Source organism: Bacillus cereus group sp. BceL062, from assembly GCF_051780025.1.
GTDB lineage: Bacteria > Bacillota > Bacilli > Bacillales > Bacillaceae_G > Bacillus_A > Bacillus_A toyonensis.
In genome coordinates this window covers 115,344-172,604 of record NZ_JBPWGY010000015.1, presented here as the reverse complement: position 1 = coordinate 172,604, position 57,261 = coordinate 115,344, and the positions used below count along the sequence as shown (strand labels likewise).

Genomic DNA, 57,261 nt, shown 5'->3' with positions numbered 1-57,261 from the left:
TTCGTTAATGTCAGGTTACCTGTTTCTTTTACTTCTAAGTAAGAAGATGCATTAAAGATGTTGAATCCTGCTGTTACATTGCTTTCACGATCGTATACGCGTGCAACATCTCCTTTGCGATCAAAAGTACGGTTCTCTAAAGTAATATCTTGTAAGGCAACAATTAAAGTGTCACCAATTCCTTCAAGGTTATAAAAAACGTTCACTTCGTTCATCCTTTCTCTTTTCCATCTGTCTTCTTCCGATTCTTCGCTAAAATAAAGATTGGTTCAAAGTCCCCATCTTCATAAACGAATGAAAGTGATGTAATCGGAACATGCCCTTCGGCAAAAAATTTCATTGTCATTTGTGCAATAATATCATAACCGATTTCGTTGACGATATCAGCAATAATTAATACGTCTTGGTGAGGAACAGCAACAACCATGTCACCAGAGATCTTTTCACGCATCGATTGTAGTAACGTTTCGTTTAAAATACGACTCGCATCATACCCATCATTTGTGTTTAAAAAGTAGAATGTATTATCCGCTACTGTGTCCTGCTTAAATTCATAACCTAATGAGCGAGCATTAAATAATGCCATTTCGCGCACTTGCTGCTCTGTAAGCTCTAATTTTTGTAATAAGCGCTCATCAATTAGGCGATACGTTTTATTAGAATCTAGCGCGTAATAAATACGTGTTTCCGCCGTATGATCCGTCATAATAAACGGATTTCCTTCTTCTGATTGTTTTGGGAAAGAAGTAGAGCGAATAACAGGTAAAATTTTCGCCGTGCTATTGTCTTCTCTATGCATTGCAATTAACGCTTCTTGTACATAATAAACAACCTCTTCAATCGCCTTTTCTTTGTTCACTTCCCATTTCGCTACAACTCCTGGAAGTGATACATTAATACCTTTTTTCGAGTTTGTTTGTTCAATACGAAGAACTTCTTTCTCGCTATCATAATGAAAATCCCATTCTGGTCGAGATAATTTCTTTATTAACTCGTCTTTCATCTTTTTACTTGTCATTTTCATCTCTTTTTCCTCCCTTCCAAAAAAATAACCTCCCCCGCGAAGGTAGAGGTTGTTTTTACAATTCAATTGGCTAATTGTTTTATTTTAAACCTTCAATAAACTCTTCGATTTGCTCTTGTGTTTTACGATCTTTGTTTACATAGCGTCCAGTTTCTTCACCTTTATTGTACGCTACAAAGCTCGGAATGCCAAATACGTCTAATTTTATGCATAGATCAATAAACTCATCACGATCTACATAGTAAAATGAGAAATCACTATACTTCTCTTCTACTTCTGGCATAAATGGATCAACGAAACGGCAATCTGGGCACCATTCTGCTGAGAACATGAAGACTACATTCTCTTCATTTTTTAATTCTTGGAATTGTTCCATGCTTTCTAATGATTTCATCTATATTTCCTCCTCTAATGCGTGCACTTTTTTCACACTATAATCTTTTCTTTATACTACCATACATCGTACACGGTGCAAGGTTTATGCTTGCTTTTTATCATACTTATATTGCCCAACGAGTAACTTAACAACGTGTACAAATAATTCCGTTCGATCGACATAATCGTCTGTAAAAATACCGATAGCACCTTCGTGACTACGAATATCTTTCCGCTCTACAAACTCTTCCATCACTTCACTTAACTCTTTACCATCTTCAAGAGGCGTTAAAAAATCGTCTGGTAACTTAATACGAGCTCCTCCGGCAACGAATATCTTATCGTCACTCGTTGCGAGTGCGCCCCAGTTACACATAAATAAACCGTGATCCGTTTTCATCAAGCCGCCTTCTAACCCAATACCAATTTGAGCTTCTCCTTCTTGCAATGCTCGCTTCGCTCTATTAATTGCTCCTTGCATCGTCTCTTCATCTGAAAATGGCTGTGCCGATACTCCCGATGGGACAGAAAGAGATGTAATTTCAGCATCTTTCCATACCTTCTCCACAGCCCCAACCTTCGTTTTATTCTTCGATCCAACTACTACCTTCATTTCGTTCACCTCTATAAGAATTCATTATTCTGTTCTAATATCCACTTCAGCACAAATGAAGTGCCAACCACTACCACACACCACCAAGGAACCCCTTCTACCTATAGTAGAAGGTGACTTCCCACAATATTTTTAGTCCCGAACACAAAAACATTCTTCCGCGGTCTTCATGCATTATTCGAGCACTAATTAAGCACTGACCGCTACTACACATCGCTGGGTCATCTCTCCTACCTAAAAAAAGAAAGAGCTCTGCAGCCCTTCCTCTTTACGCGTTATTCTTAATTGTTTCTAACGTCGTTTTGTCCGTTGTTCTTACAAGCTTTGTAATAAGTTCTTTTGCTGCTGCATAATCATCAACATGTAAAATAGAAGCATGCGTATGAATGTAGCGAGCACAAACACCAATTACTGCTGATGGGATACCTGAGTTACTTGTATGTACACGGCCCGCATCTGTCCCACCTTGTGAAATAAAGTATTGGTACGGAATATTATGTGTTTCTGCTGTATCTAAAATGAATTCGCGCATTCCTCGATGAGTTACCATCGTACGATCGTAAATACGAAGAAGAGCACCTTTTCCTAATTGACCGAACTGCGTTTTATCACCAGAAGCATCGTTTGCTGGACTTGCATCAAGCGCATAGAAAATGTCTGGTTGAATCATATTAGCAGCTGTTTGTGCTCCGCGAAGACCTACTTCTTCTTGTACAGTAGCACCAGAGTATAATGTATTCGGTAATGTTTCATCTTTTAATTCTTTTAATAACTCGATTGCCAGGCCACATCCATAACGATTGTCCCAAGCTTTCGCCATAATTTTCTTCTCATTTGCCATCGGTGTGAACGGGCAGATTGGCACGATTTGTTGTCCTGGTTTTACACCAATTCCAATCGCATCTTCATAACTATCTGCACCTATATCGATTAGCATATTTTTTATATCCATCGTTTTTGCACGTTGCGCATCACTTAATAAATGAGGAGGGATAGAACCAACAACCCCTATAACAGGACCATTCTTCGTCATCACTTGTACGCGCTGCGCTAATAGCACTTGGCTCCACCAGCCGCCTAACGTTTGAAAACGAAGCATTCCGTTTTTCGTAATTTGCGTAACCATGAAACCTACTTCATCCATATGACCTGCTACAAGAACACGTGGGCCAGTTTCGTCCCCTTTTTTCAGACCAAATACGCTACCTAAACCGTCTTGCACAATTTCATCAGCATATTTGCTTAATTCTTGCTTCATAAAACGGCGTACATCATGTTCAAAACCTGACGCACCTTGTAATTCTGTTAACGCACGAAATAATTGTAATGTCTCTTTATTCACGAAGTCCCCTTCTTTCAAACCTTAGTAGAATACCTTTTTTATTGTAACGAAATTTTCGAAATGTTTCTAGTTTCTTCTTTTTTAGCTGCATTTGCTTTATAATTATTATCGGTACACTATTTTTATTTTATAGAATTGAGGTGAATATATGAGCTGGAAAGGTTTAGTAGCAGGTCTTGGCGTTGGATTTGCAGCTGGTTATTTCGTTGCAAACAAAGTACAAGAACAATCCCATATTTCTTCAGAAAAAGCATTGAAAATGGTGAAACAAGCATTAAATCATAAAGGTGAAATTACTGGCTCTTGGGTACATATGGTTCCAGAGACATTTGAAAAATATGATGTTGCGTATGAAGTTTATCGCGGCGGTCTTACAACAATGTTAGATGATATACAAGAACGATTTGAATTTTTAGTTGATGCTAAAACAGGTACTGTTTTAGAGGTAATAGCAGCATAAAAAGAGGTTTCCCATTAGGTGAACCTCTTTTTTTTGAAAAATTGCGGATAGTGATTAAAATTATATCAGCGTTTGTTTAAATATATCGACTTACCGACAAAACCCGACAATAAAAAAGAGGCTGCTCCAATAAATATGATGGAACAACCTCCTTTTTTTAAGCTTCTATACTCGTTTTTCTCTCAATTTTTTCTACAATATGTCCTTCCTCATTCCACTTCACTGCACGATAATATGCGTCATGATAAAATGAAAACCACGCATCGTTTTCAGCACCATATTTCATCCACTTTTGCTTATTTTCAATCGATGTCATCGGATAATCATCATAAGCCATGACCCATAATACATTTTGATGTGCGTGTGTCGGCAATAGGTCTGCTAAATGCAGCATCGTTTCTCCTTTGCTTTCTAAAGCAATGACTGCATGTCCATCACTATGTCCGCCTGTATGCGCCATCTTTATTTCATCCGTAATTTCGATTTCTTGTTGAAACGTAACAACTTGCTCTACAATCGGCTCCCAATTTTCCTTCCAATACGTATTACGGGATCTAATATTTGGGTTCCTCATTTCATTCCACTCTGTTTCACTTACATAAACTTTCGCATTCGGAAACGTCGGTACAAGTTGACCCTCTTGCCATTTTGTTAAGCCAGATGCATGATCAAAATGAAGATGTGTCATTAAAACGTAGCGAATATCTTCAGGCCTTAATCCTAATTTGTCTAATGATTCATAAACCGATGATTCTTCCGTTACACCTTGATTTCGTTTCATCTTCTCATTCAATTTACCGTTTCCTATTCCGGAATCAATGAGCATATTACCGTCTTTCGTTTGCAAAAGTAACGGATCTGTTCGTAAATAAATATGATTTGTATCGTTATGTTTATATTTACGTGACCAAAGTACTTTCGGTACAACACCAAACATTGCTCCTCCATCTAAATGTGTATTCCCGCCCTTTAGCCACGTCACTTTTATATCTCCAATTTGTAATTCTTCCATCACACATCCTCCTTTAACATTAATTTTAACATAAAATTCTGATTGTTTTAGTTATAAAAAAACCTATGCATTACTGCATAGGCTCTGTGCGATACTTCGCTTCAACTCGATAAATACGATGACCTTTACTAGAGAACTTCTCTTCGTACTCAGTCATAATATTACCTTCAAAATCACTGTTATGAAGATCTAGGCTTAAGTAAGTTAGTAACATACCATACTCAGCCATACTCATTAGAGAGTATTCAAATAACCCTTGGTTATCTGTTTTGAAATGAATTTCTCCGCCCTCTACTAACACTTCTTCATAATTGCGTAAAAACGTTTTATACGTTAAACGACGCTTCGTGTGACGATTCTTCGGCCATGGATCTGAGAAGTTTAAATAAACACGATCAATTTCACCTTTTGCAAAGAAAACTGTTAAATCTTCAGCATCTTTATTTATTAACTTTAAGTTCGGTAATTCTTCTTCAATTAATTTATCAAGTGCATCTACAACAACACTCGTAAATTTTTCAATTCCAATATAATTAATATGTGGATTTGCTTTTGCCATATCGTACATAAAGCGGCCACGACCTGTACCTACTTCAATGTGAATTGGTTGTTCATTTCCAAATACTTCTTTCCAATTACCCGCGCGCTCTTCTGGGTTTCCAATTACGATATGTGAATACTCATTAATTCGATCTAATGCATATGGTTTATGTCTTAAACGCATAGATGTCTCCCTCTCTTTACAAAGCTATTTTAAAGGAATGATTCCTTTTTTCTGTTTTAATCAATCTACCAAACAAAAAACCAAGTACGTACGAGCACTCGGTCCGTTTCTTTCAAGTATAAGATGTACCATTTTGATAAAAACTACATACAGCATTAAACATTCCATGACGACGTAGCTTTTTCTCTTACATTCCGAGAAGAGAAAAACAATCGAAAGGATGATCCGTTCATGCCAATTAGTCAACAACATCAATTAGAAGTGCTGAAAGATATTTTAGTCAATCACCAAAGCGATTGCTGCGGGACAGTTTCTGAATGCGAGCAATTAGAGCGCCTCATTCAATCGTTACTCGCAAACGATAATATAAGTAATGACGCTAAAACAATGCTAAACGATGTATATTCTTATAGTCAATCGGGTAAATCTTCCTCTAATTTGGACAACCATATTTCCAATAATCAAGAACAACTTACTCAGTGGATTGCTGGAATGGACAATTTTTCTTAAGTATTATTCTGAAGCAAGTAGTTGCTGTAAATATTGATGCCAATATTCAGCTTCTGCTTGCTGTTTTTTTGTTGTGTGCCATTGAATAGATAAAATCGTTTGTGCTATTACATACCATCTCATACGCCTAAGCAATGATTCATCCATTTCAATATCATAATACCCGAGCCACTCACTCCATTCATGACGCGGAATGTACCAGTATAATAACATACCTAGGTCTAGAGCTGGGTCAGCAATGACAGCTCCATCCCAATCAATTAAAAACAACTCATCTTCGTCCGACAATATCCAGTTGTTATGGTTTACATCACAATGGCATACAACGAATTCATTGTATTCAATACTTTTTAATGAATCCGTTAAATATTGAAGGCCTTGCTGAATTGTTTCATCTACCCTTATATCTCCCCTTAAAACAAGTTGCAATTGTTGTAATAACTCTTGAGCGTGAAGCGGCTGCTTCCCAAGTCTTTGAATCATCTGCACAAGCGCTTTAGAGGAGTGTATTTTCTTCAAAAGTTTCGCAACACGTTCTAGTTTCATATCCTCTGGCTCTAGCTTCTGTCCCGGAAGCCATTTTTGAGCAGAAATCACATCACCGTTCGTTACCCTTCTTGTCCAAAGTAATTTTGGAACAATTCCTTCTGCTGACAATACCGCTAAAAAGGGCGATGTATTCCGCTTTAAAAATAACTTCTGTTGTCCGTTTTGCGCAATATATGCATCGCCCGTTACTCCACCAGCCGGTACAAGACTCCACTCTTTTCCTAATAATTGTTCCAACCATTCCATATTCATTACCCGTTAACAAATCCTTATCTTTTATAGTTATGAAAAGAAAAACCGCAACATTTCTACACATGTTGTGGATTCATATATATTTTACTGTAAATGAAAAGAAAACTTGGCATAAGCCAAAAACTCTCTATTTTATTTTACAAAACCACTCATAGAATGACAACTTATCAAAATCGTCACCTTTGTCAATTCTACATTTATTACATTCTCATCGTCAAGTAGCGATTTGTCACATTATCGTCAATATATACGTGCTAATGGGAGCCAATTGAAGCTCCTTTCCTCTAAATGAAGAAATTGGCTCTATTTTCGCTTGCTTTTCGTTTACTAACACATGCCACGTTCCTTCTTTTGGAAGCTGCACCGTTTTAGCTTCCAAACCGCTATTAAATAAAACGACAATTTCTTTCCACGGCCCAAACAATTCTACATGCTCTAGGTGGTATGCAAGTACTTCTGTAGATGTTTGCAAAAAAGTCATATGCTTTTTTATAAGATCTGCGTTTTGTAATCGGAATGCCCCGTGCTCTTTGCGAATCGCAATTAACCCTTTTATATAGTTAACTGTCTCCATCTCTTTCTCTTTTTGATCCCAGTCTAATCGATTTATTTCATCATTTGCATTATAACTATTTTCATTTCCATTCTTCGTACGATAAAACTCTTGTCCTGCGTGTAAGAAAGGAATTCCTTGCGAAAGAATAACTATTGCGCTTGCTAGAAGGTGCCGTTTTTTCAAAATCTCTTCCGGTTCTTCATTACTGTGCACTAGTTTATCCCACATCGTCATGTTGTCATGACATTCTACATAGTTAATACTTTGTACCGGTTCTAGAAATAATCCTGTTTCTTTCACACTTAAAAGACTACCTGATGCTATATACTGTAAATGCTGACAGTCTACATGCCCACCAAACGCAAAACCACGTTTATTTACATTAAATGTGCTACCTTTTATTCCATCACGAAATTGATCATTAAACTGCGCGATATGTGGCATTTTTCTTGCATTATTTAACGTTGCTTTTTCCTCAAGAGGAAGCGGTGTTTGTAAATCCCATCCTTCTCCTAATAACAATGCGTCTCGCTTTATGTTTCGCACTTCTTTTTCTATTATGTTCATTGTATCAACATCTAAAATCCCCATTAAGTCGAATCGGAATCCATCAACATTGTATTCCGTCAGCCAATATAAAATAGACTCTATAATGAATTTCCTCGTCATTTTTCGTTCAGACGCTATATCATTTCCAACTCCCGTCCCGTTAGAAGGCATACCATCTTCGCCATGGCGAAAATAATAACCTGGAACAAGCTTTTCAAATGATGATAGTTCTCTTTCATAAACGTGATTATATACAACATCTATAACTACTCGGATACCGTTCTCATGAAATGTTTCAATCAATTGCTTACACTCTACTATCCTGTTATACGGATCAGAAAGGTTTGTAGCATAAAACCCCGTTGGCGTATTGTAATATAATGGATTGTAACCCCAATTATATGCGCCGGAAGGATTTGCCTCATCTACACCACCGAAACAAGATAACGGTAATAATTCAACATGTGTAACACCTAAATCTTTTATATGAGACAATCCTGTTAACGTCCCATTCCGTCCCGTCGTTCCCTCTTCCATCAACCCTCTATATGTTCCTTTTTTATTCACTCCACTATTTGGGTGAATAGTCGCATCACGAATATGCAGTTCATACAATATAGCATCTGTCATTGACTGTAATGGTGGTAATTCCTCTCGTCTCGTTACATTCGCCTTTTCCAAATCGATAACAACACCGTATTTTCCATTTGCAGTCGTTGACTTTGTGTATGGATCCACCGCTTCATTCCATATTAAATTAATACAGACGAGGAAGGTATATCGAGCCCCATCATGATCCCCTTGTAATGCATGAACCCAAACACCATTTTCTTCTCTATGCATGTCATAATCGGTATATTCTTTATCACTTTTATAAAATCTTACTTTTGCAAGCCTCGCAGTTGGAGCCCACACTTTAAATGTTGTTGCTTCTTTTTTGTATACAGCACCTAAATCTGTGCCTTCGTAATAATACTTCTCATCGAAAATTGCCGTTCGAATAACAGCGCCTATTTGTAAATCCGTTTCTTCGTTCCGTTCATCTCGTACTGTATAATACTTCCCCACATCTAGTGACTCTTCTATAAAGCACTCATACTTTGTTGCATCCGGAAGCGCAATAGTACGAGCAATCGGTAAATCTTTCACATTATTTCCTTCTTGCAAACGAAATGTCCGACTTGTTCCATACGCATGTGGGAGCAAAATTGTAATTTTATTCATTTCATCTAAATAGGCATCAAATGGACGTTTTACTTTCAACATAAAAAAATCACCATCATTCTCAAAATTAAAATAAAGTGAATCTTTAATCAATTTGGGGGTATCCCCTGCTGATTATTAGCCCCCACCAATCGGGCTTTTGTGTGAGTATACGAGCTGCAAATAATAAAGCTTTTCTTATTAGCAAGACTCTATACAGTAACTCCATTATTCTCTATAGTATATTCACCTGTATAAAAAACGTTTTCATACATTCTATTTTTGTAGTTTTATTTCAGCAATCGATTTATATTTCGGTGTTTCCTTCACGTGAGATTCGTATAAAGTAATTGTATCCGCTTGAAATGATATTTCAGGCACTTCTTTTATATTTTCCAAATGAAACTTTCTTTCTCCCATCCATTTACGAGCAACAGTAATATGTGGATGATACGGACGTGTTTCTAAAGTAAACCCATTCCCTTCACAAATCGCATGCACTTGCTTTTGTAACTGAAACAACTCATGATTCTCACTTACCTTCGCCCAAAAAATACGTGGCCTGTCTTCCATGCCAAATGTTGAAAATCCTTGTAATGTGAAAGGTAGTTCCTTTTTTTCTATAAGTGTTTGTAATCCATTCTTTATTCCTTCTAATTGTTCCTCTGTCGCACTTCCTAAAAAGGAAAGGGTAATATGATAGTCTTCCTTATGTACCCACGAGCGAAATGGTAATTCCTCCTCCATATCCTCTTTATAATTAGAGAGCACTTCTTTTATATAATTTGGTAAAGTAATTGCGACAAAATAATGCGGCTCCATTTACATCATCTCCTTCTTTTTATTGTTGCTTTTCTTTCTTATCTCATTCAGTTAAAAAGAAGCCGCCCTCTAAAGTAGAGAGCGGTCATTATTCATATATCCTTTATTTCGCTAATTCATGAATTGCTTGCGCGTAAATTGCTGTTGCTTTTAATAAGTCTTCAATTTCAATGTACTCATCTTTTTGATGCGCAAGTTCTTCTTTTCCAGGGAATAGCGGGCCAAATGCAACGCCAGCTTTCAATGAACGGGCGTAAGTACCACCGCCGATTGCTAATAGCTCTGCTTTTTCTCCTGTTTGTTCTTCATACACGCGCTGCAGCGTACGAATTAATACGTGGTCTTTATCGACGTGATGCGGACGAGAGTTAGAATAATCCGCTACTTCAAATCCATGAATACTAACGTATTCTTTTAACTTCGCAATCATTTCTTCAAAGTTAGTCGTAACTGGGTAACGTACGTTTAACCCTAAGTTACCACCGTTTTCTTTCGTATAAGAAAGGCGACCGACATTCACTGTTAACGGACCGCTAACTTCGTCTTTATAAGCAATAGTAGCTTTTTCACCAAAAATATCACCAGTAAATGTTTCTGCTGCAAATGTCGCAAATGCATTTGCTTTTCCATCAAGTGAAACTGTAGTTAAGAAGTTTGCTAATAGTAAACCTGCATTTTCTCCTTTTTCTGGAGTAGATCCGTGTGCTGAAATTCCTTCTATTTGCAACATCACTGTATTTCCTTCTATAGTTGAGTTCCCTATTTTTTTAGCCGTTTGTAAATACTCTTCATATGCTACTGTAAGTGCATTTACATCTTCTCCTGTAATAACCGCTTTTGCAAAATCAGGAACCATGTTTAAACGGCGGCCTGACTCAAATGAAACGAGTTCATATACACCTTTTTTCTCTTCACTACCATTTTGTACAACTTGTATATCAGAAATTCCTTTTTCTGCATTAATAATTGGAAAGTCCGCGTCTGGCGCAAAACCGATTGTTGGCATTTCTTCGTTTTTAAAGTAGTGATCTACACATTTCCAGTTACTTTCTTCATCTGTTCCTAAAATCATACGAACGCGTTTTGAAAGAGGCAACCCTAATTCTTTCACAATTTTCATCGCATAGTAAGCTGCCATCGTTGGGCCTTTATCATCAATTGCACCACGTGCAAAAATCTTTCCTTCGCGAATATCTGCACTATATGCAGGAGTCGTCCAGCCATCTCCTTCTGGTACAACATCAACATGACAAAGAATACCTACTAGTTCTTCTCCTTGTCCCATTTCAAGATGACCTGCATAACCTTCTAAATTTTTAGAAGAAAAACCTTCTAATTCTCCTTTATGTAACATGAAAGATAAAGCTTTTTCTACACCTTCACCGAACGGTGCGCCCTCTTTCGCCGACTCTTCTTCCCACACACTTTTAATTTGCAAAAATTGTTGTGTATCACGAATTAAATCATCTTTTCGTTTTGCAACTTCTTCTGTCCAATTAATCGCTGACATCACGCATCCATCCTTCGCTATATTATCTCTTTCATCATAGCAAACCGAAATCCCTTATGCCATACACGAAAGTCAAATGCCGAACAATTGTAATATTTCAGATATTTCCCATTAGTTTTTCTTTTATTTTTTCAAAAAATTTTGCAGGAATTTGGCGTTTTACGTAGAATTTTATGTGTTAGTTGACTGATCATATATACAATGTCAACTACCAATATTTTTCTATATGAAATTTTGTTAAACTTTTGTAAAATTTAAGTAGATTAAAGCATGAATTTTATCATGTAGAGTACAATGGTAGTAACGACCTTCTTTCCTGAATGGGGTCAAAAAAACTAGTAGAGGAGTGGTTTTCTCTTGAAACCTACAACTACTCGTATGCTAACACGCATTAAATCAATTTATATGTACATCAATGAAAACGGAACGGTAACGACGAAAGACCTTGTAGATGAGTTCGGGATCACACCGCGAACGATACAACGTGATCTAAATGTGTTGCAGTTTAATGAACTCGTGTATAGCCCTTGCCGCGGTAAGTGGACAACAACAGGAAAGAAAGTGAGAATGACCTCATAACGAAAAAATAATTGTATGTAAATAAATACATACCCCTTTCTAACTCATTAGAAAGGGGTCTTTTCTGCGCCTAAAAACAGGACTACTTCTCAGTATCTACTTGATATGTTTTTAACATTTCTACTTCTTCATCTGTTAGCTCTCGGTATTCTCCAAGTTCTAGTTCTTCATCTAATACTAACGGACCCATCTCTGTTCTCTTTAGGTAAACAACCTTTTTCCCTACCGCTTCAAACATGCGCTTCACTTGATGGAATTTTCCTTCTGTAATCACAAGCTCAATTTCAGAAATATCATCGCTTTTTAATATTGTAAGTGCACCTGGTTTCGTTTCATAACCATCGTCTAAAATAACACCTTTAGCAAACTCTTTTACATCCTCTTCCGTTACAACTCCTGCAACGTGTGCATAGTATTTTTTCGGCACATGCTTTTTCGGAGATAATAATTGATGTGATAACTTCCCGTCATTTGTTATCAATAAGAAACCTTCCGTATCGATATCAAGTCGTCCAACTGGGAACGGATCAAAGATTGCATCCTCTAGTTCTAATAAATCTATTACTGTTTCGTGATTATCATCTTCTGTAGCTGAAATTACACCTTGTGGTTTATGCAGCATTAAATAAACAAACTCTTTATATTCTACAACTTCACCGTGAATCATAACTTCTTGCTCTTCTACATTTACATGAACCTTTGCATCTTTCACCGGCGTTCCATCAATCTTCACAACGCCGTCTTTCAATAATTTCTTTACTTCTTTTCTACTTCCGTATCCCATATTCGCTAATAATTTATCTAATCTCACGTTTTTCACCTTCTTTATTTATCATAGAAAAGGGGACGTATTTACGCCCCTTTTGATTTCAACTTTATTTTGAATCTACTGCCAAGTTTACGCTGGATTTTCTCTAACGCTTCTCCGCCAAATACTCTTTCAAGTACTCCTGTGCGAATTGCTAACAGACCGTAAACAAGACCACCAACACCTGCACAAATCGCAACTGTAATTAAAGCACCAATACGGCCATCTGGCGAAATCATGAAGGATAGAATCCACTGTGATAGTTTTACCGCCACGACCATTACAAGTGTTAATACTGCAATTTGGAATGTTCTCTTATATACAACACCAAATGAATAGTGTGCATGTTTTTGGATTTGTCTATTCGTATACCATACGGAAGCTAAAAAACCGACTGCAGTAGCTAAAATCGCTCCTACTGTACCGAAATATCGAATAAAGATTACGTTACATACAAATTTCAAAATAACACCCATAACAAGTGCGACAATCGCATGTTTTTGTTGATTAATCCCTTGCAGAATCGCGGCTGTTACCGTAAATAAAGCAAATAACAATGCAACTGGTGCATACCACATTAACACTTGTCCACCTAATGGATCTGAATCGTAAAACGCAGTGTAAATTGGATAAGCAAGTGTTGAAATACCGACAACTGCTGGCAATGTTAAAAACATATTCGCCTGGAATGTTTGTGTAATTTGTAATTTTAAATAGCGATATTGTTTTTCCGTAAATGATTTTGTAATCGCTGGTACAAGCGTTAAACTAAACGCTGTTGCAAGCGATACTGGAATCATAATTAATTTATGCGTCCACATTGTGAAAATACCGAGCGCTCGCTCTGCGATATCACCTTGACCAATTGCCTGCATAATAGAGTTAAATGTCAATGTATCAATTTGTTGATATAAAGGAATTGTTAACCCAATTACAACGTAAGGAATTGCATACGCAAATAACTCTTTAAACAATTGAACGGTACTTACTGTCGATTCTGGTACAGTTTGTTCAATTAAATATTGATCCAAATATTTTTTACGTTTTAACCAGTACCAAATTAATACGCCGAGTGCTCCAACTGCTGAAACGAATGCAGCGAATGTCGCAACTCCGACTGCTGTTGCTACTGTACCGCCAAGTATTTTAATAACGATGAAACTACCCGCTAGTAAAAAGACGATACGAATAATTTGTTCAATAATTTGTGACACCGTAGTCGGTCCCATCGATTGGTGACCTTGGAAATAACCACGAATCAAACTTGCTGCCGGTACAACAATAAGTGCGAAACTTACGAGGCGAATAATCGTCGTAACTTCTTCTACCTTATTTTGTAAACTCTGTTTACCAAGCATTGCTTCTGCAAATAATGGTGCGGTCATGTACAGTACTAAGAAGGAAAGAACTCCTGTTACTATCATCATAACCATTCCCGAGCGGAACATTCTTCGGCTCGTTTTATAATCTCCAAGTGCATTATATTTGGAAACAAACTTTGAAACAGCAAGCGGCACCCCTGCCGTTGCAATACTTAAAAATATCGTATATGGAATATATCCATATGTATAGAGCGTTCCGCCTTCTGTGCCTACTAATGCATGAAACGGAAAGACGTAAATCATGCCTAAGAACTTTACTAAAAATGTCCCTAACGTCACAATAAGCGTTCCGCGCAGAAATTTTGAATCGGACATACGAAAATCCTCCTACTTCCTATATAACGCTGAACTCTAACTTTTGTATTGTACCACAATTCTCCCCTCAAGCAGTACTTCACTCTATTTTTCTTTTAAGGGAAAACATGCTATTCTTTTAGGCAGGAAATGTAGAAAATGAGGTCGATATATTATGCATTATGATGTTATTGTAATCGGTGGCGGGCCTTCTGGGCTAATGGCTGCAATCGGTGCTGCAGAAGAAGGCGCAAATGTCTTACTTCTTGATAAAGGAAATAAACTAGGGCGCAAACTTGCGATTTCTGGTGGTGGTCGTTGTAACGTAACGAACCGTCTACCACTTGATGAAATCGTTAAACATATACCAGGAAACGGCCGCTTCTTATACAGCGCTTTTTCTATTTTTAATAATGAAGATATTATTACATTCTTCGAAAATCTCGGGGTAAAATTGAAAGAAGAAGATCATGGCCGTATGTTCCCTGTATCAAACAAAGCGCAATCTGTTGTAGATGCACTTTTAACACGATTAAAAGACTTAGGTGTAAAAATCCGTACGAATACACCTGTTGAAACGATTGAATATGAAAATGGTCAAACGAAAGCAGTTGTATTACAAACAGGCGAAGTGTTAGAAACGAATCACGTCGTTATCGCTGTTGGCGGAAAATCTGTTCCTCAAACTGGTTCTACTGGAGACGGATACGCTTGGGCTGAAAAAGGTGGTCATACAATTACAGAATTATTCCCAACAGAAGTACCAATCCTTTCAAACGAGCCGTTTATACGTGATCGCTCATTACAAGGTCTTGCTTTACGTGATATAAACTTAAGCGTATTAAACCCGAAAGGAAAAGCAATCATTTCTCACAAAATGGACATGCTCTTCACTCATTTCGGCTTATCTGGTCCTGCTGCTCTTCGCTGTAGTCAATTCGTCGTGAAAGCACTGAAAAAGTTTAAAACGAATACAATACAAATGAGTATTGATGCATTACCAGAAGAAAATAGTGAACAACTATTCCAGCGCATGCTGAAACAAATGAAAGAAGATCCGAAAAAAGGAATTAAAAACGTGTTAAAAGGATACGTTCCCGAGCGTTACTTCCTATTCTTATTAGAAAAAAATGAAATTGACGGTAGCGAACAAGCTGGACAAGTTTCTCATGAAAAGATTCGTGCACTTGTGAAAGACTTTAAAGAATTTACTGTGAATGTAAATGGTACGCAGTCAATTGAAAAAGCATTCGTTACTGGCGGAGGCGTATCTGTTAAAGAAATTAATCCGAAAGAAATGTCTTCTAAATTCACGAATGGCTTATATTTCTGCGGAGAAGTTCTTGATATTCACGGTTATACGGGCGGTTATAACATTACATCTGCTCTCGTTACTGGTAGAATTGCTGGAACTACAGCTGGAGAAAATGCGAAAATGCAATATTAAAAAAGAAACAGGATTCCTGTTTCTTTTTTTATAGATACATGAAATTATGTCGGCTATTTTTCAAAAACATCCCCTCCCCTAACTTCCCATTACTTATTTGTTGCTTTATATACCTTAGTACCTTTATATTTTATATTGTTGAATATTTAAAAAAGGGTAAGGGGAAAACATATGAGAAAAAAAGTCATGGTGTCTTTAATGCTAATGACGTTTCTTTCTGCCGTAGAAGGAACGATTGTTAGTACAGCAATCCCTCGTATAACGAGTGATTTGTCAGGCGTCGAACTTGTTAGCTGGGTTTACGCAATTTATATGCTTGCCACAGCGGTTTCGACTCCAATATACGGAAAATTGGCTGATTTATTCGGTCGTAAAAAAGTTCTACTTATCGGAGCTACAATCTTTTTAATCGGCTCTGCACTTTGCGGTGTCGTTACATCGATGGAACAATTAATCTTCTTCCGTGCTCTTCAAGGTATAGGTGCTGGCGCTGTTATGCCAATCACAATGACGATTATTGGAGACTTATATAGCGAAGCGAAAGACCGCGCGAAAGCACAGGGCTGGATGAGTGCCGTTTGGGGTGTATCTGGTGTTGTCGGGCCGTTAGTAGGTGGTTTTTTAGTTGATTCTCTTTCTTGGCGCTATATTTTCTTCTTAAACGTTCCTTTCGGAATTATCGCTTGCTTAATGTTTGCCACTTCTTATAAGGAATCTGTTAAGTCTGCCGCCAAGCAGCATATCGACTATCTTGGTGCGACAGTCTTCTCATTAAGTACAATTGCTTTACTATACGCATTATTAACAGGTAGCAGTAAGCAAAACTGGGGAGACATTACAATCATCGGTCTATTAATCTTTGCGGCTGTGTCATTCATTATTTTCTTATACATCGAGAAAAAATCTCCGGAACCATTAATTCCGCTAGCACTTTTCTCTAACCGTACATTATCTACGATAAACATATTAACTCTTATTGCCGGTGCGATGATTATTAGTATTACAATGTACCTTCCAATTTGGAGCCAAGGTGTATTAGGAAAAAATGCGACAGAAGCTGGACTCATTTTAATGCCAATTCCTGTTATGTGGACGTTCGGTGCTATGTTCTCCGGTAACTTAGTTGGCAAATTACAAACGAAACAAATTATTTTACTTGGAGCTAGCATTTTATCAGTTGCTACCTTCTTATTATTTACATTGTCAACAAATTCACCATCGTTCCTTATTTATGTTGCAGTCGGATTATTCGGCTTAGGCATGGGGCTTGTGACACCTATTTACATGGTAACAATTCAAGCAGCCGTACCAGCTCATACACGCGGAACAGCCGTTGGTTTAAACACATTTATTAATACATTTAGTCAAACGTTAGGTGCTGCAATATTCGGTACAATCTTCAATACGATGATTCACGCACGTGGTATTAAAAACCTTGATCTTGTATCTGGCGGACACGGCGGAACTACAGCAAACGTAGCAACTGAATCACAATCTGCATTAGCAGCAAGTGTACACGTTATTTATATGAGTACTTTCGTATTAGCAGTATTTACATTAATTATTGCTTGGCTCCTATTAAAACCAGCTACACAAACAAGTGAGCAATAATAAAGAGGATGACCCAAATGGTCATCCTCTTTATTATTCATTCTCCACAATATGTTTAAGCACGGACAATTTATTATCCCAAAATCGTTCATAATATGAGAGCCACTGCTTTAATTCTTCTAACGGCTCCGGCTGCAAACAATATATCTTCTCTCTTCCACTCTTTCTTCCACTTACTAAATTCGCTTCTGAAAGAATATGAAGATGCTTCACAACAGCCGTACGACTCATCGGAAAATGATCCGTTATTTTTGAAATTGGTAACTCTTTATCACTTAATAACCGTAACACTTCTCGACGGGTCGGATCAGCAATTGCTTGAAATACATCATATTTCGCTGCTGACGAAGACATTTATCCTTCAACAACCTTTTTCAGTTTTTCATTTACAATCGCTACCCAGCCGCCATTCATTCTATCGCGAATAATAGAGCTCTTCGCATTCGCTTTCGGCAGAATTTCATCAGGATGTTTCCAACCGCCGTGAATTAATGTAAATTCTGTTTTATTCTCTCCTAAGTCTCTCAAATGGAATGAAACAACCCAGCCATCTGTGTCCCATGAGAAAGATAAATGGTTTGGTTCATCAATTTCTAACACTTTACATGGTGACGGTCCAAATGGTGATTGAACATGAAACTCATGTCCTACCTCTAATTCAAAATCATTCGGCATAAACCATGATGCAATTCCTTCTGCAGTTGACACTACATTCCATACTTTTTGAATAGACGCGTTAAAAACGATTGTTTGTTTAATATCGTTTAATGTATTTTGTTGAGTCATTTTTTTAGCTCCTTTATCCGGCATTAAAACATAACACCTTTTGGTTGTATTTGAATGATATAACACCTTTTAGTTTCATGTCAACATTAATTCTTTTTACCGTTGAGAAATTCTCAACATTTTTTCAACAGGACAAACACCCTCTCAGCATTCCCTCATAATATACTCACAAAGGCAATAAAAAATAAAAACTTCTCTCAACATGAAACTCCATCATTCATATTGAAAGAAGCGCCTTACTTATATCATGCGTACATCGTCTCTCCTCCTTCCCTCAAGAGACAATACGCAAGATATAAAAAATCAGAAGGAATATGCCCACCATTTGAGTAGGTAGTTATTTCTCTTCTCCTCAATATTTCCTTAGGAGCGAAATGACTACCCACTCACTTTTTTAAACAAAAATAAAAAGGGGATGAAAGCTATGTTCTATTGCATTAACTGTTCTGACATTCACCATGAAAAACATCCGAATGATAAAGTATTCAAAAACGGTTTTTATATTGATCCATTTTTAGGTGATCGTTATCACCTCGGTATGTGTAAAGATGCCCAAGATCATGAAACAGAGGCAAACCTTTTAACGACAAAGAAATTAGGCGCACTCCAATCTATTATGAACGTATTACCAACCCATGTTGTCCCAACATAAAGTGAAACTTTAATCAGTGGGGGGTTTTATTCATCCCCCACTGATTATTAGTTGAACCAATCGGGCTTTTACGGGCAATTGCCTCCCACCTAACTTCCTCGTATGCGCTAAATTTTGAGGTGGGAGTCTTACTGCCCGTTAATGCGGGATAAAGCATAAAAAAGAGCTGGCTCACCCAGCTCTTTTTTATGCTTTATAAACAATCATTGCTGAAAAACAATAAATTTGGTTTTCATCATCGTTAATAGAAACACCCACTTGGTACTTAATATCTACAAAGTGACTATCATCAATCTTTTTCAAAAACACATTTACAGCGTCTTCTAAGTCTTTTTCGTGACTTTCATCAAACACTTTCACACGAATCATGTTAACACCATCCTAGATCGCAGCCCTCCGCCGCTTGATTATTGCCACGGTGCGTATCTATAATGCGATAAAACTTTCCATTTTCATATATATATCCGTCTTCTAACACATATTGTTTATCTTCAGTATAGACATAAAACTTACCTATCATAAATTTACTCGTATATAATTCCAAATAATTTGATCTAAATTTAGCTACAACTTTATTTGTAATATCAATTTTTATTGTGTGCCCCACCTTCTCTCCCTCCTTTGCAAAGAACGGATTTAGGTATATTGTATTAGCGATTTTACATTTTATGCTTAAAAATAAGTGGATATGCCCCTTCTTCACCCTGTACTATTTTTCTAAAAAAGTCACCTATATTTATTTCACATAAAACCATAAAAAAATACATAAAAAAAGACCTTTTACATATTGACTCAAATGTATTCAATATGGTATTATATAAAATTTGACATTTTTACGAACTTATGTTATCATTAAAAGTGGTTACCACATATGGAGGTGGATGATTTGTTTCAAATTGGTGATAAAATCGTTTATCCAATGCACGGTGCAGGGATCATCGAAGCAATTGAGGAGAAAGAAATATTAGGTACTTCGCGTCAATATTGTGTGATACGCATCCTTAGTAAAGATATGCAAGTAATGCTTCCGATGGATCAATTACAAAAATCAGGTATTCGTTATATCGTCGATAAAGGTACGTTAAATGATATACTTCTTGAATTTCAAAATGGGGAATCAGACCCATCACTCTCATGGAAACAAAGATATACAATGAATATGGAAAAAATGAAAAACGGCAATCTGCAAGATAGTGCAGAAGTTGTTCGGGATTTACTTCGCCGTAATAAAGAAAGAGCATTAAATGCGAGCGAAAAACAAATGCTAGATAATGCACGTAAAATGATGATTAGTGAAGTTGCGCTCGTACAAGACGTTTCTGAACATCAAGCGACAGAATTTCTTCAAGAGACAATTAATCATTAAATTTAAAATAGCTCGCGCTATTTTTTTTGCCAAAAAGGACAAAGAGATAAAACTCTTTGTCCTTTTCATATTATCCACGCCCAGCTTGAAAAGATGGGTATAAAGTCATTCCACCATCTGCAAATAACGTAATTCCAGTTACGTAACTCGCCTCTGATGAAGCGAGCCAAGTTGCTACTGCTGCGATTTCTTCAGGTTTTCCAATATAGCCCATCGGTATCATACTTTCTACGTCAGCACGCTGCTTTGGATCAGCAAACTTTTCAGCATTAATTGGCGTATTTATTGCACCTGGTCCAATATTATTTACTCGAATACCTTTTGGTGCATACTCTAACGCTAACGTTTCTGTCATAAGTTTAATACCGCCCTTACTTGCTGCGTAGTGCACAAATAGTGGCCACGGAATTTTCTCATGAACGCTAGACATATTAATGACAGATCCTTTAATGTCGTGTTCCACAAAATATTTAATCGCTTCACGGCTTCCTAAAAAAGCGCCTGTTAAATTTGTATTGATTACTTTATTCCAATCTTCTAACGGCATTTCATGCGACGGTACCGCGTTTTCTATTCCTGCATTATTAATCATAACGTCGAGCGTACCAAACTCTTTCACAGCAGATTGAATGAGATTCATAACATCTGCCTCGACCGTCACATCACCTTTTACAGCAATCGCTTCTCCGCCTACCTTTTTAATTTCTTCTAACACATCCTTCGCTTCTGAATCTCGTGAGCGATAGTTAATAACGACCTTTGCTTTCTCCTTAGCAAACCTTACTCCCATCGCTCTTCCGAGACCCGTTGCTGATCCTGTAATAACGACGACTTTCCCTTCTAAATCACTATACATTTCAATACCTCCTTAACCTTTTGCAATTCCTAACATAATTCCAGCTGCAATAATAAAAACGATCCCAACAACGATACCTGTTAATTGACGTTTCGTTTTTCTTTCGCCTAATATAAGAATCCCGCCAAGCGTCGAAATAACAATTCCCATTTGCGATAGTGAAAAGCTTGTTGCGACTCCGACACGCGGCTGCGAAATGAATAAAAACATATTTCCAGCTGCCCAAATTAATCCTGGAATAATATTTCGTATCGCATATTTATTAAATGGATGATGTTTAAACGTAAGTAAAATACCTCCTAACACCATACCAACTGCTTGTGGTAATAAAGCCGACCAACCATCTACGTTAAATAGCCTAATAACTACTACGTAAACTAAATAACCGACTGTTGAAATTAATAAAATTATGATGCCCCTTTTAAAATTTGCTGCTTGCTCTGCATTTTTTTCTTCTTCACTTTGAAGTGACGTTAAAATAACACCGATAAGAATACAAACGAGCGCTAAAATTCCAAGGACGACTGAAATTGTCGTGGACCATTCATGAAATACGATAACGCCAAATAAAGTCGTCGCAACTAATTGCAGTCCTGTTGAAATTGGCATCGTCCTCGAAACACCCATTAAATCTATACTTTTCAATTGATTCGCCTGACCAAGTGCCCAAAATAAACCTGACACAATTCCAACTCCAATAACGGTAGGAGTTAATACTGGCTTTACAAAAATATAAACAACAATCGAGAAAATAAGTGCACCAAGCGTTGTGCCAAGCGTTTGACTATACGGTCCACCGCCCAGTTTCACGTTAAATAGCACAATACTTCCCCAAAATATAGCTGGTAAAATCGCTAAAAATATATCCATGGCTCATTACCTTTCTTTACGAAATGTCATCAGTTACCGCTCTACACTGTTAGAGTGTGCTTTCATTTTTTCTTTCGCTTGTGCGCAAACCTTTTCTGCGATCGCACTAGAAACATTTTTTTCTCTTTCCACTTTCTTGATCTTTATGTGATCTAAATTATCTTCCAAAGTAAGTGTAACTTTGTCATTTGGCGGATTATGTGCACCTTGAAAAGTAAGAAATTGTAGCGTCACTTCAAATCGAGGAACGAATTCATCTTTCTTGCCGAGACGCTTTATATTTATAACTGAATCACATTCATATTGATTTTCTGTCGCTTGCCTTATAACAGAGTAATATCGATTTAAGAGCGCACTCTCTAAAAGTTGTTCTTTCGATTCTTTCGCCAAAGAGTCGCTTGGAGAAAAGAGAAAGATAGAACATATCATCGTCATCATTACACATATTTTTTTCATAATGCCCTCCTTGTTCTATAAATTAGTGTTCTCAAAAATACCATAAAAAAACGACTTCCCCTATTCAGGAAAGTCGTTTTAATGAATCCAATATTAACCACCGCTCACTGGCGGTATGAGTGCAACAACATCACCAGATTGAATTTTATCATCTTCATTTGCGTATTCTTCATTAATTGCAACCATAATTGGCGCTGATACTGGTACATTATATTCATTGGCAACAATATCTTTTAACTCTGCAACCGTAATATTTTCTTTCTCTATTCGTAATTCACTTGTTCCTGCTTCTTCTTGCAAGTGCGCAAATAACAATACTCGAATCATACTTATAACTCCTTCCCAGGCTCTCCCGCCGGATATGGCGTTTTTTCTAATTGGTCACCAATCCACGAGTCACCATCTTCCCAAAACTCCTTTTTCCAAATGGGAACGATTTGTTTTATGCGTTCCATAATATATTCATTCGCTTCATAGGCCGCTTTACGATGCGGTGTTGAAACAGCCACAACAACCGCGATATCAGAAATTTGCAATGTACCGATGCGATGCGTAATCGCAACGTGTGTATCTGGCCATTTCTCCTTCACTTCTAAGCCTATTTTCTGTAGCATCTTTTCTGCCATCGTCTTATAAGCGACATACTCTAAGTATAATGTACGACGCCCTTTCGTAAACTCCCTAACCGTTCCAATAAACGTTGTAACAGCACCGCATTCACGGCGAATTACTTTCTTCGCTACCTCTTCAATCGAGATTTCTGTATCAATTACTTCATAATATGTATTTATCATTTCGCACTCCTAACCGTTTGTAAAAACCAGTCTATGTACAACTTTTCTTCTGTTATATGAAATACTTTATATTCTTCTCGTAAATTTACCGGCGCATTATACCACGTAATAACCGCTACTACATTTTCTACTTTATGTACAAGTTCAACGTCTTCCGCAGAACGAAGTAACACTACTTTCGGATAGTTCTCTTTTTTATAGCCCTCTATTAAAATTGTATCCACTTCAAAAAACTCATATAAGCGAATAATTTCTTGTAAGGACCATTCCTCTCTTAACGAAGAAAGTGAAAGTAATCCCGCACCTTCTACACTACTTACGACAGCACCGGCTTTTCTGTGTCTTTCACTATCTTTTTGTGCTACTTCTGGAAAACCTCCGTGCCCGTGATGTTTAATTGTAGCAACTTTCATTTCGCTTTCGGCTAAAGCATGCACAACTTTCTCTACAAGTGTTGTTTTCCCGCTATTTTGATACCCTACTATTTGTATGATTGAAGAGGCTTTGCCCAAGGCCAATCACATCCCTCCGAATGCTCTAACAATAATACGGATACTTTCATCCCTGCCTCAAATCCTCTCGTTCCTCCGGGCAACACGATAAACGCATTTGCATCCGCAAGTGAAGAGACCGCACTCGATTTATCTAAACCGACCGGCATCGCTTGTAATGCCCCATCCACGATCGTCACGTTTGCTCTTACGAAACGAGTAAATGGATTTGGCTTTGGAAAATCTTTTTGTAAAATAGCATCAGCTCTATATACGTGAGGCTCCTTCGCATACAAATACGTTTTTATAATCGGATGCACAAATAATTCAAAGCCTACATAACAAGCGGACGGATTTCCTGATAAACCGAAAAGTAACTTCCCATCAACTTCAGCTACTGTCGTTACACTTCCTGGTCTCATAGCTATTTTATTAAAGAGGACATTCGCCTGTAATCTTTCATATATAGCTGGTAAGTAGTCATAATCTCCTACCGAAACACCGCCTGTTGTAATTAAAATATCAACCTCCTCCATCGCCGATTGAACAGCTGTAAAACATGCATCTAGCTCATCAGCAAGTTGGCCATAATATCGGACCTTTCCACCAGCTTTCATAATTTGAGCGGCAATCATATAAGAGTTACTATTTCTAATCTTTCCTGGCTCTAATGACTCGTGTACTTCTAGTAATTCACTCCCTGTCGTTACAATACCGACAACAGGCTGTTTTACAACTTTCACAGTACTATATCCAAACGTCGCTAATAGCGCAGCAACACCTGGATTAATTGCAACACCTTTCTTAACGAGAACTTGATTTTGTTTTATATCTTCTCCTTTAAATGACACATTGTCACCACTATTAAAAGGACGCTTTAACCTCATATATGTTTTTCCGTTCTTCTCAAATCCTTCTGTCAGTTCTAGCATTACGACTGCATTGCAATCCTCTGGAATAGCTGCTCCCGTCATAATACGAACTGCTTCAAAAGAACCTACCTCTTCTACAAAAACAGACCCCGCTCCAATTTCTCCTATCACTTCAAATTCAACTGGATTCTCTTGATTCGCTTCTTTCGTATCTTCTGCTCGAATTGCGAAACCATCGTAAGGAGAACGATCAAAATGAGGAACGTCATGATCTGAGACAACATCTTCCCCAAGAATTCTCCCGTAACTTTCCGTAATAGAAACTTCTTCTACTTCACCATGCTTCGCATATTTCATTATCCGCTCTACTGCCTCAGCAACTTGAATTGGAATTCGTTTTTCTACCATCGTTTCTCACCTCATATTTGCAATTTTTTTTATCTCGATTAAACTTTATATATTAAACAGAAATTACTTCAAGGAGGAATTCCATGTCTTCATTCACACACTTTAATGACCAAGGACGCGCGAAGATGGTTGATATAAGCGACAAAAAAACAACCGTTCGAACAGCAATTGCGTGCTCTAGCATTGTAGTTACGAAAGAAATTTACGATAAAATCTCTCACAATGAAATTGGGAAAGGTGACGTATTAGCAGTTGCCCAAATCGCAGGCATTATGGCTGCAAAACGCACTTCTGATATTATCCCAATGTGCCATCCTTTATTATTAAAAGGTGTTGACGTTTCTTTCGATTGGCAACAATCAAATGAACAATATCGATTACTTATTGAAGTAAAAGTTAAAACAGAAGGTAGCACTGGCGTTGAAATGGAAGCTTTAACAGCTGCTTCTGCTACGGCTCTTACCGTGTATGATATGTGTAAAGCTGTTGATAAAGGTATGATTATTGGTGAAACGTACTTACTTGAAAAAACAGGTGGAAAAAGTGGCGATTATACGAGAAATTCGTAATCCTCTCCGTTGAGCCTAAAGGATTTCCTTTAGGTTCAACCTATATATCTTGCATATAAACTTTTCGCTACATTCATATCATTTGTCCCATGAATAAACGCCCTACCATCTGTAAATAGAACAAATCGATATTCTTCTATCGGGAATGATAATAAATAAGGTGTTGCCTTTACCTCTACACTTTTTTGTAAGCGCTTTTTAATTTCTTCTAAATTAAAATCTTTCCGCATCCCTGGACGAATTTGTACTGTATTCCGCCCACATAACACTTCCGTTTTCGTTTGTGCTTCAAATGTTAAACTCGGATATGTACGTAATCTTCCACAAGATAAACACGTATCTTTTTTCTGCCTATTCACTTTAAATGCCATCTGCTGATTATTCCAAAGGTCAAACGATAGCATCGTTTCACGAAGCGCACCAAAGTCTTCTACTAATATTTTCAACGCTTCTGTTATTTGATGCGCAACTACTAACTGCACCGCTGGCTGTATAATACCAACTGTATCACATGTTGCTCCACTCGCCGGATGCTCCATTAAACAGCGGAAACACGGTGTTTTCCCTGGTAAAATTGTATAAGTCACTCCGTAACTTCCGACACAACCACCATATATCCACGGAATATTATACTTTTGTGAAATATCATTAATGAGAAGACGCGTTTCAAAATTATCTGTCGCATCTAATATTAAGTCTACACTATTCACTAGTTCTTCCATTTCTTGCACCGTTACATCAGTTACAACTGGATTAATTTCCACCTCAGAATTAATCGCTTTTAAATGTTCTGCTGCCGCTACCGCCTTCGGTTTATACTGCTTTGCATCTTCTTCTGTATATAATTGTTGTCTTTGTAAATTGCTCCATTCTACATAATCGCGATCTGCAATCGTTACTTTTCCAACACCTGCTCTAACAATCGCTTCTGCATTTGCCGCACCTAGGGCACCAGCGCCGATAATAAGCACATGCTTCTCTCTTATTTTTCGCTGCCCTTCTTCTCCAACACCAGGAAATAATATTTGTCTTGAATATCGCTCCTGCATACGATAGCCCCCTTCCTTATCCTCCTATATAAGACATTTCAATTTTCGGACGATTTTTTGCACTTTCTTCTGTCCGTTCATCTGAATATCTATCTTTTCTATTCATCCATACATCTTGTATAACATGTAATAGCTCTTCATCCGAAAGATTATCTCTAAGAAGTTCCCTTATATCCAATCCTTCCGTCGCAAACAAACAAGTATAGAACTTTCCATCCGCCGAAATTCTCGCTCTCGTACAAGAAGAACAAAACGACTCAGAAACAGAAGTAATAAAACCGACCTCTACATTTGTTCCAACATACCGATATCGTTTCGCAACTTCACCAAAATAATGCGCTTCAGCTTGCTCAAGCGGATACACTCCATGAATTGTCTCAATTAATTCCCGCTTCGTAACTACTTGATCAAAATTCCATCCATTCGTACTACCAACGTCCATAAACTCAATAAATCTAAGCGTGATTCCTTGTTCTTTAAAATATGCAGCCATCGGTAGTACTTGATGATCGTTCATCCCTTTTTTCACAACCATATTTACTTTTACTTCAAGCCCTGCCTCTTTTGCTGCTATAATGCCCTTAATCACAGGTTTCGTATTAATATTTCGACCATTAATATTTCTAAATGTATCATCATCTATCGCATCTAAACTAACATTCACTCTATGTAATCCAGCTTCTTTTAATGCCTTCGCTTGCTTCGTTAAATGAATTGCATTCGTCGTTAACCCAATATCTACTAGCCCGTCAATTTTCACGAGACGTGCAATAAGTTTTGTTAAATCTTTACGAAGCAGTGGTTCGCCACCAGTAAGTCTAATTTTTCGTACACCGATGCTAACAAACACTTTTGCCAAACGTTCAATTTCATCAAACGTCAGTAAAAACTCATCTTTCAAAAAAGCATAATCAGGCCCAAATACTTCTGCTGGCATACAATATGTACATCTAAAATTGCAACGATCAATGACAGATATGCGTAAATCTTGAAGTGGGCGTCCAAAAAAGTCTTTAACCATCTCCTGCATCGCCACCCTCCCTTTCTGCCAAATTTCTTTCTTTTCATTCTATTATAATATATTTTCGAACTGCGATGTTTTTGCTAAGGTGAATAAAGTGAAACTTTAAACAATAGGAAGTTATCCATTCCCCTCTGATTAGCGAGAATTACTCTCAAATACTGGGATAAAAAAACCTTGAAACATAAAAGTTCCAAGGTTTTCTACTTATTAACTTAATCTAATAATCGTTAGAGTAGCTCCTGGCGTTGCCGTAGATAATGTAGCCAGTGCAACTACTCCAAATAATTGCAAACTAACGGCAGCTCCAGCAGGCAAATTAGCAATTATTGTTGCACTAAATGAACCAGTAGCCACTGCTGGGGAGTTTATCGTTCCCGCAAGCGGACTTCCATTTACAGTTATACGCGAACTTACAAGTAATCCTGCTGTTAAATTAATTGTATAGGCTATATAATAATTCCCTGCATTGGCAACTGTAAATACAGTATTTCCACCACTAACGGTTATTCCTGGTCCAATATTTTGATTGTTTGGTAATGGGATATTTGTACCGCCTAATAAAACAGAAATAACACTTCCTGATGTATTATTCGCAAATGCATACGTTGCAGTTGTACTAACTCCAGTCGCCCCGGTCGCTCCAGTGGCTCCGGTTGCTCCAGCTCCGGTTGGGCCTGTTGGACCTTGGATTCCTTGTGAACCTGTTGGACCCGTATCACCAGTTGAACCTTGTGAACCTGTTGCTCCCGTGGCTCCGGTTGGACCTTGAATTCCTTGCGGGCCTTGTGCTCCTTGAATTCCTTGTAGCCCTGTTGCTCCGGTCGCTCCCGTGACTCCCGTTGGTCCTTGAATTCCCTGTGGGCCTTGCGCTCCTGTTGCACCCGTGTCCCCGGTTGGGCCTTGTGGACCTTGTAAACCTTGCACTCCTTGAGGACCTGTTGGACCTATTTCCCCTTGCACTCCTTGTATTCCAGTTGGGCCTTGTGGACCGGTCGGACCTTGGATTCCTTGTATCCCTTGAATTCCCTGTGGTCCCTGTGCTCCGGTTGCACCAGTTGCTCCTTGTATCCCTTGTGGGCCTTGTGCTCCTTGAATTCCTTGTGGTCCTGTTGGACCTTGAATTCCTTGGGGACCTTGTATACCTTGTGGACCTTGATCTCCCGTCGCCCCAGTTACTCCTTGTATCCCTTGGGGACCTTGAATTCCTTGCGGGCCTGTTGGACCTATTTCTCCTTGCACTCCTTGTATTCCTTGTGGACCCTGTAAACCCGTCACTCCGGTTGCTCCTGTTTCTCCGGTTGCTCCTGTCACTCCAGCCGGCCCTGTCGCTCCGGTATCTCCGGTTGCCCCTGTCGAACCGGTTGCTCCGGTCGGTCCAGGTGGCCCACCGGATGGACCTGTCACTCCTGTCGGACCTGATGGTCCCGTTGGGCCAGTCGGTCCTGCTGGTCCTCCAGAAGGTCCCGTTACCCCTGTTGGACCTGTTGTTCCAGTTGGGCCTGTTGTTCCTTCCCCTGTCGCCCCTGTTGCTCCCGTATCTCCTGTTACTCCTGTCGGCCCTTGTATTCCTTGTATTCCTTGAGGACCTTGCACTCCTTGTGCGCCCGTTGGTCCTTGAATTCCTTGTATTCCTTGCACTCCCTGTGGCCCCATCGGACCTGTTGGACCAATTGCCCCTTGAGCACCTTGCACTCCTTGCGGGCCCTCTGGACCGGTTGCCCCTATTTCCCCTTGTATCCCTTGAATTCCAGTTGCTCCTTGTACTCCAGTTGCTCCCGTTATCCCTTGCACACCTTGTATTCCCTGTATTCCTTGCGGACCTTGTGGGCCCGTTGCTCCTACCGGTCCTTGTATGCCTTGTATCCCCTGTGGCCCCTCTGGACCCGTTGCTCCAACTGGACCTGGCACTCCTTGTATTCCTTGCGGGCCTTGAAGTCCCTCTGGGCCTTCTGGACCTGTTGGGCCTATCTCACCCATCGGACCTTGTATCCCTTGAACTCCTTGTGGTCCCGTTGCTCCTGATGGACCTGGTACTCCTTGTATACCTTGTGGACCTTGATCTCCTGTTGCTCCTGTTACACCTTGAGGTCCTATAGCTCCCTGTATACCTTGTGGGCCTTGATCTCCGGTTGCTCCCATTATTCCTTGAATCCCCTGAACACCTTGTATCCCTTGCTCACCAGTTACTCCCGTCGGACCAGGGATACCTTGGATTCCCTGTGGCCCTTCTGGACCTGTTGGGCCAATTGGCCCTTGAATTCCTTGAATTCCTTGTATTCCTTGTAGCCCCTGCGCACCTGTTTCTCCTGTACTTCCTGTCGGACCGGTTAGCCCCTGACCTGTTGCTCCAGTATTTCCAGTTGCTCCTGTTGGTCCTGTCACCCCTGTACTTCCACTCGGTCCACCCCCAGGACCTGTTGCTCCTGTCGGGCCAGTTGGACCTGGAGGGCCTCCTGAAGGTCCAGTTATCCCTGTTGGACCTGTTATTCCTGTCGGGCCTGTAATCCCTTGACCTGTTGCTCCTGTTGTTCCCGTACTTCCACTCGGTCCCTCTGTCCCTTGTATTCCTTGCACTCCTTGAATCCCTTGTGGACCTGTTGCTCCCGGTATCCCCTGCACTCCTTGGATTCCTTGAGAACCCTCAGGTCCGGTAGCTCCAATCGGACCCTGTAATCCCTGTACACCCTGTATCCCTTGTACTCCAGTCGGACCTGTTGGACCAATGGGCCCTTGTAATCCTTGCACACCCTGTAAACCTGTCGCTCCAGTTTCTCCTTGTGGTCCTCTCAATCCTTGTGGCCCCTGCTGTCCTTCTGGTCCAGTCGCACCTATTGGTCCGACTGGACCTTGAATTCCTTGCACACCTTGAGGTCCTGTTGGGCCCATCTCCCCCATTGTGCCTTGAAATCCTCTTGGTCCTTGTGGGCCAGTCGGACCTTGTGGACCTGTTGGGCCAGTAATCCCAATGCCAGTAAATCCCGTTGGAACGGGAGGAAAAGTAGGGCCAATAAGATTTGGTGAAATTCTGAAATTAGAGTTTAATGAATTTTGTTTATCGCGCTCTTTCACACTTTCACCACCTACATACCATCTTTTTTTGACATTAAATAAACCTTTTCTTCTTAATATGTATTTACAAAAACAATCTCAAAGACTATTTTTATTTCAAATAAATAAAAACCCCCTTAATTCCTTAAGGGAGTCCAGCAATTGAATCCATATTATCTGTATTCGGGACAGCTTGCGCTATACTCGATGCATTTACACTTTGCCCCATATTTGTTCCTGTTACAGTACCAGCAGGAGTACCTCGTGTATATGTTGTCGTCACAGAATCACCCGGCTGTAAACAAAGCTTCGTCTCTGTTCCTATTACTGTAACAACATCAATCCAAGTACACCCCATTGAACCACTATACGATTTCGTAGCAGTAAATGAAGTATCACTCAAATTGTCACCTGTAAATATATTCCCAGTATTATTAACAATAACAAACTCTTTTATATGCGCAGGCATAATTACACTCTACCTTTCCTTTACGAACCTAATGTACGTGTACTCGTTGCTAATGGCGGAAGGAATACTGATGTTCTAATCACCGCTTCTGGCTGCCTTTTTCCATTTAAAAAAATAGCCGCACTCGATCCTCCAGCACCCGCGTATATTTTCGCTACAGCTAAAGGTGAGATATCATAACAGTCGCCGACATTAACAGCTCCTGTATTATTCATAATTTTTACTTTACGCAAATTAATCCCCATTTCCCCCTCCTCCTTTTGTATACTGTATGCAAAAGAAAAAAACTTGAAACAGACTCGTTTCAAGTTTTTAGTAATTAACTATTTCATTTCGCCTTCATATTGAAGCATACCGCCAACCATATTCACTGTTTTAAATCCTTGCTCATTTAAATAATGGCATACATTCTCACTGCGCATTCCCGAACGGCAAATAAAGATATATTCATTCTCTTTATTAAAGAAGTCTACTTTATTTGGGATATCACCCATTTTAATATGTACTGCTTCTGGAATTTTCCCTGCCGCTACTTCTTCATCTTCCCTTACATCTACTAAAAATAACGTTTCTCCATTTTCTAAACGTTCTTGTACTTCTTCTGTTGTAATTGTTTTTACTTCTGTCATATGTCGTTCCTCCTTATATACAATAAAACCTTTTGTTTCTTCTTTAAACAACCATTTCTAATCAATTTTAGCATGCAAAAGAAGGAACGCAAAGAATGGAGAATTTATTTCTCAATTTCTCCGTAAAACTTATTCTTTACAAACATCTCTATCGCATTGTATCCTCAATATACTTGTTTTATGAAAGGAGTCGATTAAAATGACACTTTTTCTTTTCATTATGAGCATTATTTTTTTAACCGCCGCAATTATTGTACTCAGTATGAAAAATAATAAAAAGTTAAAATCTCCCCAAGAAATGTCATTCTTATTTCTATTACTTAGTATAGCGTTCTTCGGTATAGCAATCGCTACATATATTTTCCGTCTACAAATCATGTAAAAAAAGGTGCCTACTACACATATTGCACCTTTTTCACATCATTTATTTTCTACACAAAACTAGACACTTTCCGATTTAAAAATTCATAAACTTTCTTTTCAAATAAATGAACATCTAACGCTCCCGCCATATGCCCATTTATACTTTCTATTTCATAGACCTCCGCATACTTCCCTTGTTTTTGCAAAATGTCTACCATTTTATAATTGTAACGAGACGGCTGAAGTAAATCTTGTTTACACGGAATCATAAGTACATTCGCTTCTATGTTAGAAAGAGCCTCTTCCAAAGAAGAAAATCCATGCGCAATATCATGCAATAAAACTGCTTTCGCAGTGTACATCCACGAATTTGCATCTACTAACTCTATACTTTTGTATGTCACTTTATTTATCTCTTTCTCAAATGATGTTAATGTAGAAAACTTTTCATAAGGTTCTACCTCAATACTGTTACGAGGAAATTCCGTTTCATAAAAATGCTCATCAAAAGCGTTCATAAACATCATTCTGTTTGCTAAATGAAGCCCCTGCATTGGCTGTGTTTCTCCATATTTCCCGCCCTTCCAACTTGGATCTAGTTGAATTGCTTCAATCGCATTTTGCGCTACATTTACTGACGTTATAATTGGATTTTGCGGGTTCGTAATAACGCCAATCATTCGCTCTACCATATGAGAGTAGTGAACAGCCCATTGCTGCGCAATCATCCCACCCGCCGACGGCCCTATTACAGCATGTAACCTTGAGATTCCCATATTTTTTATTAACTCACATTGTATACGAGCTACATCAAGAAAGGTAAACACAGGGAAATCCATAACATATTCTTCCCCTGTTTCTGGATTAATCGACTTCGGTCCCGTTGTAATTACATACGGGTTCTTCACCTGTACATTACAAAGATTATCAGTACATATAACAAAATATTTATTTGTATCAATCGCTTTTCCAGGTCCAATTAGCCCATCCCACCAACCAGACTCCTCATCATGCACAGTATATTTTCCTGCTGCATGACTTGTTGCACTAAAATAATGACAAACCAAAATGGCATTTGACCTTTCTCTATTTAAAATACCATACGTCTCATATCCCATTTGAACAGGAATTTCCCTACCATTTTCAAATGTAAACTCATTTAATGCAAACTTCTCTTTTTTTACAATTTGCACAGACTCTCCCTCTTCCCGTTATAGTATGAACTGCTTACTAAAGGTTTTTTTCTATGCAAATCAATCTCCTTCTTCTTTTCATAAATAAATGAATAATATACAAAATTAGCCACAAAATAGCACTATATTACAAAAATCAAAGAGGGCATACATATGATTTGGAATTGGCTACGTAAGAAAAAAAAATCAAATTCAACAGAGACAAAAGAAGCAGATAACCCGAAGCAGCAGCCTAGTAATCAAGAGATTGTGAACAAAGATCAGACTAGAAGTATGAAACATAATAAAGGTGATAGTAGCGAGCAAAAAAAATCGAAACAAGATGATTACTCTCATAAGAAACAGCAAAACTCGAAACAAGACGATTCCTCTCATGAGAAACAACAAAATTCTAAGCAAGACGACTCTTCTCATGCGAAACAACAAAACTCGAAACAAGACGATTCCTCTCATGAGAAACAACAAAATTCTAAGCAAGACGACTCTTCTCATGAGAAACAACAAAATTCTAAACAAGACGACTCTTCTCATGAGGAACAGCAAAACTTGAAACAAGACGATTCCTCTCATAAGAAACAACAAAATTCTAAACAAGACGAAGCTTCTCATGAGAAACAGCAAAACTCGAAACAAAATGATTCTTCTCAGAATAAACAACAAAGCTCTGGAAGTAATAGTATTTATGATTTTTCGAAGCCAGAAAAAGATCGTATTCATTCACTACAAGATTTAATAGAGAAGCTCAAGAAGTCTAGTGATTTTGTTAATTATCACACATCTGATGATGAAACGATGCCATATTGGATTTCTTACTATCGTCCTTCACTTGATGGGGAGAAATTGCAAAAGTATTTAATGCCTACTCTTTTGGAACGACCTAATGCTTCACTAGAAGAACTGAAGGAACATATTCCGATGAGTGGTATCACAATTACGAACGACTTACAAAAAATTGAGGACATGGTTTTAAAAGGACATGCAATTATTCAATTGAAGCAGCAAGATCAAAAATGTATGCTTGCAAACATTGCAATTGATAATTATCGTGCACCAACCCCTCCTTTAAACGAATCAACTGTTATTGGGCCACAAGAAGGTTTCGTAGAGGATATTGATACAAACATTAATTTAGTTCGAAAACGTCTTCCTGTTTTAGATTTACAAACAAAAGAAATGATTATCGGCGAGTTTTCCAAAACAAAAGTTGTCATGATGTATTTAGACAATCTCGCTGAAAAAGATAATGTTGATTTTCTCGAGGAATCATTACGCGCTCTTGAATATGATCAAATTAATGATAGTGCTTATATACAAGAATTGATGGGTGAAAAATCGATTTTCCCTCTCTATATCAATACAGAACGCACTGATAGAGTTACAAAAGCACTCATTGATGGAAAAATCGCTATTTTTGTTGATGGTTCTCCAAGCGTGCTACTTACTCCAGTATCCTATTTCGATTTTTTCATTTCACCAGAAGACTATAACGTCTCCTGGATGTACGCTACATTTTCAAGGATTTTAAGATTAATCGCCGTTCTATTTTCAATCTGCGCTACACCGTTATACGTTGCAGTCTTAAATTATCATTATGAACTCATTCCAAGTGACTTACTTGAAACTTTGATTTTATCAAGGGCACAAGTACCGTTTCCACCTTTAATTGAAGCGCTCTTTTTAGAACTTGCAATCGATTTATTAAGAGAAGCTGGCGCGAGGTTACCGATGAAAGTTGGTCAAACACTCGGTATTGTAGGCGGTATCGTAATTGGGCAAGCATCTGTACAAGCTGGTTTAACGAGTAATATTTTATTAATTATTGTTGCATTATCAGCACTCGCTTCTTTTATTACACCTATTTATAAAATGGGTAACGCTGTTCGATTACTACGCTTTCCTTTTCTTATGTTTGCAGAAATAGGAGGACTTTTCGGGATTTCTCTTGGATTTATCTTCTTATTTACTCATCTATTCAGGCTTACGTCCTTACGTAAGCCGTACGCTTTGTTTTATCCGACAAGACAACAATCCGTTAAAGATTCTTGGATTCGTTTCCCTTTAACAATGATTGATACAAGAGATGTGCAAGCAAGACCACAACATGTAAAAAAAGCAGCAAAAGGAATTTCAACAAAACATAGATCGGACTTTGATGATTAAGAAATGAGGTGCATTGATGAGTAAAGTTCAAGAAAAATATCAAATATCTCCTGTCTTTGTTTTCTTCTTAATTCACAGTGCACAATTTGGTGCCGGAGTTCTCGGATTCGCTCGAATTATCGCAAAAGCTGCTGGATACGACGGCTGGATGGGAGTTTTAATCACAGGATTCTGTATCCATATTCTTATATGGATGATGTATGTCTTATTAAAAGAAACAAACGGTAATTTAATTGATTTACATCGGCAAACATTTGGAAAATGGCTTGGGGACGGTATTAATATCATCTTTGCTGCTTATTTTTTAATCGTCAGTATTTCCGTCATTCGAACATACGTTGAAATTATTCAAGTGTGGATGTTTCCTACCGCTTCAACTTGGATGTTAACAGTCTTTTTATGCTTAGTTAGCTATTACATTATTTCTTCTGGCTTTCGTGTCATTACTGGTATTTGTGTTATATCTGTTGGTGGTACATTGGGATATTTATTGCTTAGCCTATTTGTTTTGAAATACTCACATTGGGATAATTTACTTCCTATATTCACACATTCTTTTTCAGATATCTTAAAAGCCTCTCAACTGTCCATCTACAGTATGACCGGTTTTGAGATTTACCTCATGGTGTATCCATTTGTAAAAAAACCTATGCAATCTCATAAATACGCTCAATACGGGGCACTATTTTCAAACCTTTTATATTTATTTAGTACCCTTTTAGCATTTACATTTTTTAGTGAGAAGCAATTATTAAAAACAATATGGGCACAGCTTTCCATGACTCAAGTCATTCAATTACCATTTATAGAAAGGCTCGAATATATCGCAATTTCCGCTTATGCACTCGTTATTATTACAAGTTTTATCCTTCCTTTATGGGCGGCAATGAGAGGCACTCACGAAATATTTCGTGTAAAACAAAGAGGTATTTTAATTGCCTTTATCTTTATCACTCTTATTGTTTCACAACTTTTAACAAACAGGCACGATATTAACAATTTTATTAGTAATGCATCAAAAGTTAGTTTTTGGCTCATTTATGTATACATCCCAATCCTATTTATTATTGTGTGGGTGAAAAGAAAATGGAAAAAATCAAAAGCACAAGTAAATTAATACTTATTTCTTGTATAACATTCTTCAGTTTAACCGGATGTTTACAAAAAAATATTATCGATGATGTACAACTTATTCAAGGAAGCGTTTTTGATGTAGCAAAGGATAATAAAGTAAAAGTGACATTCGTTTGTCCCATTCAGAAAAAAGGAAATAAAGTTCAAGTTTTTGAAGGTAGCGCCAATGCGGTAAAACAAGTAAAAGCAGACACATCTTTAGAATCTTCTCAACCGTTTGCTAGCGGACAAATGCGTGTCGCTCTATATACTATAAGACTTGCCAAAAAAGGAATGTCTACTTCATTCGATACATTACTTCGAGATGTGAATATAGGGAACGCTTTATATGCTGCTTTATTAGAGGGGAATGGTACTGAACTTTTAAAAGGCAAATATACAACCTCATACAACGTTGCAATTTATATAAAAAAGTTGCTAGAACATAATATGGAGACCGGTCCTTTACCAAGAGATAATCTGCATGTAGGAGCATTCCGTTATTATCAAGAAGGACAAGACTACTATATTCCAATTTTAAAGAAACATGGTGATAAAATAAAAATCACCGGAATTGGTCTTTTTAAAAAGGATAAATATATCGGTAAAATTGCGCAAAAAGATATGTTCATATTTAAAGGACTGTTAGAGAAACATAAATTAGATTCACATGAATTTAAAACAGATTCTGCGTACGTAATGATTAATAATATTCGTTCTGTTCCAACTTACGATATAAAGATTAAAAACGGAAAGCCTTCTTTTTTCATTCATGTTCATCTTGATGCACGTATTCAAGAACTATCGAAACAAATTAACTTAGAAAATAACAAGAACACAAAAAACATTGAAAAAAATGTCCAAAAACAATTGGATGTACAGGCTGCCAAATTAATTAAGCAGTTCAAATCTTTAGGCGTCGATCCCCTCGGGCTAGGAGCAAAATATAAACACCATTATCGCCCATTCAAATTAGAAGAGTGGAAACAAATGTACAAAGATGTTCCGATTCATATAAAATACACCGTAAATATTACAAATTCTGGTGTGATTGAATGAGAAATGATTGAACTCCTCTCTCCGGCATGATACAACGGATAGAGGAGTTTTTATTTTAGATAGAGAGAGAAGATATTTATGGGGGAGCTTATGTCTAAAAAATTAGTAAAGCCTATTTTAAACGGTATTTTATTTCTCGGCGTCTTTTTATTTGCTCATACATACTTAAAAAATGTTTCCTTCACACGTTATTTACTTGTCGTTATACCGATGTTACTCGTTGGTATGTTCGGCATCGACCTTATTTTATCCATTTTAATAAAAAAAGAAGAATAACGAGCGAGGATGTCTCATAAGTCGAGATTTTTGACTAGATGACATCCTTTTCATTTTCTATTTTGGAATCAGCGCTACATTACATGAATTTATATCAACGATTTTTCAAATATATCTACCATAACTCAAAATATATCAACGATTCGACACAAAATATCGATTTACCAACAAAAATTGACAATAGTAACAACCTATAATAAGAAGAGAATGTTTCAATATATTTTTAGAACATCCTTTTTTTATTTAATAATCACCTTATGTTACAATGAAATTCGGCACAAAGTGAGAAAGGATGAAACAACATGACAAACGAAAAAGGTTTAGATAAAGGATACGAGCTTGTTGCAAAAATGCATGAAGATTTCGGACATCCTGTAACAAATACTCCAACAAAACTAACAGAAGAGCGCGCAAAAATCCGTGCAAGTTTTATGCAAGAAGAGCTAGAAGAATTTCTAGAAGCAACTACTGTTGAAGATCAATACGATGCACTTATTGACCTTATTTACTTTGCATTCGGAACGTTTGCAGAAATGGGCGTACGTCCAGATAAAGGATTCGAGATTGTAAACAACGCAAACATGGCAAAACTATTCCCTGATGGGAAACCTCGATTCCGTGAAGGCGACGGCAAAATTTTAAAACCAGAAGGCTGGCAAGCACCAGAACCACAACTTCGAGCTGAAATCGAACGTCAGCGCCAAGAAGCTGAAAAAAACTGCTAGGATTTCCTAGCAGTTTTTTATTATGTCTTTTTTTCTGCAGCTCATTAATGACCCACGTGCCCCGCGTGTCCTGCTGCTCCACTAATACTAGCTGCTCCTGCTGCTGCCCCTGCTCCTCCTGCTCCAATTCCCCCTGTCCAAGGAGAAGATTGTTGCTGTTGTTGATATTGCTGATATTGTTGGTGCTGTTGGTGCTGTTGACCTTGGTGTCCATGATGTTGGCCTTGATGACCTTGGTGGTGGTGGTGACCTTGGTGTCCATGATGTTGGCCTTGATGACCTTGGTGATGTCCATGGTGACCATGTTGGCCTTGATGACCGTGTTGGCCTTGGTGAGTTTGATAAAGAACAGCTTGCGGATGAATGTGGTGGTGACCGTGGTGATGTACTTGTTGTTGGTGATGACCATGATGGCTGTGTTGACCTTGATGGTGGTGATGACCATGATGGCCGTGTTGACCTTGATGGTGGTGATGACCGTGATGGCCATGTTGACCTTGATGGTGGTGATGACCATGATGGCCATGTTGACCTTGATGGTGGTGATGACCGTGATGGCCATGTTGACCTTGATGGTGGTGATGACCGTGTATGACTTGCGGATACCCACCTACTCCTCCTGCTACAACACCTACTCCTGGTACAGGGAATCCTGTCTGTCCCCCTCCAACGAAAGAAGGAAATGTAGTTGGTACTCCTACTGGAATTCCAGTTTGTGCGCCAGCTACTGATGTCGGAAATCCTCCCGTTAACGTTGGAAATCCAGTTTGCATGCCTGCTACTGATGTCGGAAATCCTCCCGTTAACGTTGGAAATCCAGTTTGCATGCCTGCTACTGATGTTGGAAATCCTCCATGTGCTCCACCCATCCAGCTCGGAATTCCACCGTATCCTTGTTGCCCTGCTCCTCCCATTAACATCATTTGTTCATAACTATCCGATCCACCTCCGAAGAAGCCATGCGGTGCATTATTGTCCATCCCTTTCATTCCTTTCACCCCTTGTTTTCAATTTAACCTACCTTTTGTATCATATTTCCTAGTTAAAAATAGGTGTTTGTCTGCATAAGAATTCCTCACCTTTTTCCTCATTCATGATAGAATCAATTGACTAATTATTCTTTCTTCACTTTAAAAGGAGGCATTTCTATTGAGAAACGTTACAAAAGCTTCAAACGACAATTTAGATTCAATCTTACATATAGATATTGATGTAATTGGAGACGATAGTAGACGAAATTATATTAAACACGCTATTGATAAGGAGCAATGCATCATTGTAAAAGAAGACAATTCTATTTTAGGTTTTCTGACGTATGATACGAACTTCTTTGGCTACACGTTCCTCTCATTAATTATTGTTTCGCCAACAAAAAGAAAACAAGGTCATGCAAGCTCATTAATCTCCTATATGTTAAGTAATTCTCCTACTCAAAAAATATTTTCTTCAACGAACGAATCGAATACAAATATGCAAAAAGTTTTTAAAGCGAATGGATTTATGCGTAGTGGAATAATTGAAAACCTAGATGAAGACGATCCAGAAATTATTTTCTATATAAAAAAGCCCAGAGCATAAAGGCTCTGAGCTTTTCTTTCATTCATTAGTTTGCAACAACGTTAACAAGTTTTCCAGGAACGACAATTACTTTACGAACTGTTTTTCCTTCGATTTGTTCTTTAATTGCTTCAAGTGCAAGTTGTTCCATTTCTTCTTTTGATGCGTCTTTACTCATTGTTAATTTTGCGCGAACTTTGCCCATAATTTGAACAACGATTTCAACTTCATCTTCTACAAGTTTAGACTCATCAAATGTTGGCCAGCTTGCATATGTGATTGTTTCATTGTAACCAAGCTTGCTCCAAAGTTCTTCCCCGATATGAGGTGCAACTGGTGCAATCATTTTTACGAAACCTTCTACATATTCTTTCGGAAGTGTATTAGCTTTGTATGCATCGTTGATGAATACCATCATTTGAGAAATCGCTGTGTTGAAGCGAAGCTCTGCATAGTCTTCTGTTACTTTCTTCACTGTTTGATGGTAAGCTTTTTCAAGCTCTTTATTTGGTGCATCAGTAATTTTCTCACTTAATTCACCGTTATCTTGAACGAATAGGCGCCATACGCGGTCTAGGAAACGACGAGCTCCGTCAAGACCATTTTCAGACCAAGCAATTGAAGCATCTAATGGTCCCATAAACATTTCGTATAGACGAAGTGTATCTGCACCGTGGCTCGCTACGATATCATCAGGATTTACAACGTTACCTTTTGATTTACTCATTTTCTCGTTGTTTTCACCTAAAATCATACCTTGGTTGAATAATTGTTGGAACGGTTCTTTCGTTGGAACTACACCGATATCGTATAATACTTTATGCCAGAAACGAGCATATAGTAAGTGAAGTACAGCGTGCTCTGCACCGCCGATATAAATATCAACTGGAAGCCATTGTTTTACTTTTTCAGGATCTACAAGTGCTTCGTTATTGTTTGGATCCATGTAGCGTAGGTAATACCAACAGCTACCAGCCCATTGTGGCATTGTGTTCGTTTCACGACGACCTTTTTTACCAGTTTCAGGATCAACAACATTTACCCACTCTTCGATGTTAGCTAGTGGTGATTCCCCTGTACCTGAAGGACGGATGTTTTCTGTTTTCGGAAGAACTAACGGTAATTCTTCTTCTTTCACAGCTGTCATTGTGCCATCTTCCCAATGGATTACTGGAATTGGCTCACCCCAGTAACGTTGACGGCTAAATAACCAGTCACGTAGACGGTACGTTACTTTTTGATTTCCTGCACTTGTTACTTCAAGCCATTCAATCATTTTTGCGATTGCTTCTTCTTTATTTAGTCCATCAAGGAATGCTGAGTTTACGTGTGCACCATCACCTGTGTACACTTCTTTCGTAATGTCTCCGCCTTTTACAACTTCCTTCATTGGAAGATTGAATACTGATGCGAATTCATAGTCACGCTCATCGTGAGCTGGAACTGCCATTACAGCACCTGTTCCGTAAGTTGCAAGAACGTAATCAGCAATCCAGATTGGTAATTTCTCACCGTTTACTGGGTTAACTGCGTAAGCACCAGTGAATACACCAGTTTTTTCTTTCGCAAGTTCTGTACGCTCTAGGTCACTCTTCATTTTTACAGAATTAATGTAAGCTTCTACAGCTTCTTTTTGTTCTGCTGTTGTAATTTCAGCAACAAGTGCATGCTCTGGAGCAAGTACACAGTATGTTGCACCAAATAATGTATCAGGGCGCGTTGTGAAAACTGTGAACTTCTCATCTGTACCATCAATGTTGAAGTGAACTTCTGCACCTTCAGAACGACCGATCCAGTTACGCTGCATATCTTTTAAGCTTTCCGGCCAATCAAGCTCATCTAAATCTTCTAATAAACGATCCCCGTAAGCTGTAATTTTTAACATCCACTGTCTCATCGGACGACGTTCAACTGGATGTCCACCGCGCTCACTCTTACCGTCAATGATTTCTTCGTTTGCAAGTACTGTACCAAGCGCTGGACACCAGTTTACAGGTACTTCATCAACGTAAGCTAAGCCTTTTTCAAATAGTTTTAAGAAGATCCATTGTGTCCACTTGTAGTAGTTTGGATCCGTTGTATTTACTTCACGATCCCAATCATAAGAGAAGCCTAATGCTTTAATTTGATTACGGAACGTATTAATATTAAGCTCTGTAAATTCTGCCGGGCTGTTTCCAGTATCAAGTGCATATTGCTCTGCTGGAAGACCGAATGCATCCCATCCCATTGGATGAAGAACGTTATATCCTTGCATACGCTTCATACGAGATAAAATATCTGTCGCTGTATAACCTTCTGGATGTCCTACGTGTAAGCCTGCACCTGATGGATATGGAAACATATCTAGTGCATAAAATTTTGGTTTTTCTGTCTCATCTGGCGTACGGAATGTTTTATTCTCTTCCCAATATCCTTGCCACTTCTTCTCAATTTCTTGATGATTAAAGCTCATGAGATACCCTCCTTGAAATTCTATTTATTTTCACCGCCCAAAATACAAAAAACCTCTCATCCCTAGAAAGGGACGAGAGGTTATAGATTCCCGCGGTACCACCCTAAATTAATGTAAAATATACATTCGCTTAGATCCGTAACGTGGATTAACGGCAATTGCTACTATTAGTTTCACAACTGCAACTCAAAGGCGAGTTCATAACGAAACGTGGATTGACTTGCACCGACCGTCAACTCTCTAAACCAGCTTCTATTACTACTACTCCTTTTCACTGTTATTACAAATATGAGTTAATTTAAATATATTCTAAAACATGTTACATGTTCCGTCAAACTAAACTGCAATTTTTTCTTCAACTGTTTCTTCTACTTTTACTCGTTTGTCATAAATGCTCGTTGCTATAAGCGCTACTACAAGCATTACCATGATCGCGATAAACAATACTTCCATATTGTATAAATCAACAATTGCTCCGCCAACGACTGGTCCGAACATTTTCCCTACAGTCGCCGCACTATTTACGACCCCTTGATAAAATCCTAATTTATCTTTCGGTGCAAGTATATTTGCAATGGTCGGAACCGCTGGCCATACGAATAACTCACCAATCGTTAATGTTACCATAGCAACGAGGAACATCGTAAAATGCTGCGCTTGACTTAACACAATGAATGAAGCCGCAAAAATGAAAATCCCAATCATAATTTGTTGTTTTAAAGAACGCTTCATCCAGCGAATTAGCATACTAACGAGCGGCTGCGCACAAACAATCATCGCTCCGTTTATCGTCCATAATAAACTATAGTGACGAAGGCTAATATTTAATTCTTGCATATGTGTTGCAATCGCCCCTTGCCACTGTACGTATGTAACCCAGCATAAAGCATATGCTACACACACAATAAGAAGTGCTTTGAATCCCGGTGTAAGTGACCACCCTTTTTTCGTTTCGACTTCTTTTTGTACCTCTGACCCTTTTTTGTCTTCCATACCACGGAATCCAATAAAAGCAATTAAGAAGAAAACAAAGTATAAAATAAAGTTCGCTAAGAAAATATAATCAAAACGATACGACGCAACTAAACCACCGCACGCTGTTCCAATCGCAATACCAACGTTTTGTCCAACATACATCGCATTAAATGCTCGTCTTCCGCCCTCTGGCCAAACTGTACCAACCATCGCATACATCGATGGAAAGACCATTCCAGAACCAAAGCCAATTAATGCTAGCCATACAACATATAACGGCCAACCGTGGAAGAACACAAGACCTAAAATCGATACGAGTGTAATGACAATTCCTACTAAAATTGATTTATAACCGCCCCATTTATCAAATAAAACACCGCCGAGCAAGTTTCCGATTACACCAGTAAGCGAGTTGATCATTAATACCATTCCAGCCACTGATAAAGATTTCCCTAGATGATCATGCAAATAAATTGTATTAAAAGGCCATAAAAAAGAAGCACCCGTGACATTAATAATCATCCCAGCTACTAATAGCCATACTTTCCTTGGCATATTCTCCCCTCCTATTCTATTTTTTTCGTTCATATATAACAGTAAAATTGTAGTCGTTTTTAAATAGGAAGGCAACTGATTAATAGTTGATGAAATTCAGATAATGGTTTGTTGGTAAATGAAATTATATTGATTGTCGCTTGAAAATATATCAGAGATTTTCTAATTATATCGACTTACCGAAAAAAAACGACAGCAGTAACAATATATAAATAAGAGAAGACTGCATGATGTGTATGCAGTCTTCTCTTATTTATATTATCCAACTTCTTTTTCTCGCCTCACACGTTCTTTAGCGCTCCATTTAAATATTTTATCCAACAGAGAGTATATCCTCCCAGACTCTTTCGTTAACAAAGGTCCTAACGATGCCAATATTAACACGTATAAAGCTGAGAATGGTTTAATCGTCGCCATTAAGCCGCCCGCAATTCCAATATTCGCGACAATAATGGAGAATTCTCCGCGTGATACAAGCGTTAGTCCGATATTCGTAGATGCCTTATATGATAACCCTGCTTTACGTCCCGCAGCCATTCCAGCGATAAAATTACCGATGAGAGTAATGAAAACTGCTCCTAAGGCCAACCACACGGCTCCTCCAAGAGAAAATGGATCTATACTTAAACCGAAACTGAAAAAGAATATAGCTCCAAAGAAATCACGAAACGGAACGACAAGATGCTCGATTCGATCACTATGCTCCGTTTCAGAAAAGACAAGCCCTAATAATAACGCTCCAATCGCCTCAGCAACATGAATCGTTTCTGAAAAACCAGCCACAAAGAATAAAATAGCGAATATTACGATAATAAAAATTTCATTAGACGAAATATCTAATACTTTATTTAGGAACGGCGTAGCTTTTCGAGCGATTATAAAGAATAATAACATATAGCCTACTGCGATTAAAACAGATGTAAGAGCACCTACAAATGACGTTGCCCCTCCGAGTACTAACCCTGAAACAACTGACAAATATACAGCTAAAAAGATATCATCAAACATAATGATTCCTAAAATTAGCTCCGTCTCTTTATTACCAGATCGCCTTAAATCAACAATTACTTTTGCGACAATTGCACTCGAGGAAATTGTTATGATTCCGGCAATAATTAATGTTTCTAATAAGGGGAAACCCATTATATATCCGTAAAGCAAACCTAATATAAAATTAAGCGATATATGAACAGTTCCCCCAAAAGCAATCGACTTTCCGGATTTAATTAATTTTTTTATTGAGAATTCTAAGCCTAAATAGAATAAGAGGAATATGACGCCAACACGGCCGAGGAAGGAAATTACTTCTCCGCTTTCAATAAACCTTAAATCGATAAGCCCTAAATCTGGGGCATGAGGCCCCACTAGCATACCGAGTATAATGAGAAACGGAATAATCGAAAACTTTAACTTTGCAGCGAGGATAGCTGCAAAAGCTACTAATACTAACGCAGTTCCAACTTCAAAGACTAAAGTATCCATCGATTATGAGTCACCTCCCGCTGAAAGCAACTCATTAATAATTCTCTTCACTTCATGTCTTTCACCCGATAATACGAGCATATCACCAGCCTCAATGATAGAATCTGGACCTGGATTGAAAAATTTCTTCATATTCTTTTTCAAAATAGCAATGATTGTTACGTTATATGTTTTTCGAACATGTAAACTACCAATTGTCTTTTGTACGACTGGTGCGTTATTTTCTATTTTAAACCACTCAATTGATAATCCTTCAAAAGCCATCTCAATCGTGTCTAACGCTTGTGGCCTATAGACCATTCCGCCTAATATAGCCGCAATTTGTCTCGCTTCAGAATCGCGAAGAGAAATGCTTGAAATACTCTCATCATGATCCACATCAAAATGATACATTTCTCTTCTTCCATCATCATGAATAACGATAACCATTTTTTCATTACCTTTCGTAATTACTTCAAACTTACAACCAATACCCGGAAGTTCACTTTCTCTAATATTCATATTTTCCGCCCCCTAAAATTTTTAGTTACGGCTTTTACAAATCTACATCGATCTCCGTTTTAAACTTTTCATCTTTTGAAATACCTAAATATTTGAGCGTTTCTGATGGCGTTGCATGATGGAAATGTTTTTGCAGTAGCGCAATCGCTATTCCTCTTTTGTACGCGTGAAACCCAAATGTTTTTCTCATTGAATTCGTTCCAATCTTCCCAACAATTCCAACTGCTTCCGCAGCATTATGAATCACCCGATAAGCTTGTTGACGCGTAATTGAATTTGTCGTTTTATTAGATTGAAATACGTAGTTTTCTCTTTGAACATCAAAAGATTGTACGTACGCTAAAAGCGCTTCTTTTACTTTTGTATTTAAATAAATATCTTGTTTAAATTTTTCATCTTTCACAGGAAGAGAATAAAACTCTTTAGCAGTTCCATCTTCATTTAATACATCTTCAAACTTCATACTAAGGAGCTCAGTAATTTTTAAACCCGTGTTAATTCCAATAACGAATAAAAGATAATCTCGCTGGGAATGCTCTTTCAAATATTTTTTCATAGCCTCAATTTGGCTTATATCTTTTAATGCCTCTACAACTTCCATACATGTATTCTCCTCATCTTATGAACGGTAATTTTCTCATCATGTTGTCCATTTTACCTTATCATGCTATGGGAATTCCATGTATTATCCATTTCCTTTTAAATTTTTTACGCTATACAATTGAAGCGATATACTTTAATGCACCTAAAAATTCTGGATATTTATGATTTGGAAACTTACTATTGTAAAAATACGTTGCGGTTAGAAAAATAACGAGGGATAAAGATGAAAATAGTAAAACTTCTTTGGACCTTAGCGCTATACTTATAACTTCAAATAAAGATCCATCTTCTTTCTGCAAGTTGAATTCCTCCTTTCATTTTCTGCTACTTTACACATTCAATTTATGTTACTTAATTATATTTTATAACATAATTAAGTAACATATCAATGTTTTTTTGTTATTTTTTCTGAAAATAACAAAAAATACCGAGCACCCTATGCTCGGTATTTTTGTTATTAGTCCTCTTTTGGAAGAACAATTCCTTTATACAATTGAACTGTAATGAAGTAATAAATCGCATAAATAACTACGAAAATTACAATTGGTACCCAAATACGGAAGTACGGATCGACTAAAATAAATCCGAAAATATTCATACCAACTAATACGTGAGCAATACCTACAATTGCCGGGAATAGGAATACTAAGAATAACTCTTTATAAATAGATTTTGTTAATAATTCACGGCGCACCCCGATTTTACGAAGCATTTGATAACGCGTAATATCTTTTGATGCACCAGAAAGAATTTTAAACATGAGACAGCTTGCCATCATTGCTAAGAAAGCAATTCCAAGGAAGAAGCCCATAAATACAGTTCCACTTGCAACACCGTAGAACATGTCATACATTTGATATTTACTATTCATTTGCTCAGCTTTTACATTTTTATATTTAACTAGCTGCAACTCGTCAATTTTTTTCCATTCTTTTGTGTATGCTACGAAATCGTCTGTTTTTCCAGTAAATACGATTCCTTCTTTACCATTTACAGTATCGTACATTTTTTGATCCACAATTTTAATAGCACGATCTTGGTATATATAATATGGTTGGATTGTTCTAAATAACTCATCCCATTCTTCAGGCATCGCTTTTTCATTTTGATCTTGCTCTGATCTCACTCCTGCTACTGTACCTACTGGAGCCTCTCCTGAAATTTCTTTATATTTACCGAAATTCTCTTTACCTACACCATCTCGAATAAGTGGCTTTTGTTTCTCTAAATCTTCTTTTACATAATAAACATACTTATCATCTACTTTATAACGGTACTCAGCTTTATTTTTAAATGATATACCATCTAAAATTTTCTTTTCTTCAGCTGTTGGATTATGAACTACTGAGTCGTAAATCTCTACACCATCAACCATTTTTATAACGTTATTTTTAAACGCCATACCACCTGAAATTGCACCCGCTCCAAGAGCAACTAACATTGCTACTGTCGCAAGCACTTTCGTTAAACTATTAATACGGAAGTTTAATTGTGCAAAAGTAAAAGCGTTAAGCCCTTTTTCGCTTCGTTTTTTATTACTTTTTAACTTTTTAATAATAACAGGAAGAAGCGATCCAAATAGCATGTAAGTACCAGCTGTTGTTGTAATTAATGCAATAATGATTCCCATTTCTCTTAGTTTTTCCATGTAAATCATTGATGCATAGCCAATACCTAATAAAATAACCGCAAGGAATGCAACTAAACCTGTCATTTTACCTTTTACCGCAACACGTTCTGTTTGTGCATCTGCATGTACAAGTTGTAATACAGAAATGCGAGATAATTTAATACTGTTCATAATTGCTGATAATACAAATAGTGCAAAGAAGAAGATACAAGTAACAGTCATGGATGGTAAATAAAATGCTTTATAACCTTCACCCGCAAATTCGAGTTGTTTCATTAACAACTGACCAATACCTTCAGCAAGTCCTACACCAACTGCAAGTCCAATCGCAAGAGACGCGGCCCCTAATACAATTGTCTCAATAAACATAAGTAATGTAACTTTATGCTTTTTTGCTCCTAACATCATATACATACCAAACTCTTTTTGACGAAGAGATAGTAAGAAAGAGTTCGCATATAAAATATAGAAGAATGTTATAATAGCTAGTAAAAATGAACCTGCTTGGAATACAAATCCAATTTGACCAATAGTAGAATTTTCCTTAAGGAAGGCCTCGTTTAACGCTAATGTTTGGAACATATAAAAAATTGAAATAGACATGACAAGGCCGGCAAGTAAGACGATATAATCTTTCAGCTTACTTTTTAGTCCTGACATGGAAAGTTTAAATAACATGCTCTAGAACCTCCTTTCTTACGCTTTTTGTGTGCCTAAGTCTGCAAGCACATCTAAAATTTCTTTATAAAACTCTTCACGTGTACCACCACGGTGAATTTCTTTATATAGCTCACCATCTTGAATGAATAAAATACGCTGACAGTAACTTGCACTATACGGATCATGTGTAACCATCATAATAGATACGCCTTGATCTTCATTTAAGTTTGTCATCGCATCAAGTAAACTCGCTGCATTTTTAGAATCAAGCGCTCCTGTTGGCTCGTCCCCTAAAATAATTGCTGGCTCATGTACTAAAGCACGTGCTGCTGCTGAACGTTGTTTCTGTCCACCAGATACTTCAGATGGATACTTTTGAAGTATTTCTGTGATTCCTAACATATCTGCTACTTTTTCTACTTTCGGTCCAATGTTACGTGATGAAACACCTTGAAGTGAAAGTGGAAGTGCAATGTTTTCGTAAATAGATAAGTTCTCTAATAAGTTAAAGTCTTGGAAGATGAATCCTAACTTTTGTGAACGGAAATCTGAAAGCTCACCTTGCTTCATTTTTGTAATATCCGTACCCGCAATTTCAACAACGCCGCCTGTTGCTTTATCTAACGTTGAAATTACATTTAATAATGTCGTTTTACCAGAACCAGATGGTCCCATAATTCCTACAAACTCACCCTCTTGAATTGAGAATGATACACCTTTTAACGCGTGTGATTGGTTCTCACCTTTTTTACCATACACTTTTTGAACGTTTTTCACGTCTACAACTGGTTTCGTCATATATATCCTCCTATGCTTGTTTTTCCATTACCTATTTTGCGCTTTTTGGAGGGGAACTGCTATTTGTTAACATTACATTTACCTTACACTTTTGTAATATAAAAAGGCTGAGCATGTAAGGTTGGCTTTTTTCCTTTAAATACAAATTCGTTCACTTTTTGAAATGGTACATCCGTAAATGAAATTATATTGACTTACCGACAAAAGCTGAAAATAAAAGTAGGCTGTTCCACAAAAGGAACAGCCCACTTCTCTCTTTATTTCTTTAAAGGTGTTACCGTCCAATACGTAATAACACGCCAAATCCATTCTAGTGGACCCATTTTAAAGACCTTCATCCAAATGACGCTAAATACAATTTGAATTGCATAAATTGCAATACACACATATAACGTCTGCATGTAAGTTAAGTTTTCTGCAAAGTTAAATACACTTCCTGCGATTAAAATCATTGCAGTTTGTCCAATATAATTCGTTAAAGCCATGCGGCCATAATATTTCAGTGGTGCTAACAATGTTTGAACTGATTTTAGTTGAAGTAATAAAATTAATGCTCCAACATAGAATGCTGAAATAATCGGTCCAACTGTAACACCAATTTTTAAAAATTGGCTTGCAGCATTCATTGTTCCATCCTCATTCTCAAGTATCATATTTATAAATGGTTCAGCAGGAACGTATCCATATTGATACCATACAGCTATGACACTTAAAACAAACATAATACCTGTAAAAATAGCGACTTTCTTTATATTTTGCGTGAGATTTTCAAATACACGATATTGGCCTGCAGCAAGACCTAATAAAATTAAGCCGAGTGGTAATAGTTCTTTAATCCCCATTACACTAAAAGCAATTGTTAAAATAAGGCCAATAACTAAGTTCACTTGTTTTTTCGCTTTATAAAATGGTAAAACGATTAACCCGCAAATTGCATATAACGTTAATGCCTCTCCTGGCTGAAACATGTAATGAATCAAACCGAAAATAAATAGTGCAACTACTCGGCGTAGAAATAGAACATATCCATTCTTCCCTTTCGCAATTGCTCTCGTTATAAAGATATAGAATCCTACTCCAAATAAGAATGAGAAGATTGAGAAGAAACGACCTTCTACAAATAAGTATAGAAACCTTTGATAACTTGCATCCACTGTATTAGGGTCTGGAATTTTAATATTAAGTAGTGCAAGAATATTTACTAAAATAATCCCCAGTAGTGCGAAACCACGAATATAATCTAACTCATCAATTCGTTTGTTTGTAATATTGTCCCCCATAAAGCAACTCCTTGTATAAAATTTAATCCTTCCTTACTCTACTGGAGAAAGCTGCTCACAACTATCGACAAACCTTACAGGAATCTTACATTATTGTAATATAATAAAATAAAACCAGGTCATATTTCGACCTGGTTTACTCTGATTGCTTCGATCTTTGAGGTTGTCCTTTTTTACTGTTGCGCTGTTTCACTTGCACAACTGGATCAAGCTCATTCGAAAATTCAGCGTTATGTCCATTTTGTGTTTTTTGCTCTGGGTTATTTTGATCTGAACGTTTCGCCATTACATTCACTCCTTATTAGTGCGGTGTAATAATCATTTGATGTTGCAATTGGCGAATTGCCATACGTGCTCTATTTAACTGCTCACGTTGCTCATCATTCGCATGTTGTTGCATCGTTTGTAAATCGTTATATGCTTGTTCTAATTGTAACTGTGCATCTGAATACTCCATCGTATTGTAATGCTCTTGTCTCATACCAAGATCTAATTGCTCTTTCGCATATTCCACCGCTTGTTCCGCCTGTGTAATATACGATTCAAGTGATTGACGCTCTGCCATAATTGTCCCTCCTTGCTTCAATTCCCCTTTAGTGTGTCCCTTCCATCTGAACCTTATGAGTATGTTATAATGGATTTTATTTGTTTCATTTTGACTCGTCTTAGGAGGGAAAGTAATGAAGGTTCAAAACCCTTTTCCATATACAAACGACAATAAACGTTATCATACATGGAATTACCATTTACGAAATGAATTTGGTGAAAAAATCTTTAAAGTTTCATTAGATGCTGGCTTCGATTGCCCGAACCGTGACGGTACAGTTGCTTATGGTGGCTGTACATTTTGCAGTGCCGCTGGATCTGGTGACTTCGCTGGCGATCGCCGCGATGATGTTATAACGCAATATCATGAAATGAAAGAAAAAATGCACGCAAAGTGGAAAGACGGAAAATGTATCGCTTATTTCCAGGCGTACACAAATACACATGCTCCACTTGAAGTGTTAAAAGAAAAATTTGAACCGCTTCTAGCAGAAAAAGACGTTGTCGGTCTTTCTATCGCAACTCGTCCAGATTGTTTACCGGACGATGTCGTTGCATATTTAGCGGACTTAAATAAACGCACTTATCTTTGGGTTGAGCTTGGACTACAAACTGTCCATGAACGTACTGCCAATCTTATTAACCGCGCCCACGATTATCCGTCTTACGTTGCAGGTGTAAATAAATTACGTAAGCACGGCATTAGAGTTTGCTCTCATATTATTAATGGTCTTCCACTTGAAGATTACGACATGATGATGGAAACAGCTCGTGAAGTAGCGAAGCTTGACGTACAAGGAATTAAAATTCATTTGCTTCATTTATTAAAAGGAACGCCAATGGTGAAGCAATATGAAAAAGGACAATTGGAGTTTCTTTCTCTTGAAGATTACGTAAGTCTCGTTGTTGACCAACTTGAAATGATTCCAGAAGACGTAATTGTGCACCGTATCACAGGTGACGGTCCACCTGATTTAATGATTGGCCCAATGTGGAGCTTAAATAAATGGGAAGTATTAAATTCCATCGATGCAGAATTTGTACGCCGCGGAAGCTGGCAAGGAAAATATGCAAATGAGGAGAAACAAAAATGAAATTAGAACGTGTATTACCGTTTGCTCGCTCGCTGCTGCAAACGGCTGTTAAAGAAGGCGATTACGCTGTAGATGCAACACTCGGAAATGGTCATGATGCTTGCTTCCTAGCTGAAATTGTTGGAGATAACGGAAAAGTATTTGGATTTGATATTCAAAAAGAAGCAATTGAAAGTTCTACTATCCGTCTAAAAGAAAAAAAACTTTTCGAACGTACTGTTTTAGTTCACGATAGTCACGATACACTTGTATCCGTATTACCAGAAGATGCAAAAGGAAAAGTAACAGGCGCAATCTTCAACTTAGGTTACCTTCCAGGCGGAGACAAACATATCGTTACAAAGCCGAACTCAACGATTTCGGCGATCGAACAATTATTAGAAGTAATGGCACCTGAAGGTATCATCGTCCTTGTCATTTACCACGGACATCCAGAAGGACAAGTAGAACGCGACGCTGTACTTAAATTTGCAGAAGAACTCGACCAAAAACAAGCTCACGTTTTGCGATACGGCTTCATTAACCAGCAAAATAACCCGCCATTTATTGTGGCGATTGAGAAGCGATAAAGTGAAACTTTAATCAGTGGGGCATTAACGGGGTAATTATATCAACGATTTTTCAATTATATCTATCATAACTCGGGATATATCAACGATTTTTTCGATATATCTATCATAACTTACAATATATCAACGATTTCTTGGATATATCAATTGTTCGACAAAACATAACAAAAAAAGACGTGCACTCACTGCACGTCTTTTTGTTATTCTCCTATATAATGGATATATACAATGTTAAAGGAGACGAAAAAATGATTGGAATACTAGCAGGAATGGGGCCAAAATCAACTGGGCCATTCGTCGATACAGTTGTAGCAGAGTGCCAAACAATATACGGAGCAAAACATGATATGGACTTTCCTCATATGATGATTTATTCTTGCCCAACACCGTTTTACATGGATCGTCCTATCGATCACGAAGCGATGAAAAAAGCGATTATTGAAGGAGCACAAAAACTCGAAAGTGCTGGTGTAGACTTTATTGCTATGCCGTGCAATACAGCGCATCTTTATTTTGAAGAATTACAGCATTCTCTTTCTATTCCAATTTTGAATATAGTCGATGAGACGTTACGAACAATTCCTGAAACTGTAAAAAGAGTCGCTCTTCTCGCAACAGAAGCGACTGTTCAAGCTGGAATTTACCAAGACGGGATTGCAAAACGTAATATAGAATACCTCCATAATGAAAAATGGCAAAAGATGATTAATCAAATTATTACTTGTATTAAAAGCGGAGAAGTTGAAGAAGCCCGCAAATTATGGAGCGCGCTCGTTTTACAATTAAAAGATGAAATAGATACTGCTATTATCGCATGTACTGATTTGAATGTTGTGGCGAGTGAGGATTTTGTGGATTCTGCTCAATGTCTTGCTGAGGCGGTTGTTAGGATGTATCTATCAAATACTAAGAGATCTTCATAAACATAGAAAACAGCCCTTTTAAAATGTGTTTTTTGTTTGCTAAAAATCCCCAAAACTTTTAACTTTCTTCACAATTCTTTCAAAGTATCCACACTTAATCTCGCTATATTAAATAAGTAGTTATTCATATAGGGAAGGTTAGGGGAACTGAAAGTATGAAACAAAATCGTTCGCTTCATTACATTTTTTGGCGTTGGCATTTTTATGCTGGGCTTTTTATTACGCCGCTTCTTATTACTTTGTCACTGAGCGGAATTGGGTATTTATTTCGGGAAGAGGTTGAAGATTTCATCTATAAAGATTTATATTTTGGGAAGAGCGCCCAAACAGTATCTATTTCGATGTCTGATTCTATTTCCTTAACTGAGAAAAAATATCCACATTATAGTGTGGCGAAAATTAGTGAGTTTAATGGGGATTATAATACGAGACTTACGATCGCAAATGAGTATACTGGGCAACAAAAATATGTGTATTTAGATAGTAATAATCAAATTGTCGGAGATCAAAACGCAAGTGAAACGTTTGCCAATATAATGAGGGAATTACATAGTTCTCTTTTAGTTGGTGGCACTGTCGTTAACTATATTGTAGAACTTGCGGCATGTTGGACAATCTTCTTAATTGTGACTGGGTTGTACATGAGTATACGCCAGTTCAAAAACACACCGGCATCCAATAAGCGAGAAAAAGCAAAACGACGTCATTCTATTATCGGTATTATATTTACAATTCCTCTCGTTCTGCTAGTCGCATCTGGCTTGCCATGGTCAGGGTTTATGGGCAACCAAATTTATAAAATCGCAGCGTCGAATGAATCAATCGGATATCCAAAGTTGTATATGGCACCGCCTGAATCCAAGGTAAAAGAATTGCCGTGGGCAACAAGAAAAGAAGCTCCTCCTGAATCTAATTCGAATGAGCCAAAGGCAATTTCAGTTGATACATTACAAAAAGGAATTGAAATAAAAAAGCCATATGTTATCTCACTACCAGCTGATCCAAAAGGTGTATTCACTGTTTCGAAATCGAGCGGTTCTGGTATTACAGGTATGCATGTTGCACCAAATGAAGAGATAACAGCTTACTTTGATCAATATAGCGGAGAACTCATTTCAAAAACGGACTATCGTGATTATGGCTTATTTGCACAATGGTTCACTTACGGTATCCCGCTTCACGAAGGACATTTATTCGGATGGCCAAATAAAATATTATGCTTACTAACGACATTATCTCTATTATTTCTTATTTATTACGGAGTAAAAATGTGGTTAGCAAGAAAGCCGAAAGGAAAATTAGCAGCACCTCCAAAGCAGAGAGATAAGAAAAGTATATTCGTTTTCTTTATCATGATGGTTATATTAGGCGCTGTCATGCCTTTATTCGGACTATCTGTTTTAGTTATTTTCGCAATTGAACTTCTTATATATGTATTTTCAAAAATACGATCATAATAAAAAGCATTTGTACCCCCGTGTACAAATGCTTTTTATTTACTATTTTCTTTTTTTCTACCACTTATTAAAAAGACAATGTCTACTATAATAATCAATGCAATGATAACTTGAGCCACATAAGCCATCGTTGTAGGACCGCCGGCTTTATTCATCATCATATACGTTCCAGTTACAAATGAAATGGAAAGTAGCACGAGTAATGTTACTTCCATATGGTCATATACCCTTTGAAACACTCTCTTCATTTCCACCACCTCTTTCCCATATTATAACAAGAAAACCACTCTACAAGAGTGGTTTTCTTCATCACTGCGCCATTTTCTTTCGGTACAACTTCCCGTTCCAATAGAAGAATCGTGAAGTAAGCCCTCCGTATTTTACAATGCGCCGTGCCATTTTGTGCATATTCTTTTGTGCTGATACTTTTTGATCTGATAAATAAATACCAAGTAACCCTCGGCTAATAAGACGATGAAACTTCGCATGAGGCAAATCACCAATGCTGTTCTCTGCTTCTTCTACAAAATGTTTCATGCGATCTAATATAGCTTGCTCGTTTTCGTAATAACTACAGAAATTCAAATCTCCGCCTATACGGTCTTCTTCTTGATCGATAAAATAATCAAGTAAAATATGAAGTCCTTGTACGTAAGGGAAGTACCCTTGTCTAATTTTCGCAATATCTTCATCATGTAATTCATCATGAAATGCATATGCTACAAGACAGAAGATTCCAAGCGTAGAACCGGCACATGCTGAAAATTCAAACCAGCTCATCTCGGGTAAGTTTTCTTTATGTGCTTCAAACCATGTCTTTAAACGTGGTTCTCTTTCTTCTAACTTCACGTGTTTATGAATTTGTAAATCACAATAATAACAAGCTAGTTCATGAAGAACAGGAGCAATTTTATCATAGTGCTTCGTTTTCTTTAAAACATCTTGGCACGTTTCAACAAGTTCATCTAAATAACCACCATCATCTTGATCATCACGATAACGATAATAATTACCGCCACCTTCTACTTCAGGTGATAATGCCATTAACATGGATTCATGCAGCGCGGCAAAATCGTTCGGATCAAGTGATGTACTGCGATCACATAAATTATCTAAATAGTCGCTAATCGTTTGATACGCTACGATAAAACGAATACATTCCTCTCGGTGTTCATTTGCTAATAGCGCTAAAATGCCACCGCCCTCGCAATGAAACGTTTTATGCTCAATACTTGCGATTGCCTGACTATGAAGCTCATCATTCGGAATATGGTAGGCACGCTCTTTCCACATCGCTAGCTCATGGTGTACAACCGGAAACACATC

The 57,261-nt window shown here is 37.8% G+C and carries 64 protein-coding genes and 1 other annotated feature (2 of these 65 running past the window's edge); of the genes, 19 read left to right on the top strand and 45 right to left on the bottom strand.

Features of this window, described 5'->3' with window-relative positions; all coding sequences use genetic code 11:
* The 5 genes from ytpR to ACS2MN_RS27505 form a co-directional block, all read right to left on the bottom strand.
* On the bottom strand, window positions 1-215 hold the beginning of the coding sequence (ytpR, locus tag ACS2MN_RS27525; protein ID WP_001006772.1) for a YtpR family tRNA-binding protein. The gene continues 400 nt to the left of window position 1, outside the view; the window shows 215 of its 615 coding nt (coding positions 1-215); it begins with the start codon at window positions 213-215; the stop codon falls past the left edge of the window.
* A complete protein-coding gene (locus tag ACS2MN_RS27520; RefSeq protein WP_088055556.1) occupies window positions 212-1,024 on the bottom strand; it encodes a DUF1444 domain-containing protein in 813 nt (270 codons plus the stop codon). The genes ytpR and ACS2MN_RS27520 overlap by 4 nt, the downstream gene beginning before the upstream one ends.
* Before the next feature lie 79 nt (window positions 1,025-1,103).
* On the bottom strand, window positions 1,104-1,418 hold the full coding sequence (locus tag ACS2MN_RS27515) for a thioredoxin family protein (RefSeq protein ID WP_000838191.1): 315 nt from the start codon (window positions 1,416-1,418) through the stop codon (window positions 1,104-1,106).
* An 84-nt stretch (window positions 1,419-1,502) separates the two neighbouring features.
* Window positions 1,503-2,012, bottom strand: a complete 510-nt coding sequence (locus tag ACS2MN_RS27510; RefSeq protein ID WP_200203428.1) for a DUF84 family protein — start codon at window positions 2,010-2,012, stop codon at window positions 1,503-1,505.
* A gap of 268 nt (window positions 2,013-2,280) precedes the next feature.
* Window positions 2,281-3,354 carry a M42 family metallopeptidase gene (locus ACS2MN_RS27505; RefSeq protein ID WP_346994425.1) on the bottom strand — a complete coding sequence of 358 codons (1,074 nt, stop codon included), beginning with the start codon at window positions 3,352-3,354 and terminating at the stop codon, window positions 2,281-2,283.
* A 148-nt stretch (window positions 3,355-3,502) separates the two neighbouring features.
* Between ACS2MN_RS27505 and ACS2MN_RS27500 the strand changes: the two genes are divergently transcribed.
* Window positions 3,503-3,814: a PepSY domain-containing protein gene (locus tag ACS2MN_RS27500; protein WP_000118536.1), complete on the top strand. Its 312-nt coding sequence runs from the start codon at window positions 3,503-3,505 to the stop codon at window positions 3,812-3,814.
* A gap of 157 nt (window positions 3,815-3,971) precedes the next feature.
* Here the strand turns inward: ACS2MN_RS27500 and ACS2MN_RS27495 are convergent, their stop codons facing one another.
* A complete protein-coding gene (locus ACS2MN_RS27495; protein ID WP_087950993.1) occupies window positions 3,972-4,826 on the bottom strand; it encodes a YtnP family quorum-quenching lactonase in 855 nt (284 codons plus the stop codon).
* Window positions 4,827-4,896: 70 nt separating this feature from the next.
* The gene (trmB, locus tag ACS2MN_RS27490; protein WP_001239372.1) at window positions 4,897-5,550 is read right to left on the bottom strand and encodes a tRNA (guanosine(46)-N7)-methyltransferase TrmB; all 654 of its coding nucleotides are present in this window, start codon (window positions 5,548-5,550) and stop codon (window positions 4,897-4,899) included.
* Between the two features lie 231 nt (window positions 5,551-5,781).
* Between trmB and ACS2MN_RS27485 the strand changes: the two genes are divergently transcribed.
* Window positions 5,782-6,060, top strand: a complete 279-nt coding sequence (locus ACS2MN_RS27485) for a YtzH-like family protein (protein ID WP_001122853.1) — start codon at window positions 5,782-5,784, stop codon at window positions 6,058-6,060.
* A gap of 3 nt (window positions 6,061-6,063) precedes the next feature.
* Here ACS2MN_RS27485 and ACS2MN_RS27480 read toward each other — a convergent pair whose 3' ends face one another.
* From ACS2MN_RS27480 to pepV, 4 genes are all read right to left on the bottom strand, one after another.
* Window positions 6,064-6,861, bottom strand: coding sequence for a phosphotransferase family protein (locus tag ACS2MN_RS27480; RefSeq protein WP_002039786.1), 798 nt, complete (start codon window positions 6,859-6,861; stop codon window positions 6,064-6,066).
* Between the two features lie 229 nt (window positions 6,862-7,090).
* Window positions 7,091-9,232, bottom strand: a complete 2,142-nt coding sequence (pulA, locus tag ACS2MN_RS27475) for a type I pullulanase (protein WP_088055558.1) — start codon at window positions 9,230-9,232, stop codon at window positions 7,091-7,093.
* A gap of 213 nt (window positions 9,233-9,445) precedes the next feature.
* The gene (gene thpR / locus ACS2MN_RS27470) at window positions 9,446-9,991 is read right to left on the bottom strand and encodes an RNA 2',3'-cyclic phosphodiesterase (protein ID WP_088055559.1); all 546 of its coding nucleotides are present in this window, start codon (window positions 9,989-9,991) and stop codon (window positions 9,446-9,448) included.
* Window positions 9,992-10,094: 103 nt separating this feature from the next.
* A complete protein-coding gene (gene pepV, locus ACS2MN_RS27465) occupies window positions 10,095-11,501 on the bottom strand; it encodes a dipeptidase PepV (protein WP_001274247.1) in 1,407 nt (468 codons plus the stop codon).
* A 357-nt stretch (window positions 11,502-11,858) separates the two neighbouring features.
* Between pepV and ACS2MN_RS27460 the strand changes: the two genes are divergently transcribed.
* Window positions 11,859-12,080 (top strand): DeoR family transcriptional regulator, encoded by a 222-nt coding sequence (locus tag ACS2MN_RS27460; RefSeq protein ID WP_000805512.1) that lies wholly within the window; start codon window positions 11,859-11,861, stop codon window positions 12,078-12,080.
* Between the two features lie 82 nt (window positions 12,081-12,162).
* Here ACS2MN_RS27460 and ACS2MN_RS27455 read toward each other — a convergent pair whose 3' ends face one another.
* Together ACS2MN_RS27455 and ACS2MN_RS27450 are read right to left on the bottom strand one after the other, a co-directional pair.
* Complete coding sequence (locus tag ACS2MN_RS27455) at window positions 12,163-12,891, bottom strand: pseudouridine synthase (RefSeq protein ID WP_001234942.1); 729 nt, start codon at window positions 12,889-12,891, stop codon at window positions 12,163-12,165.
* A 41-nt stretch (window positions 12,892-12,932) separates the two neighbouring features.
* Window positions 12,933-14,585: a putative polysaccharide biosynthesis protein gene (locus ACS2MN_RS27450; RefSeq protein WP_001284037.1), complete on the bottom strand. Its 1,653-nt coding sequence runs from the start codon at window positions 14,583-14,585 to the stop codon at window positions 12,933-12,935.
* Between the two features lie 154 nt (window positions 14,586-14,739).
* On the opposite strand from ACS2MN_RS27450, the gene ACS2MN_RS27445 reads away from it, so the two are divergent.
* Together ACS2MN_RS27445 and ACS2MN_RS27440 are read left to right on the top strand one after the other, a co-directional pair.
* Entirely contained in the window at window positions 14,740-16,011 is a 1,272-nt protein-coding gene (locus ACS2MN_RS27445; protein ID WP_000558865.1) for an NAD(P)/FAD-dependent oxidoreductase, read from the top strand.
* Window positions 16,012-16,182: 171 nt separating this feature from the next.
* Window positions 16,183-17,622 (top strand): MDR family MFS transporter, encoded by a 1,440-nt coding sequence (locus ACS2MN_RS27440; protein WP_001228036.1) that lies wholly within the window; start codon window positions 16,183-16,185, stop codon window positions 17,620-17,622.
* Between the two features lie 33 nt (window positions 17,623-17,655).
* On the opposite strand, the gene ACS2MN_RS27435 is transcribed toward ACS2MN_RS27440, so the two are convergent.
* Entirely contained in the window at window positions 17,656-17,976 is a 321-nt protein-coding gene (locus ACS2MN_RS27435) for an ArsR/SmtB family transcription factor (RefSeq protein ID WP_000098842.1), read from the bottom strand.
* Window positions 17,977-18,408 (bottom strand): SRPBCC family protein, encoded by a 432-nt coding sequence (locus ACS2MN_RS27430; RefSeq protein ID WP_033661377.1) that lies wholly within the window; start codon window positions 18,406-18,408, stop codon window positions 17,977-17,979. It abuts the gene before it with no gap.
* A 424-nt stretch (window positions 18,409-18,832) separates the two neighbouring features.
* Here ACS2MN_RS27430 and ACS2MN_RS27425 point away from each other — a divergent pair, with 424 nt between their 5' ends.
* Window positions 18,833-19,060, top strand: a complete 228-nt coding sequence (locus ACS2MN_RS27425; protein WP_088055561.1) for a DUF3973 domain-containing protein — start codon at window positions 18,833-18,835, stop codon at window positions 19,058-19,060.
* A gap of 186 nt (window positions 19,061-19,246) precedes the next feature.
* Here ACS2MN_RS27425 and ACS2MN_RS27420 read toward each other — a convergent pair whose 3' ends face one another.
* The gene (locus ACS2MN_RS27420; RefSeq protein ID WP_000621749.1) at window positions 19,247-19,429 is read right to left on the bottom strand and encodes a sporulation protein Cse60; all 183 of its coding nucleotides are present in this window, start codon (window positions 19,427-19,429) and stop codon (window positions 19,247-19,249) included.
* Between the two features lies 1 nt (window position 19,430).
* On the bottom strand, window positions 19,431-19,667 hold the full coding sequence (locus ACS2MN_RS27415; RefSeq protein WP_000510185.1) for a DUF2553 family protein: 237 nt from the start codon (window positions 19,665-19,667) through the stop codon (window positions 19,431-19,433).
* Window positions 19,668-19,931: 264 nt separating this feature from the next.
* Between ACS2MN_RS27415 and ACS2MN_RS27410 the strand changes: the two genes are divergently transcribed.
* Window positions 19,932-20,426, top strand: coding sequence for a CarD family transcriptional regulator (locus ACS2MN_RS27410; protein ID WP_000451448.1), 495 nt, complete (start codon window positions 19,932-19,934; stop codon window positions 20,424-20,426).
* A 70-nt stretch (window positions 20,427-20,496) separates the two neighbouring features.
* On the opposite strand, the gene ACS2MN_RS27405 is transcribed toward ACS2MN_RS27410, so the two are convergent.
* The 7 genes from ACS2MN_RS27405 to moeA all read right to left on the bottom strand — a co-directional run bounded on the left by ACS2MN_RS27405 (window position 20,497) and on the right by moeA (window position 25,173).
* Window positions 20,497-21,282 carry a glucose 1-dehydrogenase gene (locus ACS2MN_RS27405; RefSeq protein ID WP_087950987.1) on the bottom strand — a complete coding sequence of 262 codons (786 nt, stop codon included), beginning with the start codon at window positions 21,280-21,282 and terminating at the stop codon, window positions 20,497-20,499.
* A 12-nt stretch (window positions 21,283-21,294) separates the two neighbouring features.
* Window positions 21,295-22,152, bottom strand: coding sequence for a glucose uptake protein GlcU (gene glcU / locus ACS2MN_RS27400; RefSeq protein WP_000350875.1), 858 nt, complete (start codon window positions 22,150-22,152; stop codon window positions 21,295-21,297).
* A gap of 33 nt (window positions 22,153-22,185) precedes the next feature.
* The gene (locus tag ACS2MN_RS27395) at window positions 22,186-22,608 is read right to left on the bottom strand and encodes a DUF3888 domain-containing protein (RefSeq protein ID WP_438894803.1); all 423 of its coding nucleotides are present in this window, start codon (window positions 22,606-22,608) and stop codon (window positions 22,186-22,188) included.
* 93 nt (window positions 22,609-22,701) lie between these two features.
* Window positions 22,702-22,935, bottom strand: a complete 234-nt coding sequence (moaD, locus tag ACS2MN_RS27390; protein ID WP_000621781.1) for a molybdopterin converting factor subunit 1 — start codon at window positions 22,933-22,935, stop codon at window positions 22,702-22,704.
* 2 nt (window positions 22,936-22,937) lie between these two features.
* Entirely contained in the window at window positions 22,938-23,402 is a 465-nt protein-coding gene (gene moaE, locus ACS2MN_RS27385) for a molybdopterin synthase catalytic subunit MoaE (protein WP_000611221.1), read from the bottom strand.
* Window positions 23,399-23,920 (bottom strand): molybdopterin-guanine dinucleotide biosynthesis protein B, encoded by a 522-nt coding sequence (gene mobB / locus ACS2MN_RS27380; protein ID WP_002156535.1) that lies wholly within the window; start codon window positions 23,918-23,920, stop codon window positions 23,399-23,401. The genes moaE and mobB overlap by 4 nt, the downstream gene beginning before the upstream one ends.
* Window positions 23,884-25,173: a molybdopterin molybdotransferase MoeA gene (moeA, locus tag ACS2MN_RS27375; protein WP_346994428.1), complete on the bottom strand. Its 1,290-nt coding sequence runs from the start codon at window positions 25,171-25,173 to the stop codon at window positions 23,884-23,886. The genes mobB and moeA overlap by 37 nt, the downstream gene beginning before the upstream one ends.
* A gap of 83 nt (window positions 25,174-25,256) precedes the next feature.
* Here moeA and moaC point away from each other — a divergent pair, with 83 nt between their 5' ends.
* Window positions 25,257-25,742: a cyclic pyranopterin monophosphate synthase MoaC gene (gene moaC, locus ACS2MN_RS27370; RefSeq protein ID WP_000094154.1), complete on the top strand. Its 486-nt coding sequence runs from the start codon at window positions 25,257-25,259 to the stop codon at window positions 25,740-25,742.
* Window positions 25,743-25,777: 35 nt separating this feature from the next.
* Here moaC and ACS2MN_RS27365 read toward each other — a convergent pair whose 3' ends face one another.
* The 6 genes from ACS2MN_RS27365 to ACS2MN_RS27340 form a co-directional block, all read right to left on the bottom strand.
* A complete protein-coding gene (locus ACS2MN_RS27365; RefSeq protein WP_001158076.1) occupies window positions 25,778-26,791 on the bottom strand; it encodes a molybdopterin-synthase adenylyltransferase MoeB in 1,014 nt (337 codons plus the stop codon).
* A gap of 16 nt (window positions 26,792-26,807) precedes the next feature.
* Window positions 26,808-27,821 carry a GTP 3',8-cyclase MoaA gene (gene moaA / locus ACS2MN_RS27360; RefSeq protein ID WP_001157125.1) on the bottom strand — a complete coding sequence of 338 codons (1,014 nt, stop codon included), beginning with the start codon at window positions 27,819-27,821 and terminating at the stop codon, window positions 26,808-26,810.
* A 201-nt stretch (window positions 27,822-28,022) separates the two neighbouring features.
* Window positions 28,023-30,884: a BclA-related collagen-like exosporium protein gene (locus ACS2MN_RS27355; protein ID WP_088055586.1), complete on the bottom strand. Its 2,862-nt coding sequence runs from the start codon at window positions 30,882-30,884 to the stop codon at window positions 28,023-28,025.
* 124 nt (window positions 30,885-31,008) lie between these two features.
* Complete coding sequence (locus tag ACS2MN_RS27350; RefSeq protein WP_001110863.1) at window positions 31,009-31,332, bottom strand: hypothetical protein; 324 nt, start codon at window positions 31,330-31,332, stop codon at window positions 31,009-31,011.
* Between the two features lie 20 nt (window positions 31,333-31,352).
* Window positions 31,353-31,577 (bottom strand): spore germination protein, encoded by a 225-nt coding sequence (locus tag ACS2MN_RS27345; protein ID WP_000512467.1) that lies wholly within the window; start codon window positions 31,575-31,577, stop codon window positions 31,353-31,355.
* Between the two features lie 78 nt (window positions 31,578-31,655).
* Entirely contained in the window at window positions 31,656-31,961 is a 306-nt protein-coding gene (locus ACS2MN_RS27340; protein WP_000141215.1) for a rhodanese-like domain-containing protein, read from the bottom strand.
* Between the two features lie 199 nt (window positions 31,962-32,160).
* On the opposite strand from ACS2MN_RS27340, the gene ACS2MN_RS27335 reads away from it, so the two are divergent.
* Window positions 32,161-32,343 carry a hypothetical protein gene (locus ACS2MN_RS27335; RefSeq protein ID WP_000171892.1) on the top strand — a complete coding sequence of 61 codons (183 nt, stop codon included), beginning with the start codon at window positions 32,161-32,163 and terminating at the stop codon, window positions 32,341-32,343.
* A 49-nt stretch (window positions 32,344-32,392) separates the two neighbouring features.
* On the opposite strand, the gene ACS2MN_RS27330 is transcribed toward ACS2MN_RS27335, so the two are convergent.
* Window positions 32,393-33,517, bottom strand: a complete 1,125-nt coding sequence (locus ACS2MN_RS27330) for a homoserine O-acetyltransferase family protein (RefSeq protein WP_088055565.1) — start codon at window positions 33,515-33,517, stop codon at window positions 32,393-32,395.
* A gap of 153 nt (window positions 33,518-33,670) precedes the next feature.
* On the opposite strand from ACS2MN_RS27330, the gene ACS2MN_RS27325 reads away from it, so the two are divergent.
* The 5 genes from ACS2MN_RS27325 to ACS2MN_RS27305 all read left to right on the top strand — a co-directional run bounded on the left by ACS2MN_RS27325 (window position 33,671) and on the right by ACS2MN_RS27305 (window position 38,850).
* Entirely contained in the window at window positions 33,671-35,677 is a 2,007-nt protein-coding gene (locus tag ACS2MN_RS27325; protein WP_200203437.1) for a spore germination protein, read from the top strand.
* A 16-nt stretch (window positions 35,678-35,693) separates the two neighbouring features.
* Complete coding sequence (locus tag ACS2MN_RS27320) at window positions 35,694-36,794, top strand: spore germination protein (protein ID WP_088055567.1); 1,101 nt, start codon at window positions 35,694-35,696, stop codon at window positions 36,792-36,794.
* Window positions 36,764-37,849, top strand: coding sequence for a Ger(x)C family spore germination protein (locus tag ACS2MN_RS27315; protein WP_346994431.1), 1,086 nt, complete (start codon window positions 36,764-36,766; stop codon window positions 37,847-37,849). The genes ACS2MN_RS27320 and ACS2MN_RS27315 overlap by 31 nt, the downstream gene beginning before the upstream one ends.
* 90 nt (window positions 37,850-37,939) lie before the next feature.
* Window positions 37,940-38,125, top strand: coding sequence for a hypothetical protein (locus tag ACS2MN_RS27310; protein ID WP_000038783.1), 186 nt, complete (start codon window positions 37,940-37,942; stop codon window positions 38,123-38,125).
* Window positions 38,126-38,427: 302 nt separating this feature from the next.
* On the top strand, window positions 38,428-38,850 hold the full coding sequence (locus ACS2MN_RS27305) for a hypothetical protein (RefSeq protein WP_000180546.1): 423 nt from the start codon (window positions 38,428-38,430) through the stop codon (window positions 38,848-38,850).
* Between the two features lie 44 nt (window positions 38,851-38,894).
* Here ACS2MN_RS27305 and ACS2MN_RS27300 read toward each other — a convergent pair whose 3' ends face one another.
* Window positions 38,895-39,848, bottom strand: a complete 954-nt coding sequence (locus ACS2MN_RS27300; protein WP_346994432.1) for a hypothetical protein — start codon at window positions 39,846-39,848, stop codon at window positions 38,895-38,897.
* A 151-nt stretch (window positions 39,849-39,999) separates the two neighbouring features.
* On the opposite strand from ACS2MN_RS27300, the gene ACS2MN_RS27295 reads away from it, so the two are divergent.
* On the top strand, window positions 40,000-40,428 hold the full coding sequence (locus ACS2MN_RS27295; protein ID WP_346994433.1) for a GNAT family N-acetyltransferase: 429 nt from the start codon (window positions 40,000-40,002) through the stop codon (window positions 40,426-40,428).
* 25 nt (window positions 40,429-40,453) lie between these two features.
* Here the strand turns inward: ACS2MN_RS27295 and leuS are convergent, their stop codons facing one another.
* From leuS to ACS2MN_RS27240, 11 genes are all read right to left on the bottom strand, one after another.
* Entirely contained in the window at window positions 40,454-42,862 is a 2,409-nt protein-coding gene (gene leuS / locus ACS2MN_RS27290) for a leucine--tRNA ligase (protein WP_000009472.1), read from the bottom strand.
* Window positions 42,863-42,927: 65 nt separating this feature from the next.
* Window positions 42,928-43,146 (bottom strand) — a binding site (T-box leader).
* A gap of 52 nt (window positions 43,147-43,198) precedes the next feature.
* Entirely contained in the window at window positions 43,199-44,392 is a 1,194-nt protein-coding gene (locus ACS2MN_RS27285; protein WP_346994434.1) for an MDR family MFS transporter, read from the bottom strand.
* 258 nt (window positions 44,393-44,650) lie between these two features.
* On the bottom strand, window positions 44,651-45,874 hold the full coding sequence (locus tag ACS2MN_RS27280) for a cation:proton antiporter (RefSeq protein ID WP_438894802.1): 1,224 nt from the start codon (window positions 45,872-45,874) through the stop codon (window positions 44,651-44,653).
* 3 nt (window positions 45,875-45,877) lie between these two features.
* Window positions 45,878-46,375, bottom strand: coding sequence for a cation:proton antiporter regulatory subunit (locus tag ACS2MN_RS27275; protein ID WP_001026058.1), 498 nt, complete (start codon window positions 46,373-46,375; stop codon window positions 45,878-45,880).
* Window positions 46,376-46,409: 34 nt separating this feature from the next.
* A complete protein-coding gene (locus tag ACS2MN_RS27270; protein WP_000454204.1) occupies window positions 46,410-46,976 on the bottom strand; it encodes a tyrosine-type recombinase/integrase in 567 nt (188 codons plus the stop codon).
* A gap of 112 nt (window positions 46,977-47,088) precedes the next feature.
* The gene (locus ACS2MN_RS27265; RefSeq protein ID WP_001168331.1) at window positions 47,089-47,277 is read right to left on the bottom strand and encodes a hypothetical protein; all 189 of its coding nucleotides are present in this window, start codon (window positions 47,275-47,277) and stop codon (window positions 47,089-47,091) included.
* A 158-nt stretch (window positions 47,278-47,435) separates the two neighbouring features.
* The gene (locus tag ACS2MN_RS27260; protein ID WP_346994436.1) at window positions 47,436-49,286 is read right to left on the bottom strand and encodes an ABC transporter permease; all 1,851 of its coding nucleotides are present in this window, start codon (window positions 49,284-49,286) and stop codon (window positions 47,436-47,438) included.
* A gap of 18 nt (window positions 49,287-49,304) precedes the next feature.
* Window positions 49,305-50,066: an ABC transporter ATP-binding protein gene (locus tag ACS2MN_RS27255; protein WP_000165849.1), complete on the bottom strand. Its 762-nt coding sequence runs from the start codon at window positions 50,064-50,066 to the stop codon at window positions 49,305-49,307.
* A gap of 257 nt (window positions 50,067-50,323) precedes the next feature.
* Window positions 50,324-51,346 (bottom strand): DUF418 domain-containing protein, encoded by a 1,023-nt coding sequence (locus tag ACS2MN_RS27250; RefSeq protein ID WP_087970528.1) that lies wholly within the window; start codon window positions 51,344-51,346, stop codon window positions 50,324-50,326.
* 136 nt (window positions 51,347-51,482) lie between these two features.
* Window positions 51,483-51,632 carry a hypothetical protein gene (locus tag ACS2MN_RS27245; protein ID WP_001129345.1) on the bottom strand — a complete coding sequence of 50 codons (150 nt, stop codon included), beginning with the start codon at window positions 51,630-51,632 and terminating at the stop codon, window positions 51,483-51,485.
* A gap of 15 nt (window positions 51,633-51,647) precedes the next feature.
* The gene (locus ACS2MN_RS27240; RefSeq protein WP_000840865.1) at window positions 51,648-51,911 is read right to left on the bottom strand and encodes a YtzC family protein; all 264 of its coding nucleotides are present in this window, start codon (window positions 51,909-51,911) and stop codon (window positions 51,648-51,650) included.
* A 115-nt stretch (window positions 51,912-52,026) separates the two neighbouring features.
* Here ACS2MN_RS27240 and ACS2MN_RS27235 point away from each other — a divergent pair, with 115 nt between their 5' ends.
* From ACS2MN_RS27235 to ACS2MN_RS27220, 4 genes are all read left to right on the top strand, one after another.
* Window positions 52,027-52,986, top strand: a complete 960-nt coding sequence (locus tag ACS2MN_RS27235; RefSeq protein WP_000868008.1) for a TIGR01212 family radical SAM protein — start codon at window positions 52,027-52,029, stop codon at window positions 52,984-52,986.
* A complete protein-coding gene (locus ACS2MN_RS27230) occupies window positions 52,983-53,555 on the top strand; it encodes a class I SAM-dependent methyltransferase (protein WP_000764466.1) in 573 nt (190 codons plus the stop codon). The genes ACS2MN_RS27235 and ACS2MN_RS27230 overlap by 4 nt, the downstream gene beginning before the upstream one ends.
* 248 nt (window positions 53,556-53,803) lie before the next feature.
* Complete coding sequence (locus ACS2MN_RS27225; RefSeq protein ID WP_098709773.1) at window positions 53,804-54,478, top strand: aspartate/glutamate racemase family protein; 675 nt, start codon at window positions 53,804-53,806, stop codon at window positions 54,476-54,478.
* Between the two features lie 155 nt (window positions 54,479-54,633).
* A complete protein-coding gene (locus ACS2MN_RS27220) occupies window positions 54,634-55,935 on the top strand; it encodes a PepSY-associated TM helix domain-containing protein (protein ID WP_087950975.1) in 1,302 nt (433 codons plus the stop codon).
* Between the two features lie 35 nt (window positions 55,936-55,970).
* Here the strand turns inward: ACS2MN_RS27220 and ACS2MN_RS27215 are convergent, their stop codons facing one another.
* Together ACS2MN_RS27215 and ACS2MN_RS27210 are read right to left on the bottom strand one after the other, a co-directional pair.
* The gene (locus ACS2MN_RS27215) at window positions 55,971-56,183 is read right to left on the bottom strand and encodes a hypothetical protein (RefSeq protein WP_000832126.1); all 213 of its coding nucleotides are present in this window, start codon (window positions 56,181-56,183) and stop codon (window positions 55,971-55,973) included.
* Between the two features lie 61 nt (window positions 56,184-56,244).
* Window positions 56,245-57,261: the 3' portion of a tetraprenyl-beta-curcumene synthase family protein gene (locus ACS2MN_RS27210; RefSeq protein WP_001102465.1), read on the bottom strand. Its footprint extends 48 nt past the window's final position; the window shows 1,017 of its 1,065 coding nt (coding positions 49-1,065); the start codon falls outside the window, past its right edge — the gene reads right to left on this strand; it ends in the stop codon at window positions 56,245-56,247.

Excerpts from the sequence above, each read along its gene's own strand:
- ACS2MN_RS27520 (WP_088055556.1), bottom strand. The coding sequence starts at position 1,024 with ATGAAAATGACAAGTAAAAAGATGAAAGACGAGTTAATAAAGAAATTA.
- ACS2MN_RS27515 (WP_000838191.1), bottom strand. The coding sequence starts at position 1,418 with ATGAAATCATTAGAAAGCATGGAACAATTCCAAGAATTAAAAAATGAA.
- ACS2MN_RS27510 (WP_200203428.1), bottom strand. The coding sequence starts at position 2,012 with ATGAAGGTAGTAGTTGGATCGAAGAATAAAACGAAGGTTGGGGCTGTG.
- ACS2MN_RS27500 (WP_000118536.1), top strand. The coding sequence starts at position 3,503 with ATGAGCTGGAAAGGTTTAGTAGCAGGTCTTGGCGTTGGATTTGCAGCT.
- ACS2MN_RS27495 (WP_087950993.1), bottom strand. The coding sequence starts at position 4,826 with ATGGAAGAATTACAAATTGGAGATATAAAAGTGACGTGGCTAAAGGGC.
- trmB (WP_001239372.1), bottom strand. The coding sequence starts at position 5,550 with ATGCGTTTAAGACATAAACCATATGCATTAGATCGAATTAATGAGTAT.
- ACS2MN_RS27485 (WP_001122853.1), top strand. The coding sequence starts at position 5,782 with ATGCCAATTAGTCAACAACATCAATTAGAAGTGCTGAAAGATATTTTA.
- ACS2MN_RS27480 (WP_002039786.1), bottom strand. The coding sequence starts at position 6,861 with ATGAATATGGAATGGTTGGAACAATTATTAGGAAAAGAGTGGAGTCTT.
- pulA (WP_088055558.1), bottom strand. The coding sequence starts at position 9,232 with ATGTTGAAAGTAAAACGTCCATTTGATGCCTATTTAGATGAAATGAAT.
- thpR (WP_088055559.1), bottom strand. The coding sequence starts at position 9,991 with ATGGAGCCGCATTATTTTGTCGCAATTACTTTACCAAATTATATAAAA.
- pepV (WP_001274247.1), bottom strand. The coding sequence starts at position 11,501 with ATGTCAGCGATTAATTGGACAGAAGAAGTTGCAAAACGAAAAGATGAT.
- ACS2MN_RS27450 (WP_001284037.1), bottom strand. The coding sequence starts at position 14,585 with ATGTCCGATTCAAAATTTCTGCGCGGAACGCTTATTGTGACGTTAGGG.
- ACS2MN_RS27445 (WP_000558865.1), top strand. The coding sequence starts at position 14,740 with ATGCATTATGATGTTATTGTAATCGGTGGCGGGCCTTCTGGGCTAATG.
- ACS2MN_RS27440 (WP_001228036.1), top strand. The coding sequence starts at position 16,183 with ATGAGAAAAAAAGTCATGGTGTCTTTAATGCTAATGACGTTTCTTTCT.
- ACS2MN_RS27435 (WP_000098842.1), bottom strand. The coding sequence starts at position 17,976 with ATGTCTTCGTCAGCAGCGAAATATGATGTATTTCAAGCAATTGCTGAT.
- ACS2MN_RS27430 (WP_033661377.1), bottom strand. The coding sequence starts at position 18,408 with ATGACTCAACAAAATACATTAAACGATATTAAACAAACAATCGTTTTT.
- ACS2MN_RS27425 (WP_088055561.1), top strand. The coding sequence starts at position 18,833 with ATGTTCTATTGCATTAACTGTTCTGACATTCACCATGAAAAACATCCG.
- ACS2MN_RS27420 (WP_000621749.1), bottom strand. The coding sequence starts at position 19,429 with ATGATTCGTGTGAAAGTGTTTGATGAAAGTCACGAAAAAGACTTAGAA.
- ACS2MN_RS27410 (WP_000451448.1), top strand. The coding sequence starts at position 19,932 with ATGGAGGTGGATGATTTGTTTCAAATTGGTGATAAAATCGTTTATCCA.
- ACS2MN_RS27405 (WP_087950987.1), bottom strand. The coding sequence starts at position 21,282 with ATGTATAGTGATTTAGAAGGGAAAGTCGTCGTTATTACAGGATCAGCA.
- glcU (WP_000350875.1), bottom strand. The coding sequence starts at position 22,152 with ATGGATATATTTTTAGCGATTTTACCAGCTATATTTTGGGGAAGTATT.
- ACS2MN_RS27395 (WP_438894803.1), bottom strand. The coding sequence starts at position 22,608 with ATGAAAAAAATATGTGTAATGATGACGATGATATGTTCTATCTTTCTC.
- moaD (WP_000621781.1), bottom strand. The coding sequence starts at position 22,935 with ATGATTCGAGTATTGTTATTTGCGCACTTGCAAGAAGAAGCAGGAACA.
- moaE (WP_000611221.1), bottom strand. The coding sequence starts at position 23,402 with ATGATAAATACATATTATGAAGTAATTGATACAGAAATCTCGATTGAA.
- moeA (WP_346994428.1), bottom strand. The coding sequence starts at position 25,173 with ATGGTAGAAAAACGAATTCCAATTCAAGTTGCTGAGGCAGTAGAGCGG.
- moaC (WP_000094154.1), top strand. The coding sequence starts at position 25,257 with ATGTCTTCATTCACACACTTTAATGACCAAGGACGCGCGAAGATGGTT.
- ACS2MN_RS27365 (WP_001158076.1), bottom strand. The coding sequence starts at position 26,791 with ATGCAGGAGCGATATTCAAGACAAATATTATTTCCTGGTGTTGGAGAA.
- moaA (WP_001157125.1), bottom strand. The coding sequence starts at position 27,821 with ATGCAGGAGATGGTTAAAGACTTTTTTGGACGCCCACTTCAAGATTTA.
- ACS2MN_RS27350 (WP_001110863.1), bottom strand. The coding sequence starts at position 31,332 with ATGCCTGCGCATATAAAAGAGTTTGTTATTGTTAATAATACTGGGAAT.
- ACS2MN_RS27345 (WP_000512467.1), bottom strand. The coding sequence starts at position 31,577 with ATGGGGATTAATTTGCGTAAAGTAAAAATTATGAATAATACAGGAGCT.
- ACS2MN_RS27340 (WP_000141215.1), bottom strand. The coding sequence starts at position 31,961 with ATGACAGAAGTAAAAACAATTACAACAGAAGAAGTACAAGAACGTTTA.
- ACS2MN_RS27335 (WP_000171892.1), top strand. The coding sequence starts at position 32,161 with ATGACACTTTTTCTTTTCATTATGAGCATTATTTTTTTAACCGCCGCA.
- ACS2MN_RS27325 (WP_200203437.1), top strand. The coding sequence starts at position 33,671 with ATGATTTGGAATTGGCTACGTAAGAAAAAAAAATCAAATTCAACAGAG.
- ACS2MN_RS27320 (WP_088055567.1), top strand. The coding sequence starts at position 35,694 with ATGAGTAAAGTTCAAGAAAAATATCAAATATCTCCTGTCTTTGTTTTC.
- ACS2MN_RS27315 (WP_346994431.1), top strand. The coding sequence starts at position 36,764 with ATGGAAAAAATCAAAAGCACAAGTAAATTAATACTTATTTCTTGTATA.
- ACS2MN_RS27310 (WP_000038783.1), top strand. The coding sequence starts at position 37,940 with ATGTCTAAAAAATTAGTAAAGCCTATTTTAAACGGTATTTTATTTCTC.
- ACS2MN_RS27305 (WP_000180546.1), top strand. The coding sequence starts at position 38,428 with ATGACAAACGAAAAAGGTTTAGATAAAGGATACGAGCTTGTTGCAAAA.
- leuS (WP_000009472.1), bottom strand. The coding sequence starts at position 42,862 with ATGAGCTTTAATCATCAAGAAATTGAGAAGAAGTGGCAAGGATATTGG.
- ACS2MN_RS27285 (WP_346994434.1), bottom strand. The coding sequence starts at position 44,392 with ATGCCAAGGAAAGTATGGCTATTAGTAGCTGGGATGATTATTAATGTC.
- ACS2MN_RS27280 (WP_438894802.1), bottom strand. The coding sequence starts at position 45,874 with ATGGATACTTTAGTCTTTGAAGTTGGAACTGCGTTAGTATTAGTAGCT.
- ACS2MN_RS27275 (WP_001026058.1), bottom strand. The coding sequence starts at position 46,375 with ATGAATATTAGAGAAAGTGAACTTCCGGGTATTGGTTGTAAGTTTGAA.
- ACS2MN_RS27270 (WP_000454204.1), bottom strand. The coding sequence starts at position 46,976 with ATGGAAGTTGTAGAGGCATTAAAAGATATAAGCCAAATTGAGGCTATG.
- ACS2MN_RS27260 (WP_346994436.1), bottom strand. The coding sequence starts at position 49,286 with ATGTTATTTAAACTTTCCATGTCAGGACTAAAAAGTAAGCTGAAAGAT.
- ACS2MN_RS27255 (WP_000165849.1), bottom strand. The coding sequence starts at position 50,066 with ATGACGAAACCAGTTGTAGACGTGAAAAACGTTCAAAAAGTGTATGGT.
- ACS2MN_RS27250 (WP_087970528.1), bottom strand. The coding sequence starts at position 51,346 with ATGGGGGACAATATTACAAACAAACGAATTGATGAGTTAGATTATATT.
- ACS2MN_RS27245 (WP_001129345.1), bottom strand. The coding sequence starts at position 51,632 with ATGGCGAAACGTTCAGATCAAAATAACCCAGAGCAAAAAACACAAAAT.
- ACS2MN_RS27240 (WP_000840865.1), bottom strand. The coding sequence starts at position 51,911 with ATGGCAGAGCGTCAATCACTTGAATCGTATATTACACAGGCGGAACAA.
- ACS2MN_RS27235 (WP_000868008.1), top strand. The coding sequence starts at position 52,027 with ATGAAGGTTCAAAACCCTTTTCCATATACAAACGACAATAAACGTTAT.
- ACS2MN_RS27230 (WP_000764466.1), top strand. The coding sequence starts at position 52,983 with ATGAAATTAGAACGTGTATTACCGTTTGCTCGCTCGCTGCTGCAAACG.
- ACS2MN_RS27225 (WP_098709773.1), top strand. The coding sequence starts at position 53,804 with ATGATTGGAATACTAGCAGGAATGGGGCCAAAATCAACTGGGCCATTC.
- ACS2MN_RS27220 (WP_087950975.1), top strand. The coding sequence starts at position 54,634 with ATGAAACAAAATCGTTCGCTTCATTACATTTTTTGGCGTTGGCATTTT.
- ACS2MN_RS27215 (WP_000832126.1), bottom strand. The coding sequence starts at position 56,183 with ATGAAGAGAGTGTTTCAAAGGGTATATGACCATATGGAAGTAACATTA.